Source organism: Haloferula sargassicola, from assembly GCF_040362925.1.
In the GTDB taxonomy this organism is placed as follows: domain Bacteria; phylum Verrucomicrobiota; class Verrucomicrobiia; order Verrucomicrobiales; family Akkermansiaceae; genus Haloferula; species Haloferula sargassicola.
This window is the reverse complement of the sequence record NZ_BAABRI010000004.1, coordinates 168,811-225,141: the sequence shown is the minus strand read 5'-3', so window position 1 is coordinate 225,141 and position 56,331 is coordinate 168,811. Positions and strand designations below refer to the sequence as shown.

Below are 56,331 nucleotides of genomic sequence, written 5' to 3'. Positions count from 1 at the left end.
ATCGACCGGGGCGCCCATCAAGTGACCGAGGGCGTTGCCGAGCGCGGCACCGATGAAGAACAGCGGGGTGACCTCGCCGCCCTTGAAGCCGGCGGCCAGGGTGACGGCCGTGAAGAGGAGTTTCCAAGCCCACGCGCCATAGGGAATGTCCGCGCCGGTGAACATGGCGGGCAGGGTGATCGCGTCCGGCCGGTTGCCGAGCACGCCGAGGCCGAGGTAATCGGGAGTGCCGGCGAGGAAGAACAGCCCGATGACCAGCACGCCGCCCAAAGCCGGGCGGAACTCCGGGCGGGGAATCCATCGGGCAAACACCTTGCTCAACCGGTGCATCGACCAGGCGAAAAGCGCCCCGACCAGGCCGAAGGCGACCGAGCCGAGCAGGACTTTTCCGATGAGGAGCGGATGCGGATCCGGGCCGGTGATTTCCACGAAATAATGGGTGTGCCCGATGCCCCACGCGCGGCAGGTCCAATCGGCGACCAGCGAGGCGAGGAAGCAGGGCACCAGCGCATCATACTGCATGCGGCCGATGACCAGCACCTCGAGCGCGAAGACCGCGCCGGCGATCGGCGTGCCGAACACCGAGCCGAAGCCCGCCGCGACGCCGGCCATGAGCAGAATGCGCAGGCTGGCGGCATCGATCCCGAGCGCCTTGCCGAAGGCGGCCGCGACGCTGCCCCCCATCTGGACGGCGGTGCCTTCGCGGCCGGCCGAGCCGCCGAAAAGGTGGGTGACGAGCGTGCCGAAAAGGACGAACGCACCCATGCGCCGCGGAACGCCCGCGCCCGGCTCGTGGATTTCATCCATGAGCAGGTTGTTGCCGCCGGAGGATTTGCCGCCGATGTGGTGGTAGGCGGCCCCGACCGCAACGCCCGCGACGGGCAGCAGGTAGAGCAGCCACGGGTGGTCGAAACGATAGCGGGTGACCGCATCGAGCGCCCACAGGAAGAAGGCGGAGATGGAGCCGACCACCGCCGCCATCGGCAGCAGCACGGCCAGCCACTTCAGGGTGGCGACCGGTTGGAATGGCAGGCGGATCATCGGACGCGGGGATCCTGTTGGATGCAGGCGGGCTTGGAAAACCTGAAATGCCCGACCTGTCCGTCAGGGATCGAGGCGGAAATCCTCGACCGGAACGCCGCCGACAAGGTGCTCGTCGATGATGCGGTCGAGCACCTCGGGCGTGCAGGAGTGATACCAGACGCCCTCGGGATAAACGACGGCGATCGGGCCGCGGAGACAGACGCGGAGGCAGTCCGCCTTGGTTCGGAGGATGAGGGGCGCGGGCCGGCCGAGGGTGGCGAGGCGGCGCTTGAGGTGGTCCCACGAAAGCTGGCCAAGGGCGGGATCGCAGCACTTCGGGACGGTGGGGGTGGCGCAGAGGAAAATGTGGCGCTCGCCACGTCCGACGCCGGCGGCAAGGGCGGCTGCGGTGAGTTCGGGGTCGGGCATGGGATGGAGCGCCGGTTATGAAACCGGCGGGGTGGGGTTGGGGAGGGTGCTGGGCTGTCTATCGAGGGGGAATCTGGCTCTTGGGATGAGGCGGTGCCGATTTCATCATCGGCGCTCCTGCTCTATTGGCGCTCCTGCCATTTGCGCAGCATGCGGAGCATGGAGGGGTCGGTGGTGTAGTTGGGGACCTTTTCGAGCGGGATCCAGGCGAGGTCGTGGGATTCGTCGCTGACGGTGTAGTCGGTGGGGCCCGTGGCGCGGAGGACGTAGCGGACGTCGTAGTGAAGGTGCTCGGGCTCGTCGCGGCGGGCGGGGATGGGGTGGATGTCGAGGTCGAAGATGTCGCGGCTGACGGCCTCGAAGTCGTCGAGCCCGGACTCCTCGCGGGCTTCGGTGAAGGCGACGGCGAGCGGGTCGGCGACGCCGTCGGCATGGCCGCCGAGCTGGAGCCAGCGGTCGAGCTTGGCGTGGTGGGTGAGCAGGACGTTTCCGCCGCTGCGGTCGACCACCCAGGCCGAGCCGGTGATGTGGCCGATGGCCAGGGAGCGCTCGAAGCAGTCGGACTGCCCGCGGACGAAGGCGTGGAAACGGTCGACGGTGTCTTTTTCGTCAGGGTGCGCCTCGCGGTAAGCGAGCAGGGCGTCGATCAGCGGTTGGCGGTGCACGCCGGGACCCTGCCTGCTTTTTCTCCAGAGGCAAGGTCTTGGGAGGAAGTCGCAGGATGAACGGGATGGGGAGGATGGATGGAATTTTGTTTTCCCATCGGGCGCATCCTGAACATCAAGCGTATCCTGCGAGATTTCCCCGCGAGCTCGTCACCTCATCCCGGCGAAGCGTTTGCGGAGGAGGTCCTTGTCGGAAAGGTCGGGGGCGGCGGCGCGGGCGTCCTCGATCCACTTCCATTCGAGCTCGTTCTTGGTCGGCTTACGGGTTTCGTAGTAGACGCCGAACTTGCCGGGGAAGTCCTCCTCGGCCAGCGACATGGCGGCGGCGGTGGATTCCATGTCGCGGGCGGATTCGTCGACGAGGTCGAAGACGCCGCCCCTGCGCGGGATGCCGGCGTCGAAGGCACCGGGGTAGAACATGGTGCACTCCGAGAGCGTTTCCACGACTGCGAAGCCGGGGTGCAGGATCGCCCGTTCGAACATTTCGTTCATGTGCTTCACCTGCGTCGCGTGGGTGCGGGCGATGAAGGTCGCGCCGCTGGCGATGAGCTGGGCCATCGTGTTGATCGGGCGGTCGATGGCACCGCGCGGGTCGGTCTTCGACTTGTGGCCGAGCGGGGTGGTGGGCGAGGTCTGGTTCTTGGTCAGGCCGTAGACCTGGTTGTCCATGATCACATAGGACAGATTCACGTTTTTCCGCGCGGCGTGCATCAGGTGGTTGCCGCCGATCGAGTAGCCATCGCCATCGCCGCCGAAGACGAACACGTGAAGGTCCGGGCGGGAGAGCGAAATGCCGGTGGCCAGCGGCAGGGCGCGGCCGTGGATGAAATGGATGCCGTGCGCGTTGACGAAGTAGGGGAAGCGCGACGAGCAGCCGATGCCGGCGACGCACACGATCTTCTCGTGCGGGATCTGGAGCTTCTCGACGACGTTGAAGAACGACGCGAGGACGGCGAAGTCGCCGCAGCCGGGACACCAGGTCGGGTGGTCGGCCTTGAGCTGCTTCTTGGTGAGTTTTTCCGCGGTGGACATGGCGAGCGTGGGAAAAGGATAAAGGATAAAGGAGAAAGTGGAGGTCAGCCGATGAGGTCGAGGGCGGCCTGGTGGATTTCCTTCACGCGGAAGGTGAGGCCCTGGACCTTGTTGAGGGACTGGATCTTGGAGTTGCAGGTGGCGGCGCGAAGCAGGGTGGCGAGCTGGCCGTAGCCGTGGACGCCGCGATCGTTCATCTCCGGCACGAGGATGTGCTGGTAGCGGGCGAAGATCTCGTCGAGGCCGGGGCGCAGCGGGTGGATGCGGCGAAACTGGAGCGAGCCGACCTTGTGGCCGGCTTCCCGGAGCTTGGTGGTGGCCTCCTTGATCGGGCCGTAGGTCGAGCCCCAGCCGATGAAAAGCAGGTCGCCTTCCTCGTCTCCGAAAAACTGCGGCGCGGGCAGCGAGTTCGCGAACTCGATGAGCTTGTCGCGGCGCTTGGCGGTCATCTTTTCGTGCATGACCGGGTTGGCGGACGGGTGACCCCATTCGTCGTGCTCGAGACCGGTGACGACCGGGTATTTCCCCTCGGGCGACGGGCAGCCGGGCGGCGCGTGGCGGGTGATGCGGTCGAGCGGGTAAGGTTTGCAGTCGGCCGGACAGGCGGAGAGGTCGAGGCGGGGTTCGATCCAGAACTTTTCGAGATCGGGCTCGGGAAAGGCCTCGATGCGGGTGGCGATGGCCTGGTCGGAAAGGATGACCACGGGCGTCGAGTAATCGCGGGCGATGCGGCAGGCCTCGACGGCGGTGTAGAAGCAGTCTTCCACATCGCGCGGGGCCAGCACGACCCGCGGCGAGTCGCCGTGGGAACCGTAGATCGCCTGCATCAGATCGGACTGCTCGACGGAGGTCGGCATGCCGGTGGACGGGCCGCCGCGCTGGATGTTGACGACGATCAGCGGCAGCTCGGCCATGGTGGCGTAGCCGATGGCCTCCGACTTGAGCGAGAGCCCGGGACCGGACGAGCCGGTGACGGCGAGATGGCCGGCGTAGGAGGCGCCGATGGCCATGGCCACGGCGGCGAGTTCGTCCTCGCACTGGATGAAGCTGCCGCCGTATTTCGGCAGCTCGGAGCGCAGCATTTCCATGATGCTGGTCCACGGGGTGATCGGGTAGCCGGCGCCGAAGCGGCAGCCGCCGGCGATCAGGCCGAGCGCGAGCATGGTGTTGCCGTCGGTGGAAATCCGGTTGGCTTCCGCGTTTTCGCCAGGGGCGAAGGGCATGTGCCGGATGTCGTGGACGGGGTAGGCGTAGCCGGCATCGAAGGCGAGCATGGCATTGCGCAGCACGTCCTCGGACTTGCGGCCGAACTTGCGCGAGATGAGGTCGGTGAGCCGCTCGCGGTCGAGCTTGTACACGGCGCACAGCATGCCGAGGACGAAGATGTTCTTGCCGCGGTCCTTGGCCGAGCCGCCGATCGCCTCAATGGCGGCGGAGGTGAAGGGGACGCCGATGTGGATGATGTCGCGCTCCTCTTTCAGTTCGGTGACCGTGTCGGAGTCGTAGAAACAGATGCCGCCATCGCGAAGCGAGCCGAGGTGGTTGTTGTAGGAGTCCTGGTAGAAGGCGACCAGCGTGTCGGCCTCGTCGCCGGGGTGGAGCACCTCGCCGGAGCCGAGGTGGACCTGGAAAATACTAGGACCCCCGGAGATCGTACTGGGGATCGTCATGTAGGTCATGACGTCCTGGGCGGTGGAGCCGGCGAGCTGGGCGAGGAAGGCGCCGATCGACTGGATGCCGTCCTGGGAATAGCCGGCGAGCCGGATCACGGCGTTACGAAGCGCGGGAGCGGATGCTGATGACATCGGGGTTTTTCGAATGGGTAGCTTGGTTCCCTAAAACGAATCGTCCGGGGCCGGAAGCAAAAACGGGCTCGCCGTCCGTCATCATCCGAAGGGGTTTTCAGGTCCTCACCCGGCCACTTTCAGGAAGCGTGCGAACCGGCGTTCCTCGAGTGTCCGCAGGTCGGAAAACGCGCGCGAGCGGGCGGCCTTCTCCAGGAGTGCGGGGAAGGTGCCGTCCATCCAGGTGCCCGTGATGATCGGGTGGACGTAGTACTTCCGGCTGGTCGCCATGGTGTTGAAAAGCCCGTTGGCGGCGCTTCGAACCGCCGCGACCTCCAGGGATTTCCGCTCGCGGGCGGACTCCGGCCAGGCGGCGGTGGCCAGGTGGTTGAAAGCAAGCAGCGAGCCGCGCCAGGTGCGGAAGGTCTTGGCCGAGAACTCGTCGCAGGACAGCTCGTGAATCAGTTCGTTGACCATCCCGGAGTCCACATGGCGGACCGTGCCATCATCATCCGGGTAGGAAAAAAGCGACTGTCCGGCGAGTTCGTGGCAGTGGCTCAAATGCCGGGCCAAGGCCGGTTGGTCGAGCCTCAGGTGGACCTCCTTGCCGTGTTTTCCGATGTAGCACAGCTCGACCGCGCGGCCGTGGATCTCCGCATGCTCGCGGGCGAGGGTGGTGATGCCGTAGGTGCCGTGCTCGTCGCGGTAGGCGGCGTTTCCCACGCGGGCACCGGTGCGGTCGATGATCGCCAAGGCCACGGCGGTGGCGGTTTCCTCGTTCAGCGTGCGGCGGGCGATGATCCCGTCCAGCGACCTGCGGATGCCCGGAAGGGCGTGGGCGAAGTCGAGCAGCATCTCGAATTTCAGCTGGTTGCGGATCTCCATCCATTCGGGGTGGTAGCGGTATTGCTTGCGATCCCGATCGTCGCGGCCGGTGGCCTGGAGGTGTCCGTTCGGGGGCAGGCAGATCCACACCGAGCGGTAAGCGGGCGGAATGGCAAGGGAGCGGATGCGATCAAGGTCCTCGCCGGCAGCCAGCCGCGATCCATCCGGTGCCAGGTAACGGAAGCCGCGCCCGCAGCGTTGGCGGCGGTAACCGGGCTCGGTATCGGAGGTGCGGATGAGCTTCATGGCGTTCCCGCTGTCTCGCACCGCTTATGCCGGACGGATTTCCAGCAGCGCTTGGGCGGCGGCATTGCTATTCGCTCGGCGGCCTGGCGTGCTGAATGCGTTTTGCCAGCCGGAAGGAGGGCGCTCGGGGGCTAAGTCCTTGATGGGACGGGGTCCGCGTCCATGGCATCCGGCAGGCTGGAGGAAACGCCGACATACCCATGAAATCGACATCGTTCGACGAGGCGGCCGGGCCCCTGCCCGAAGTTGAAACAGTGACACCCCCGCAAGCCCGCGGCGGCGGCTTGGGCGCCATCGCCACCGATCCGGGCGTGGATTTCCGTGTCTGGGCCCCGAACGCGGAGCAGGTGTGGGTGACCGGGGACTTCTGCGATTGGCAGGAGCCCGGGTTGGAGCTCGGGAGTGAGGAGGGCGGATGCTGGTCCGGCTGGGTGGAAAGCGCCGGCCCGGGAAGCCAATACAAGTTTCGCCTGAAAAACGGCGAGCGGACGTTTCTCAAAACCGACCCGCGGGCGCGCGAGGTGGATCCCTCGAGTGGCAACGGCGTGGTGTATCAGGACGGGTTCGACTGGGAGGGCGTGGAATATGAAGCGCCGCCGCTGAACGAGCTGGTGATCTACGAGATGCACGCCGGGACTTTTGACGAAGACGGCACCTTCGATGGCATCATTGGCCGCCTCGACTACCTGGTGGACCTGGGGGTCAATGCGATCGAGCTGATGCCGCCGACCCAGTTTCCCGGCGAGCGCTCGTGGGGCTACAACGTGAGCCATCCGTTCGCGGTCGAGGCGGACTACGGCGGCGTCGATGGGCTGAAGCGGCTGGTCCGCGAGGCGCACCGCAAGGGTATCGCGGTGATCCTCGACGTCGTCTACAACCACTTCGGACCCTCGGAGCTGGACATGTGGCAGTTCGACGGCTGGAGCGAAAACGGGATGGGCGGGATCTATTTTTACAACGACTGGAAATCCAAGACGCCGTGGGGTGACACGCGCCCGGACTACGGGCGGGAGGAGGTGCGGCAGTACCTCCGGGACAACGCGATGATGTGGATCGAGGAATTCCGCGTGGATGGCCTGCGTCTCGATGCGGTGGCCTTCATCCGCACGGTGGATGTGGAGGTGCCCGAGCCGGAGGAAATCCCGGAAGGCTGGCAGGTGATGCAGTGGATCAACAAGGACATGAAGCGGCACTCGCCGCGGGTGTATTCGATCGCCGAGGACATCGGCGACAACCGCGCGCTGACCACCTGGATCGATCAGGGCGGCGGCGGCTTCGACACCCAGTGGGAGTCGGCCTTCGTGTTTCCGATGAAGGAGATGATCCAGTGCCCGGACGATGCCGGCCGCGACGCCAACAAGGCGGCCGAGGCGATCGGCAGCGCGCCGGAGGGCGACGTGTTCCGGCGGGTGGTTTATCTGGAAAGCCACGACATGGTCGCGAACGGGCGATCGCGGACGACGAGCGGGATCGATGGCGGGGATCCCGCCAGCGAGTGGGCGCAACGGCGCGCCTTGTTGGGGGCCGCGATCGTGATGACCTCGCCGGGGGTGCCCATGGTGTTCCAAGGGCAGGAGTTTCTGGAGGATGGCGAGTTCGACGATGGCGAGCCGCTCGATTGGGAAAAGGCCGACCGTTTCCGCGGGATCAAGGCGGCCTTCCGGGATCTGGTGAAGCTGCGCCGGAATCTGGAAAACCGAACCCGGGGCTTGTGCGGTCAGCATACCGAGTTCACCCACATCGATGCCGGTCAGAAGGTGTTGGCGTGGCATCGCTGGGATGCGGGCGGGCCGGGCGACAGCACCATGGTGGTGATGAACCTGACCGCGGCGTCCCACGAGTTTTACCAGGTCCCGTTTCCCGCGCCGGGCGCCTGGCAGGTGCGGTTCAATGCCGACTGGACGGGCTACAGCGAGGAGTTCAGCGACGTCGGCGAGACCGCGATCGAGGTTGGCGACGACGGTCTCGGAGCGCTGCCGCTGCCGGCCTACGGGTTCGTCATTCTCAGCCAGAACCGCGCGGAGTGAACCTGACCTCCGATCATCCCTGGTGGGCCCTGAAAAACGGCATTCCTCGTACTTTCCCGCCTCTGGAGGGGAACACGAAGTGCGAGGTGGCCATCCTGGGCGCCGGGATCACCGGGGCGATCCTGGCCGAGGCGCTGACGGCCGATGGGCACGACGTGGTCGTGCTCGACGGGCGCGAGGTCTGCCACGGCAGCACCTGCGCCAGCACGGCCTTGCTGCAGTATGAGATCGATACCCATCTGGTCGATCTCATCGAAATGCACGGCCGCGAGCGGGCGGAGCGGGCCTATCTGGCGTGTCACCGGAGCATCGACCTGCTGGAGCGGAAAATTGGCGCGCTGGGGTTGGAATGCGCTTTTACCCGCAAGGACAGCGTTTACCTCGCCTCGAAACAGGAGGACGTCGAGCCGCTGCAGCGGGAGGCGGCGGCGCGGCGGAGGATCGGGATCGAGGTGGAGGACTGGAGCGCGGCGGAGGTGAGCGGGCGGCTCGGGTTGCCGCATCCCTTCGCGCTCCGCTCGACGCAGGCGGCGGAGGTCGATCCCTTCCGGCTGGCCCATGGCCTGCTCGCGGCCGCGGTGGCGCGGGGTGCCCGCGTGCACGATCGCACCCGCGTGGAGGAGGTCGTCCGCGACCGCACCGGCGCCCTCCACCTGGTGACCGGCCGCGGCCATGTCGGCACCCGGTGGCTGGTGGTCGCCTCCGGCTACGAGGCGGTGGAAATGTTCGGCTGCGGGAACCTGGTCTCGCTGCACAATTCCTTTGCGCTGGCCAGCGAACCGATGGAGCGGCGGTGGTGGAACGATTGCCTGCTGTGGGAGAGCGCGCGGCCGTATTTCTATCTGCGGACCGATGCCGACGGGCGGGCGATTCTCGGCGGTGAGGACATTCCGTTCCGCAGCCCGGCGGCGCGCGAGAAGGCGCTCGCAGCCAAGGTGCGGAAGCTGGAGAAACGTTTCCACACGATGTTTCCCGAGCTGCCGATGGAGACGGCTTATGCCTGGGCGGGGACCTTCGGGGAAACGGAGGACGGTCTGGCCTATCTGGGTGAAAAACCGGACGAGCCCGGCTGCCTGTTCGCCCTCGGCTACGGGGGAAACGGCATCACCTACAGCATGACCGCCGCCGAGATCATTTGTGAGGCCGTCAAGGGGCGGAGGCATGAGGATGCCGGGGTGTTTGCGTTTGATCGGTGATCGCTGGATCTCGAGCGGGAATGGGCACGACTCGAATGGCACGGGATGAAAGTGATTTCCGGGGGTCTTTTCATGACCCCGGGCACTGGACGTAGCCGGTGGCTTGAGGAAAGCGTTCCGTCATCAGCGAAGTGCCGGAAGGGGTGCCGGACGCCGTTGGAAGCTGTTGGAAGTCGTTGGAAGTCGTTGGAAGCTGTTGGCGATCCACTGCTTTCCGATGCCCTGGGCGGGGCTGAATTTCGTTGGGTCGTTGGGTCGTTGGGTCGTTGGGTCGTTGGGTCGTTGGGTCGTTGGGTCGTTGGGTCGTTGGGTCGTTGGGTCGTTGGGTCGTTGGGTCGCTGGGTCGCTGGGTCGCTGGGTCGTCTTGGGTGAGTCGGGCGGGGAGGGACTCGAAGGAAGGCCTCAGGGAGGTGGAGTCCTGGGGGCCTGCCCGGCGGTCGATGCCCGCCGCCCCCATGCAGGAGCGGGCCTTCTGCCGCCGGTTTCTTGAGGCGGGAAACCGGTCAAAGATCAATCGGAGCTTGTCACCACCGGCTCATTTCCCAAGTCCCTCCGGGACGGAAGAAGCCTCATCGGAGCTTAATCCGGTGCCATTCCGGTACGCCCGGAGATGCGATCGGTACGCCCGGAGATGCGATCGGTACGGCCGGAGATGCGATCGGTACGGCCGGAGACGCGATCGGTACGGCCGGAGATGCGATCGGTACGGCCGGAGATGCGATCGGTACGGCCGGAGACGCGATCGGTACGCCCGGAGATGCGATCGGTACGCCCGGAGATGCGATCGGTACGCCCGGAGATGCGATCGGTGCGGGGCGAGCGCCCCTGCGGATCGCGACGTTTTGAGCAATCTGCATGGCGATGTCACGATGCGAACCCTCCTCCCGAGGGCGGTGAATATCTTGGAGGAGAAGTCGCTGAAGACTGGAAATACGGGAGTTGGAGCGCGTCGAGCGATGGGCTCGCAAGGAACGGAGAGCGGTTCCAAGTCCGGAGAGAGTTGTGAATAACCTCGGGACAACTCGGGAGCGCCTTGTCGCAGGTCCGGATTTCAAGGGGTTTCCACCGCCTTGTTCAAATGGCATGCCAACAGGGGAGCGTTAGGTTTTCCCCCGGAAAAAAACAGCCGCTCCGGCTGAACCGGAGCGGCTGGGAGTCAGGGCTTGGCGGATGGAGTCCGCCGCCACGAATTACTTCTTGGCGCGCTTCGCAGCCTTCTTGGCGCTCTTCTTCTTGGTCGCTTTTTTAGCGGCCTTGGGAGCGCTGCCGTCGTTGATCGCGGCGTGGGCGGCGGCGAGGCGGGCGACCGGCACGCGGTAGGGCGAGCAGGACACGTAGGCGAGGCCGAGCTTGTGGCAGAACTTCACCGAGTCCGGATCGCCCCCGTGCTCACCGCAGATGCCGAGCTTGATGTCCGGGCGGACCTCGCGGCCCTTGGCGGCGGCGATTTCCATCAGCTGGCCGACACCGGTGGTGTCGAGCGAGGCGAACGGGTTCCGCGGATAGATATCGTTCTCGGTGTAGCTGTTGAGGAACGAGCCCATGTCGTCGCGGCTGACACCGAGCGCGGTCTGGGTCAGGTCGTTGGTGCCGAACGAGAAGAACTGGGCGTGGGCCGCGATCTCGTCGGCGGTGACGGCACCGCGCGGGACTTCGATCATGGTGCCGACAAGGTAGTCGAACTCGACGCCCTTCTTCTCCTTCACCTCCGCGGCGATGCGGTGGATGATCTCGACCTGCAGCTCCAGCTCACGGGCGTAGCCGACGAGCGGGACCATGACCTCGGGCTTCACTTCGATGCCCTTCTTCACGCACTGCGCGGCGGCTTCGAAGATCGCCTGGGCCTGCATCTCGGCGATTTCCGGGTAGGAAATGGCGAGGCGGCAGCCGCGGTGGCCGAGCATCGGGTTGAACTCGTGCAGTTCGTGGACGCGCTGCATGATGGTCTCGACCGGGATGCCGATCTTGTTGGCCAGGTCGAGCTGCTGCTCCTTGGTGTGGGGCAGGAACTCGTGCAGCGGCGGGTCGAGCAGGCGGATGGTGGCCGGCTTGCCTTCGAGGGCCTTGAAGATGCCGAAGAAGTCCTTGCGCTGGTGCGGGAGGAGCTTCTTGAGCGCCTTGCGGCGGTTCGTTTCGTTGTCGGCGAGGATCATCTCGCGCATGGCGTCGATCCGGTCCCCCTCGAAGAACATGTGCTCGGTGCGGGTCAGGCCGATGCCCTCGGCGCCGAAGGCGACGGCGGTCTTGACCTGCTCCGGGGTGTCGGCGTTGGTGCGGACGCCCATGCGGGTGGCCTTGGCGCACCAGTCCATGAGCTGGACGAAGTGCTGGAACTTCTCGGTGTTCTGCGAGGACTTCTTGCCGTTGATGAGGCCGGTGATGATCTCGGACGGCTCGGTGGCGACCTGGCCGCCGTAGACGATGCCGGTGGTGCCGTCGATGGACAGGTAGTCGCCTTCCTTGAACGACTGGCCGCCGGCCTTCACGGTCTTCTTGTCGTAGTCGATCTCGATGCCCGAGGCACCGCAGATGCAGACCTTGCCCATCTGGCGGGCGACCAGCGCGGCGTGCGAGGAGACGCCTCCGCGGGAGGTGAGGATGCCTTCGGCGGCGATCATGCCGCGGAGGTCTTCCGGCGAGGTTTCGACGCGGACCAGCAGGACCACCTCACCCTTGTTGGCGGCGGCGGCGGCGCGGTCGGCATTGAGGTAGATCTTGCCGGAGGCGGCACCCGGACCGGCCGGCAGGCCCTTGGCGATCTCGGGAGTCTTCTTGAGCTCGGCGGCGTCGAAGACGGGGGCGAGCAGTTGGTCGAGCTGGTCGGCCGGGTTGCGCAAGACGGCGGTCTGCCAGTCGATCAGCTTCTCCTTGTTCATGTCCATGGAGAACTTCAGCGCGGCCGCGGCGGTGCGCTTGCCGTTCCGGGTCTGCAGCATGAACAGCTTGCCGTCCTGGATGGTGAACTCGACGTCCTGGACGTCCGTGAAGTGCTTTTCGAGGATCTTGCGGACCTTGAGCAGGTCCTTGTAGGCCTGCGGCAGGGCTTGCTCCATGCCCGAGACGGGGTCCGGGGTGCGGACACCGGCGACGACGTCCTCGCCCTGGGCGTTGACGAGGAACTCACCGTAGAGCTCGTTTTCGCCGTTGGCGGGGTTGCGGGTGAAAGCCACGCCCGACCCGGAGTTGGTGCCGGTGTTTCCGAAAACCATGGCCTGCACGTTGACCGCGGTGCCCCAGGCGGCGGGGATGCCGTACTTGCGGCGGTAGACGATCGCACGGTCGTTCATCCAGGAGGAGAACACGGCACCGGCGGCACCTTCGAGCTGCTCCCACGGGTCTTCCGGGAAACCCTGGCCGGTGCGGTCCTTGACCAGCTTCTTGAAGCGGGCGACGAGCTCCTTGTTGTCCTCGGCGGTCAGGTCGGAATCGACGATGTCCTTGCCGTAGGTCTCGTGCTTGAAGCTTTCGATGACTTCCTCGAAGGGCTCGTGGTCCTCACCCTCGCGCTTTTGCACGCCGAGCACCACGTCGCCGTACATCTGGATGAAGCGGCGGTAGCAGTCCCATGCGAAACGCTCGTTGTCGGTGGCCTTGGAGAGGGCTTCGACGGTCTTGTCGTTGAGGCCGAGGTTGAGGACGGTGTCCATCATGCCCGGCATCGAGTCACGGGCACCGGAGCGCACGGCGACGAGGAGCGGGAAGCCCTCGGAGTCGCCGAACTTGTAGCCCATGATCTTCTCCATGTTGGCGATGCCCGCCTCCATCTGCGCGCGGAGCGTGGAGGGATAGGTGCGCTTGTGGGCGTAGTAGTAGGTGCAGACCTCGGTGGTGATGGTGAAGCCGGCCGGCACCGGGAGACCGATGAGGGTCATTTCAGCGAGGTTGGCGCCCTTGCCGCCGAGCAGCTCCTTCATTTTCCCGTGGCCGTCGGCCTTGCCGTTGCCCCAGGTGTAAACGTATTTCGGGCCCTTGGTGGAGGCCGCCTTGCGTGCCGCTTTCTTGGCGGTCTTTTTGCGTGTAGCCATCTTTTGTCTCAGTGGATGAGGTTTGCGTCGTAGAGGCACCGTGGAAGATGCGTCCCTCACGGTAACGCGTCCCGGCGCGGACGCGCGGAGCTTAGGAATCGCGAATCCCGTGTCAATGAACGAGTTCCAGTGCTTGACAACGCCGTGACAAGAAAAACCCGGATACCCCCATCAGGGCATCCGGGTAGGAAATCGAAATCGAAGTTCTCCGATCAGCGGCGACGGCGCAGCAGGCCGAGAAGACCGATGCCACCGAGCAGGGTGATGGAGGGCTCGGGGACAACTTCCGCAAATGTCGTAGCTACCACCAAGTTGTCGATCACTTCAGTCGAATTACCGCTTCCTTGTCGGAAGGCAAAAGCCTCCATAGGTTGCGACGGGTCGGCTGTAACCGATGAAATGCTTGGTGAAGCCTCCGACGTCGGGTTCACCCACAGCTCGCTAAGGCCTGTGTCGTAATCGTAAGAAACCACGAGCTTGTAGCTGGTGTTGAACGAGAAATCAGTCGCAAAAGTGGTGTCGGGGCTGCTTCCGACATCGGAGAGGCCGAAGGTGAAATCGCCTCCGCTGCTGGGAGCAGCGACGAAAATGCGACCGTTGAATCCCGTGGCCGAGTCTTTGAAGTGGGCAAAGTAGGCAGTCGTTGACCCTCCGCTCACGGTAACATCGAAGGAGGCGTAGTAAGTCTCACCTGCCCCCATCGTGATCCCCAAGCTCGCATTCACATCCTCACGTGATCCGCTTCCCTGAACCAATGTAATCGTCTGAGAAGTGACTTGAACGAAGGAGCCGCTGCCGCTGTGGTTCGACCAAGCCGCACTGGTCGTGAGGTCGCCGTCCGGATAACTGAAATCATCGGTCAACAAGACAGTTCCGAACGAGGTGCTGCACAGGGCAAGAAAGACGGACGTCGATAGTAGGCTTGCTTTCATAGTGGAGGGTTGGAAATGGGGAATGAAAGATCGAACAGCTGGCTCGGGTGAACCAGAATTCTGTGTCAGAATCGTCTTTTAAACCCCGGATCTAAATTCAATTTGAAGCAATCTACAGGCCAGAAGGCGACTCATTTTTACGTCCCCGCCTGCCCACGCGCCATCACCACCTTGCCCGTGCGGACGGTTTCGATGATCTCGAATTGGGAGAACATGGTGACGGCGGCATCCACCTTCTGGCTGTCGCCGGTGATCATGACGATCATCGAGGTCGGCGTGAGATCGACGGTTTTGCCGGTGAAGTGCTCGGCAATCTGGAGGGCCTGCGAGCGCTCGGAGGGCGAACATTTCAGCTTCACCATGCACAGCTCGCGGGTCACCGAGTCCTCGGAGTGGTGCTCGGAGCAGTGAATGACGTCGATCAGTTTGCTGACCTGCTTGATGATCTGCTCGAGGCCCTGGGGGTCTCCGGAAATGCCGATGGTCATCCGCGAGAAGCGGGCCGAACGGCCTTGCGACACGACCAGCGAGTCGATGTTGAAGCCGCGCCGGGCAAAAACCTGGCAGATGCGCATGAGAACCCCGGCCTTGTTGTTCACGAAGACCGAAAGCGTGTGGGTGCCCTGGCCGGTGGTGCCGTCCACGGGGGTGTCGGTGGTGACGATGGAGCTCATTTGAAGAAGATGGTGGATGGTGGATCGGAGATGGTGGATGGAAGACCGGGTGGTGCGGGGGGGTAAGGATCGCCCCTCTACCATCCGGCATCTTCCATCGGAGGCCACGGGCCCTCAGGTCGAACCGGTGGGTTTGGCCATCTTGTGCTTCGGCGGCTCGGTGAGCATGTCCTCGAGGGCGGCGCCGGCGGGGATCATGGGGAACACGTTGTCCGTCTTGACGCACTCGGCGTGGATCAGGATCGGGCCGTCGTTGTATTCGAGGGCCTTTTCGATCATCCGGGAAACGTCGGCCGGACGCTTGATGTTCACGCTGGGGATGCCGTAGGCGGCGGCCAGCTTGCAGAAATCCGGGTTGCCGTGGAGATCCACGCCGGATTCGCGGTTTTCGAAAAACAGCTCCTGCCACTGGCGGACCATGCCGAGGTAGTGGTTGTTGAGCACCACGATTTTCACCGGCAGCTTGTGGATGGCCACCGTCGCCAGTTCGAACAAAGTCATCTGGAACCCGCCATCGCCGGCGATCGAAATGACGGTCTTGTCCGGACAGGCGAGCTGGGCGCCGATGGCGGCCGGGAAGCCGAAGCCCATGGTGCCGGCACCGCCGGAGGAGATCCATTCGTAGGGGCGGTCATTCAGGTAGAACTGGGCCGCCCACATCTGGTGCTGGCCCACGTCGGTGGTCACGATCGCCTTGCCGCCGGTCTGCTCGTAAAGCTCCTGGATGACCTGCTGCATGCGCAGGCCGCCTTGCTTGCGGTAGGTCAGCGGATGCTTTTTCTTGTAACCGTCGAGCGCGCTGAGCCACGGGGCGGTGTCGAGCTTTTCCGCCCGCTTGTTCAGCTCGCCGAGCGCGGCCTTGGCATCGCCGATGACCTGCACGTGGGGCACGATCATCTTGGACATTTCCGCCGGATCGATGTCGATGTGGATGATCTTGGCGTTGCGGCCGAACTTGTCGGCCTGGCCGATGATGCGGTCATCGAAGCGCGAGCCGACGTTGAGGATGAGGTCGGCCTCGACCATCGCCTTGTTCGCATAGGCGGTGCCGTGCATGCCCAGCATCCCGAGGGAAAGCCGGTGGGTTTCCGGGAACACCCCCTTGCCGAGCAGGGTGGTGGTCACCGGGCACTGCAGCGTTTCCGCCAGCTTCATCAGCTCCTCGCCGGCGCGGGCGATCATCGCCCCCTGGCCGGCCAGAATGACCGGACGGCGGGAATGGGCGATGAAATCGAGCGCGATCTCGACCGCGGCGGGATCGATCTCGAAAGCCTTTTCCGGATGGTATCCGGGCAGGTCGAGTTCGGGTTTGAGGTCGCCGGTGAACGGGCCTTGCGAAACATCCTTCGGAATGTCGATCAGCACCGGACCGGGACGGCCGGTGGTGGCGATGTGATAGGCCTCCCGGGCGACCTTCGGCAGGTCGTTGGATTCCTTCACCAGGAAATTGTGTTTCACTACCGGCATGGTGATGCCGAAAATGTCGGCCTCCTGGAACGCGTCCTTGCCGAGCATCCAGGTCACCTGCTGGCCGCAGAGCACGATCATCGGCACCGAGTCCATCTGGGCGGTCATCAGGCCGGTGACGGTGTTGCCGGCACCCGGGCCGGAGGTCACCAGCACCGCGGCGGGCCTGCCGGTGGCGCGGGCGTAGCCGTCGGCCATGTGGACGGCTCCCTGTTCGTGGCGGACGAGGATGAACTTCATCTTCGTCTTCACGGTTTCGAGGGCATCGAAAATCGGAATCGCCGCACCTCCGGAGTAGCCGAAGATGTATTCGATCCCGAGTTCGTCGAGGGTCTTGATCAGCGCTTGGGCGCCGTCCAGTTGTTCCTTGCTCATGAGAAATTTGGTGTCCGAGGCCGAAGTCGGACTTTTTCGACTGCGGTGCAACCCGAAAATTGAGGTTTTCGCGGCAAAGTGTGTCCTAAGGGTCGATCTTGATTCGGAAAATGGTCAAAATCCAAGAAAGAAGACCTTGAGTGCTGCCTATCGATCCGGGAAAAGATGCTTCCAAGCCGCAAACGCCTCGAGGATTTCCTCGGACTTGCGGGTCGGGGAGAGTTCCCAGGTCAGAGGGCAGCCTGCGGGGAAAAACGACAGAATCTGCTGGTAGTCGAGCTCCCCGGTGAAGGGCACGCGGTGGTCGCGGGCGGGCCATTGGACGTCGTGGACGTGGCCGCCGATCAGGTAGGGCCGCATGGTCTCCAGCCACTCGTGGTGATCGAGGAGCCCGAGGTTGTGCTTCAGCTGGACGTGGCCGAAATCGTGCCAGTAGCCGACGTTCGGGTGGTCCTTGAAGTGTTCCTGGAGGGCGATCATTTCCCGCTCCGTGGGCATGTCCTCGAAGCGCGAGCGCGATTCGATGGCCAGCAGCAGGTCGAGTTCCTTGGCCTGCTCGGCGATTTGCTCGAGGGCGGCGATCGCCCGCTGATAGTAGAGCGGCCCGAGCTTCTCGCGCTTCTTCACGAAGGCGATCCGCTCCTTGGCGAAGCGCGCGGTGTCGCGCTCGCCCTCGGCGACCATGGTGGTCAGGCGCTTGGTCCACTTCTTCGGACTCAACGGCACCGAGCCCATGTGCAGAACGACGTACTTCGCCTTGAACTGGGCGGCGAGATCGAGCGTGCGCTTGGTCATCTCCATCGCCCGCTGGCGGTCGAAGCCGCGGTGGGAGGTGTATTCGTAGGCGTCCGGCGCATCGATCATCACCTCCACCGGCGAAGGAAAGTAGTTGTGGACGCCGAGGCAGGTGAAACGCCCGTCCTCGAAGGCCTTCTTGATGCCGGGAAGCTTGGTGATCGTCATCCCGTGCGACAGCTCCAGCTCGCTGAAGCCGAGTTCGAGGATCTCATCGATCATCGCCTCGCCATCGGTGTGGCGGGAGTTGTTCCAGCAGGTCGAAAAGGCGGGCACGGCGGAGGCTATGCCTCCGAAGTTCCAAGTACCAAGGGCCAAGTTCCAAGGTGGAACGCGGGATGCGGGGGAATAGGTTCTTTGGGACCTATACGAGCTATGGAGAAGAGGCCCGTCAGTCCCCTGCGATGAGAAAAACGATCTCACCCTTCGGCGGATGGCTCTGGAAATGCGCCAGCAGCTCGGCGGCGGTGCCGCGGTGGTAGGTTTCGAACTTCTTGGTCAGCTCGCGGGCGACGCAGCAGCGGGCGTCCGGATGCGCTTTGGCGAGCACCTCGAGGGTCGAGATCAGGCGGTGCGGGGACTCGAAGAACAGGGTGGTGCCGTCGTTTTCCAAGGCCGCCTCCATCGCGGCGAGGCGCTTGCCCTTTTTCACCGAAAGGAAGCCGAGGAAATGGAAGGCGTGGCAGGGAAACCCCGAGCCGATCAGCGCCGTGAGCACGGCGGAAGGACCGGGCAGGACCTCGTAGTCGAGGCTCTCTTGTAGGCAGGCCTGGATGAGCCGGTAGCCGGGATCCGAAACGCCCGGCATGCCGGCATCGGACACCACGGCGATGGTTTCCCCGCCCCGGGCGGCGGCGACGAGTTCCGGGATCCGCCGCACTTCGTTGTGCTCATGGAGCGAAACGAGCGGCTTGCCGGCGATGCCGAGGTGCGCCAGCAGGGGCGCGGAGTGGCGGGTGTCCTCGCAGGCGATGCGGTCGGCGTTCTTGAGCGCCTCGATGGCCCGCAGGGTGATGTCGTCCCGGTTGCCGATGGGGGTGGGGACGAAGTGGATCATGGTGCCTGGTTCGAGGTTATGCGTGATGGCTTATTGGGGAAACAACGCCCAACGCCCAACGCGAACCTAATATCCGTTGGCGAGGCGGGAAACCATGGCTTCGCTGGCGCGCTGGAGCGCATCGGGCAGCGAGTTGTTGCGGGCGGTCTGGAGGTTGGAGTCCACGAAAAACCGCGACCAGCCGGAGGACGTGCCGGAGGCCAGCACTTGGTTCGGGTTGGCGGCATCGCGCAGCACCCAGGTGAGCGTGACCGTGTCCTGCAGCTCCAGCGGGCGCAGCGTGTCGAGGCGGGCCGAGCGGAGCTGGGCGTAGTCGATCTTGCTCACCGTGCCCTCCAGCACCGCGTCGGCCGAATCGCGGGTGCCGATGCGGTAGGTGCCGTCGTTGACGAAGGCCTCCGCCGCGGCGGAGGTCGCGAGGGCCTCGGCCCGGGGGAGCAGGGTGTCGTTGCGGAACATCGGCACGGCGATGGTTTTCACCGAGGCCAGCACGGCGGGCTTGGCGCCATCGACCGTGTAGCCGGCGCAGCCGGTGAGCGCCGCGGCGAGGACGAGGAGGGGAGCGAGGAAGCGCGTCATGGTCAGTTGCCGCCGAGGGCGGAAAGTCGGGCCTGGGCCTTGTCGTGGAGGTCGCCGGACTTCGCGCGGCGCACGACTTCCTTGTAGTAAAGGACGGCCGACGGGGTGTCGCCCTTCTTCTCGTAGAACTTGGCGATGTCGAAGGTGTTCTGGATGTCGCGGCCGCCGATGCTCGACAGCAGCTTGCGCGCCTGGGCGTTGCGCCGGTGGCCGGGCCACTGGCTCAGGTAGTCGCGGAAGGCCTCCTCGGCGCGGTCCAGGTTGGCCTGGTCCTGGTTGCCCTCGCGGGCCTCGGTGAGCAGCACCTCGCCGATCCGGAACTGCGCCTCGGGGGCCTCCGGGTAGTTCGAGTAGTCGATCACCACCTTGCGGAAGGCCTCCACGGACTCGGAGATCTTGCCGTCGCTGGCGTAGATGTCGCCGATCTTGTAGGCGGCCTTGGCGGCGGTGGCGGAGCGCGGGGCATTGGCGGCCACCTTCTGCAGCATTTCGATGATCTTCTTGCTCGGCAGGTTCGATTTCAGCCCGAGGAAGCTGGATTTGATCCCGCCGTCAGCAGCGGAAAAGGCCATCTCCCGCTGCCGGTCGAAGGCCTCGCGATAGAGTCCGCTGCCCTGGTAGCGGCTGATGACCGCCTGGTAGGCATCGAAGGCGTCCTCGGTTTCACCCATCTGGTCGAGCAGCTTGGCCTGGCGGAAGCGCGCCTCGGGGGCCTTCTGCGAGAGGGCGATCTTGTCGGCGATCTCGTCGTAGAGCTTGACGGCCTTCTTCGTCTTGCCGGCATTTTCCGCGGACTGCGCCTCGGCGAAGAGGGCCTCGGCGCGGCCGTTGTCGGATGATCCGGCGCTGACCATGGGCGGCAGGTTGGAATCGTCCGCGCAGGATGCCAGCAGGACGATGATCGGGAAAAGGGCGAGCCTCGAACGCATGGCGGGACGCTATAGAGGGCGGGCGGGGGGCGGAAAGCGAAAATCAGGACCGCCCGAGTTCCTGCGAGCGCCGGCTGGCGGCGGTCACCGCCTCGATCAACGCCGAGCGCAGCCCGCCGGCTTCCAGCGCGGCCAGCCCGGCGATGGTGGTGCCACCGGGCGAGGTCACCTGGTCCTTGAGCTGGCCGGGGTGGAGCCCGGTTTCCAGCACCATGGTCGCGGCCCCGCGCAGCGTGCGGGCGGCCAGCTCCAAGGCCACGTCCCGCGGCAGACCGGCGCGCACGCCGCCATCGGCCAGTGCCTCGATCATCAGGAAAACAAAGGCCGGCCCGCTGCCGGACAGGCCGGTCACGGCATCCAGGAGCTTTTCCGGCAGCGCGTGGGCGCTGCCGACCGCGCCGAGCAGTGACTGCGCCGCCTCACAGTCGGCCGGGGTCGCGTTGGCCGAGCAGGCGAAGCCCGCCGCGCCCTCGCCGACCAGGGCCGGCGTGTTCGGCATGCAGCGGACCAGCCGCCAGCCGTCCGGAGCATGGGCGGCGAGCCAGTCGAGGGTCAGCCCGGCCGCGATGGAGACCAGCAGGCCCTCCGGCGCAGCACTGGATTTCAGCGCGCCGAGCGCCTCGGCGGCGTGCTGGGGCTTGGTGCAGAGCAGCATGGTGTCGCAACCGGCCAGGTCCTCGATGGACTTGACCACCCTGCCGCCGGTGGCTTCGGCGAAGGCCTCGCGGGCCGCAGGGTGGGGGTCGAAGCCCGTCAGGGCCTCCGCCGTCACCGCGCCCGCGCGGACCGCTCCGCCGACCAGGGCGGTGCCCATTTTTCCACATCCGATGACTCCGAGCTTCATGGGCGGGAGGCTAGAGCGGCCTGCCGGCGGCGGGCGAGTGTTCATTTTGCTTGGAGCGGCGCGCGGCGGCCAGCATCGTGCGCCGCATGCGATACGGATGGCTGGCAGTACTGATGGCGGGAACGGGACTGACATGGGCACAGGCCACCCCGCCGAAGGCGGATCCGGCTCCGGCGGCGGAGGAAATCCCGGCCATGCCCGACGTGGCCGACCTCATTTCAGCCACGGTCGCCGCGCTGCCGGCGCCCACGTCCCCGCCGGTCAAGGGCGGGGTGAACATGACCGTCACCGCGCTCAACCCCGACGTCCAGCAATCGGTCCGCGACGGCATGACCTGCCTCCACACCGGCTGGGACTTCGAGGCCTACCGGCATTTCGTGAAGGCGCTGCAGCAGGATCCCGACTGCCTGATGGCGACCTGGGGCGTCGGCCTTTCGCTCCTCCACGGCAGCGATGACCTCTCCAAGCAGCGCGAGGCCGCCTTCAACCGCATGCTGGGGCTGGTCGATCTCGGCTACGGCACCGACCTCGAGCACCGCTATGTCTACGGGCTGTCCATGTTGGTGAAAGAAGGCGCGCAGGAGGCGGCCAACATTTTCGGCAAGGCCGCGGAGGAATACCCGAACGACCCCCAGCTGGTGCTGCTGCAGGCGCTGCTCGGCCGCGGCGGCTACGACATCACCGGCGATGCCACCCCGGATGAGGAGCGGGCGGAAAAGCAGGTCCGCGAGCTGATCGCGAAGCACCCCGACCAGTCGTATCTGAAATACGCCCTGCTGGCGATGCGGGCCGAGGCGCCCGACCTTTCGGGCGACCTCAAGATGGCCCGCTCGATCAGTGCGGAGTCGCCGCAGTTCGGCCCGTACTTTCACCTGCTCGGGCACTACGAGTGGCGCTGTGGAAACGCCGGACCGGCGCAGGCGGCCTTTGGCTGGGCCGGCGATGCCTACGCCACCTGGATGCGCGAGACCGGCCTCGGCCCGCTCGAATGCCCCGGCTGGACCAAGGCGGAGGTCTACCGCGCCGTGGCACTGGCCAGCAAGGGCGACTACGACACGGCCCTGGCTGCGGCGGAGGCGGTGTGCGCCGTCGAGGTGCCGCCGGACCGGGCCGAATCCGATGGCGGCCGGATGCTGCTGTGGGAGGGGAAAACCCTGCCCGCCCGGATTCTCATGCGTCGCAATGGTGCCGGCGACCTGAACAAAGCCAAGGAGAGTCTGCCTTCCATCGAGGAAACCAAGGGCCTGCGCGAGCACACGCTCGCCGTCTGGTCTTTCCAGGCGCACTCGACCGCGGTCGGCGCGCAGTTGGCGATGGAGGCCGGCCAGCCCGAGGCGGCCCGGCTTTTGATCGAGGACATGGCGCGCCTCGGCTCGAACTTCGTGCAGACCCGCAAGGTCGCCGCCGCCCGCGGCGAGCAATCGCACTGGATGCGCTGCTTCCAAGGCATGGAGATCATGACCAGCGAACTCAACGGCCTGCTGGCCCTGCGCGGGCCCGAGGAAGGCCGCGGCTCGGCCTACAACTGGTTCCTTTCCGCCCGCGACCGCCAGCGCCGGGCCTCGCTGATGATGCCGCCGATGGTGCTGCTGCCCATGGGCGTCCGGCTCAGCGACTACCTCTCGTCCGAGGGCGAATGGGACAAGGCGCTCGACGCGCTGGAGGAGGACTTGAAGACCTTTCCCAGCGACTACGAACTGCTCACCCGCCTGCAGCAGGTCGCCACCAAGGCCGGTAAGCCCGAGCGCGCCAAGGAGGCCGCGACGGCGTTGGAAAAACTGGAAGCGGAGTAAGCCCCGTCAGGCCGCGCGCACCGCGGCCTCGTCGATGCCGCGCATCGCGAAGATTTTGAAGATCGTGTCCTCGATCAGGTTGTTCGGGCACGAGGCCCCGGCGGTGATGCCGACCGTGACCGGCCCGTCGCCGAGGATGGCGGCGGGGTAGCCGCTGGTGACCTCCGACTTCTTGTGCAGGTCGTAGTGGATGACCTCCTCGAGGTCGCGCAGGCACGAGGCGTTGCGGATGAAAAAGGTCGGCAGCTCCTGCTCGGCGATCTCCACCAGGTGGGAGGTGTTCGAGCTGTTGTAGCCGCCCACGACCAGCATCAGGTCCATCGGCTTCTTCAGCATTTCGAACAAAGCGTCCTGTCGCTCCTGGGTGGCACCGCAGATGGTGTCGAAGACGATGAAGTTGGCGTCGTCGCCATCGCGCGTGATCACCGCCTTTTTCACCCGCCGCTGGATCTCTTCGGTCTCGCTTTTCAGCATCGTGGTCTGGTTCGCCACGCCGACGCGATGGAGGTGCTGGTCCGGATCGAAGCCCGGGGAGAGCGCGTTTTCGAAGCGGGCGAAGAAGGCCTCACGGTCGCCGCCCTCGCGGATGTAGCGGCAGAGGAAATCGGTGTCGTCGAGGGTCAGGACGACCACGTAATGGCCGGTGCCATCGTCACCCAGGGCACGCGAGGCGGTGGCCTGGGTTTCCTCGTGGCCGGCCTTGCCGTGGATGATCGAGGTCATGCCCTCCTTGGCGTAGGTGCGGACCCGCCGCCAGACCTTCATGACGTCGCCGCAGGTGGTATCGACCACGTAGCAGCCCAAGCTGGCGATCTTTTCCATGAAATGGGTGGGCGCGCCGAAGGCGGGCACGATCACGACATCGTCCTCGGTCAGGTCATCGTAATCGGCGCTCAGTTGCTTCCACGGCAGCGAAACGATGCCCATGTCGGCCAGTTGGCGGTTGACCTCGGGGTTGTGGATGATTTCCCCGATCAGGAAAATGCGCTGCTCGGGAAACACCTTGCGGGCCGCGTAGGCGAGGTCGATCGCCCGCTCGACGCCGTAGCAGAAGCCGAACTGCTGGGCCAGCCGTATGGTGGTGTTGCCGAGGGTCAGCGAGCCGCCGTGGGTCTTGATCTTTTCCACGATCGACGACCGGTAGTGGGCCTCTACTTCTTCGGTGACGACCTTCATGACGTCCGGGCGGCGGACGTTGACTCGCTTGCGTTTTTCTTTTCCGGCGGGCTCGGGCACGGAGGGACAAGAAAGTGGCAAGTGCCACGTGGCAAGTGGCAAGTCGGCTAGCTCCGCGCGGCGCGCACCGGCAGGGACAGCAGCGCGAACAGGACCAGGGCGATCATTTCCAGCCACACGATGTAAACCGGGTGCGGGCCGAGGCGGTCGAGCAGCGAGGGCGTGGTCGGCTTGGCGGCGAGGAAGCCGAAGTTGGTGCCGAGGAGCGAATTCGCGGTGATCGCCATGGCCACGTAGGCGTTGAGCCAGGCGAAGGCCTTCAGCGGTCCGCGCCACCAGGGGGCTTCGAGCCGCCAGCCATCCGCGGCGGGGAAATAGATGGCCGCGGCGATGATGGCGAAATGCTGGAGGAAAAACGCGAAGGCGATGGGGTGGGGCAGGGCGTAGTCGAGCGCCGGCGTGGCGATGCCCTGCAGGGTCCCGGCCAGTCCCCAGAAGTAGGTGAGCAGGATCAGCGTCGGCCGCCGGGTGATCAGCGCGAAGCCGGCGATGAACGAGGCCAGGTCGCAGAGGTGGAGCGGAACGATGTTGTCGAGCGCTGGCGGCGGATTGGCGCCCGTCCATGCCCACTGGGAAACGGCATAGCTGCCGAGGTTGGCAAACGCGAGCAGCGCCCGCGCCGAGCGTGCCGCGGACCCGCCGCGCCGGCCGATGGCGACGAGCGCGGCGATGATCGCAAACCCGGTCAGCGCGGTCAGGCCGTGCTGGGCGGAGAACGGGACGAAGCGGGCGGCGGTCACGCGGCCGAGCAAAGCAGGTCCCGGCCATCCGCCAAACCGAAACCACGGGCCTGCAGGATCCGACCGCCTCCGGTTCTCAGCGCGAGGCGCGGGGGATCAGGCCGTCGTTCTCCATGTTCTGGATCAGGTTCCGGTACATGTTTTCCTGAACTTCGGGAACCACCTTCTGCGGGCTGTTGAAGGGGGCGGCCACGATCATGGGAAGCCAGAACACGGTGGTCACACGGTCCTCGAGGACATACTGGTGGGATTGGCCCGAGGATGAGCGCGCCTTGGCGGTCAGCTTGTAGTGGTCGGTGGCGAAGCCGGGAATGGTGAACAGGGAAAAGCCGGTCAAAAAGCCGGAGGCCATCGCCGCCGGGCCGTTGCCGTGGTTGAGCATGTTCACGTCCACGTGGATGGCGCCGCCTTGTCCCTGGCGCACCGAAGAGAAGCGTCCGCTTCCGTTCATGCTGTCAACCAACGGACCGGCGGCCTCGGTCGCGACGGCGGCGGTGGAGGGAGTCTCGCGCCCCTTGATCAGCTCGTGGCTCGATTGCATCGAGTAGGTCAGTGGAACCTTCTTCACCCCCGTCGCCGACGTGTCGGCCACATGGGGGAGCTGGTTGCCGGGAAAGGTGGCGCAACTCGTCGCCAGCAGGGCGGTGGCGGAAACAACAACGGGAACCACGAATTTCATGAATGATGAGGTTAGATGATGGATGCTTCATCCCGATCATGGATGCCGACGGGGGATTCCATGAAATGTTAGAGAAGGAGCGTGTGCCTTGAAATGCTCCACCGATCCCCGTCGCGTCAACTCCCCATCGTGGAATCCTGCGCGGCGGGTTCCGCCCGGGGTGGCGGAGGGTGGAACATGCCGCATCTCCTCGCTTGCGGGACCGGGCCGGGGCTTTCCATGCTGCGGCCGTGAAACCGAAACGCCAGAGCCGCGAGGCCCGCGAGAACCGCCACGTCAAGCCGGCGACCGAAACCGTCGTGCCCTCGATGAGCGAGGACGAGCTGATGCGCATCGTTTCGGAAACCCCGGTGCCCTTCCTGCTGGTGCTCGATTGCGTGCAGGATCCGCACAACCTCGGCGCCATCCTGCGCACGGCCGACGGGGCGGGCGTCCATGCGGTGATCGCGCCGAAGGACAAGCAGGTGGCCATCACCGAGACCGTGCGCCGCGTCTCGGTCGGCGCGGCCGACCACGTCCCCTTCGTCCAGGTCACCAACCTGGCCCGCACCATGGAGCGGCTGAAGGACGCCGGCGTGTGGTTCGTCGGCACCTCCGATCACGCCGACAAGATGCTCTACGAACTCGATCTGAAAGGGCCGCTAGCCATCGTGATGGGCGCCGAGGAAAAGGGCATGCGCCGCCTCACCGAGGAGAACTGCGATTTCCTCGCCAAGCTGCCGATGGCGGGGCGGGTCGAGTGCCTCAACGTCTCCGTTTCCGCCGGCGTCTGCCTCTACGAAGCCGTGCGACAGCGCCTGTGATGAAAGAACCGGTCCGCATCCTGTCCGACCTGCATCTGGGCCATCCGGCTTCCAGGATTTCCTCGGCGGAGCAGCTCCGGCCGCTGCTGGAGGGCATGGGCACGGTGGTCTTCAACGGCGACACCTGGCAGGAGCTGGCCAGGGCCTTCCGACCGCGGGCGGAGGGCCTGCTCCGCGAGCTGGAAGCGCTTTGCGCGGAGCTGGGCGTGGAAACGGTGTTCCTTTCCGGCAACCATGATCCCGGCTGGCCGGGCAAGGGCTGGGTCGAGCTGGCGGAAGGCCGGGTAGTCATCACCCATGGCGATGCGGTCATGTGGGGCGGCTCGCCGTGGAGCCGCGAGGCCTTCGCGCGGCTCGAGCAGGTCAAGGCCCTGTGGGCCGAGCACCGCGCCGCGGAAACCGACGCCGGCGAGCGGCTCCAGCTCGCCCGCGAGATGGCGCTGGTGCTCAAGGCGCCTGCGATTCCAAAGGGTCGGTCGTTCCTCAAGCGCGCCATGGATGCGCTCAACCCACCCAAGCGCGCCTTCGAGATCCTGCGGGTGTGGTCGCAGCAGGCGGAGGAGGCCGCCCGCTTCGCGGAGCGATATTTTCCGCAGGCGGAAGTCATGGTGATCGGGCACTTCCACCACCACGGCATCTGGTCGCGGCGGGGAAAGGTGGTCGTCAACACCGGTGCCTTCGTCAACCCGCACGGCGCGCGCTGGCTGGAGTGGCGGGACGGACTGCTCTCCTGCGGCCGGGTGGTGGGAAAGGACGGCGGCTTCCGGGCTGGAGAGGCCGATCAGGTGTGGCGGCTCGGCTAACGAAACTCCGGGATCACTGTGCCAGCAGCCACGAGATGTGCGGCGTGTAGAGGTCGGGCTCGAGCAGGAAGGAGTCGTGCCCCTTGTCCGAGTGGACGGTGATGTGCATCACGTCCGCGCCGGCTTCGTGCAGGTGGCCGACGAGTTCGGCCTGTTCTTCCGGATAGAAGCAGAAGTCGGAGTCGATCGAGAACACGAGCCACTTCTGCCCATTCTCCGTGCAGCGGGAAAACAAGTCCTCCGGCGTTTCGGCGTCGCCTTCCCGAGCACCCTCGAATTTCGACCACAGGTCGATGATCCGCAGGTAGGTATTGGCGTCGAAGCGCTTGGTGAACTTCTTCCCCTGATGAAGCATGTAGCTCTGGAACTGGTCGCGCACCCGGTACCAGGCCAGGCTTTCCGTATCGTGCACCACGTCGCGGCGGGCGCGGCGCTCGAAGGTGTCGAGGTGGACGAAGGTTTTGTGCGAGATCATCCGCGCCAGCGCCAGACCGTAGTCGGGCCGACCGTTGTCATAGTAGTCGCCGCCATTGAAAAATGGGTCGTTCTCGATGGCCAGGATCTGCTCGAACAGGATCAGCCGGTTGAGAACGGTCGTCTTGTAGCCGGCGGCGATCGAGACCACCCGCGGCGCGCGTTCGGGGAAGCGGGTGGCGAAGACGAGGGCCACCAGGCCGCCGACCGAGGGGCCGACCACGGCGTGCAGCTTGCCGATGCCGAGGCGGTCGAGCAGGCGGGCGTGGATCTCGACCTGGTCGGCCGCGGTGAGGTGGGGAAATGTTGAACCGTAGGGTTTCCCGGTGCGCGGATCGATGGACGACGGCCCCGTCGAGCCGTAGCAGCCGCCAAGATAGTTGGCGCAGAGGACGAAATACTTGTCGGTATCGAGCGCCTTTCCGGGGCCGACGATGCCTTCCCACCAACCGTCGTGAAGTTCCTCCTGCCAGCGCTCGCCGATTTCGGGGATCTCGGGGTTGTGGCCGGCGGCGTGGTGACTGCCGGAGAGCGCATGGAAAAGCAGGATGGCATTCGAGCCATCGGCGTTCAGCTCGCCCCACGACTCGTAGGCCAGCGTGGCTTCGGGCAGTTCGCCGCCCTCACGAAGGCGCAGCGGGGCGTCATCGCGGAAGGTTTCGAAGCGGGTGGTGACTTTGGACACGGGAGGGCGTGTCTAGTGGCGGATGTTCCAAGTTCCAAGTGCCAAGTGCGCTGCCGGCGAGTGGAACCGTGACCCGGGAGTTTGAACCGCAGATGAACGGGCATGGAAAAAACGGGAGTGGTGGATTTGCACCCGCTACCGCTGCCCCGGCGGTCCGTTGCCGAAATCGACGTTCGACGGATTTGGATTCGGCGGGATGAACATCGGCTCGGCTTTTGGCAGGCCGAGATGTCCACGCAGGATCTGGCGGACCTCATCAATGCCTTGGGCGCTCTGGTGGCCGCTATGCCACGTCGGAACGATGCGCTCGCTCTCTGCGCCTTCGAGGTGGGCGCTCCAGTAGGCCACCACGCCATCGCTGGAGTTCGGCGTGTTGCCGCGACCCAGGTCGCCGATGATGCTGTGATAGGGCACGCCCGGATCGATCGGCAGCTTGTCGACCGCGCGGATGAAGCGACTCTTCGGCGAAAGGGTGTCGATGCTGTTCGGCACGTGGTCGAGCACCAGGCCGGACGGGTCGTTGGTCACGATGCTCACGGCGGAATCGCGCATGTCCGCGAGGAAGGTGGGCAGCTTCACCAGCCGCGAGCCCAGCCGGCCGATCCAGTTCGAGGCCAGCTCGGAGCCCCGATGCGGCGTGTTGATGAAAATCGCACGGGCGATGTCCGTCCTTTCGTGAAACACCAGCGCCTCCTCCAGAATGCGCCGGCTTTCCCCGTGGACGCCCGTCCGTTCCGGCGGCTTCCCGAAGTAGGCGCACCAGATCGAGTCGCCGGCATCGGTGATCATCAGCCGCGAAAGCAGCCCGCCCATGCTGTGGCCGACGATCACGATATCTCGGTGGCCGGGGCACTCGCGCTGCATCCGGTCCAGCTCGCGGCGGAGCAGCGCGGCCGACCACGGATAGGGGTAGCCGCTGGGATAGCTGAAGACCCAGAACTGGCAGCGTTTCCTTAACTCCGGATCGGCCATCAGGTTGTAATACATCGGCGCGAAGGTCGCCGGCGTGTCCTGCAGCCCGTGGACGAGCAGGACGGGCACGCGGTCGGGATCGTACGGTTGGATGCGCGTGATCCGGGCGGTGTCCGAAAAGCGGTCGGCCCGCAGCAGGCGGATCAGCCCGAACTTGTCGATGCGGGTGGCGCTCAGCGCGAAGGAGGTGTTCGACACGTAATCGGCGGCGAGCGGCAGCGTGCGACCGCCGAGGCGGACGGACTCGGTGTGGTAGGGATCGAGCAGGTCGAGCAGCGCGCGGTCGCCCTCGAAGCGCACCAGGGCGGTCAGCGTCTTCGCCTTCACGTCGCCCGGGATGGGGCCGGTGAAATCCAGCGAGCCCTCGGGATGACTCACCAAGGTCGAGCCGATGCCGGGCTGGAGGTTCGGGCGAGTCGAGTACTTGCCGGTGAACTCGATCGAATCGGTCGGCAGGAAATCGTAGCCGCCCACCCGGAACGCGCATTTTGGGTCGCCCGAAAGCGTGCGGGTGCCATCGTTTCCCGCCACCGCGATGGTGGTGCCCCAGGGCTGGAGGTCGTCCTTTTCCAGCCGCTCGATCAAGCGGCCGGTGAGGAAATTGTATTCGGGGATGGCGGTGTCGTTGCCCGAAACGATGGCATCGTGGGCGCGGCGGAGGTCGGCGAGCAGCTCGTCGAGAGTTTCCGCTCGCGCTGCGTGCTGGAGGTGGTTGGCCGGCACCGCGCTGGCGGCGGGCGGGATCGGCTCGACCTTTCGCATGGCGATCGGGGCCACGCAGGAAGTGAAGGCAAGGGCGAGCGGAAGAAGGCGTTTCACGGCTGGGCCGCGGGTTTACCGTGCCCGGCGCGGGGGAGGCGAGCCAAAGCTCCTGACACTCTGGTTGTGGAATAGGTATCTTCTGCCCGATGTCGGGACGACGTGCAGCTGGTGGCGGGCATGTTGGGTGAATCATGAATGGGCAGCCATTCGCGTGGAGGCCTTTAAGCTAGGTTTTCCAACTTGACGACCTGCGGCGTGGAGGGATCAGTGGGCCCACCATGAGTCGGATCGTCGCCATGTGCCTGATCTTCCTGCTGGGGCTTTTCGCCCCGGCGGCGGGAGGATCGGTGCGGGTGTGTGTTGCCTCGTGGATGGTGGCGTCCGTCGACGACGACTGCTGCTCCAACTGCGGATCCGATCATGGCGAGCACGCGCCGTGCTGTGTGGAACTCGCGAAGCTCCCGGATGCCCAGCCGCCCGCGCCGATGCCGGTCCCGCCGGACGTCCCGGTGCTGGAGCTGGACTGGCAGCCGGTGGTGGTGCTTCGGGAAACGATCGAGGTGCCGCAATCGGTTGACCGGCCTTGCCCGATCCGCGGGCCGACCTCGGACAGCGCGCGACGATCCTTGTTGGCGATCTGGAGACTCTGAAGCCGGGCGGTTTCCGTCCCGCTTCGTCGCGCCCTCCCGGCGCGATTCGCGCATCCGTTCGGATGCCCCGTGTCTCCATGGTTGCCCTGAATGAATCCATCACTCCATGACCTCCGGCGTGCGCCGGAGTCTTCTCCTCCTTCCGTCCGAAAACGCCGGCTGCCGGCCTGGCTGATCCCCGCCGGGATCGCTCTCGGTTTCGCGCTCCTTTTTCTCGCCCTGTTCCGCGATCGCATCCTGCCGGCCACGGAGGTCGAGGTCGCGGTGGTGCTCGCCACGCCGGCTGACGCCGAAAAAGCGCACCCGTCCGATCAGATTTCCGCCCTGGCCGCCGACGGGCCGATGGCTTTCCAGGCGAGCGGTTGGGTCGAGCCGGACCCCCTGCCGATCAAGGCCACCGCGCTGGTTGCCGGCGTGATTTCCGAAGTGCATGTGCTCGAAGGCGAAGCCGTCGACAAGGATCAGCCGCTGGCCAACCTGATCCGCGAGGACTTCGAACTCGATCTCCGCCATGCCCGCCAGGCGCTCCGCACCAAGGAGGCCGGGTTCGCCGCGCAGGCCGAGTCGATCGAGTCCGCCCGCCGCGAGGTGGTCGCCGCGGAAGCCGAGGGCGAGGCCGTACAGGCCCTGATCGAGGAAACCGGCGACCGGGCGGGCCGGATCGAAGGCTTGTCGCGCGGAGCGATCGCCGAGGCCGAGGCGGTGGCGATCCGCAGTGCCGACCGCAAGGCCAGGGCGGCCGCCGTGGCGGCGCAGGCCGCGGTCGAGCGGGCGCAGGCGGAAGTGAAGCGGCTCGAGGCGCAGCGCGAGGTGCTCGCCGCGGAGGTCGAAGCCGCGAAGGTCGACGTCGAACGTGCCGAGCTGGCACTTTCCCGAACCGAGATCCGCGCCCCGCAAGCGGGACGGGTGCTGCGCCTGCTCGCCGCGCCGGGCCAGAAGAAGATGCTCGCGATGGATGATCCGGACAGCGCCACGGTGGCGATTCTTTTCGACCCGCAGCACCTGCAGGTCCGCGTGGACGTCCCGCTGGCCGATGCCGCCGGCCTGCAGATCGGCCAGCCGGCGCGGATCCGCTGCAGCCTGCTGCCCGACACGGTGTTCCACGGCGAGGTGACCCGCATCACCGGCGAGGCCGACCTGCAACGGAACACGCTGCAGGCCAAGGTGAGGATCGATGACCCGAGCGACCAACTGCGGCCGGAAATGCTCTGCCGCGTCGAGTTCCTCGAAACCCCGAGGGCCGGCGGTGCCGCGACCCCCGTCAGCGCCGGCACGCTGGCGACGTGGATTCCCGAGGCCGCCCTCGCCGGCGAGACCGCGTGGGTCTGCGATCCCGAAACGAAGCGGGTCTCAGCTCGAAACGTCACGCCCGGCGGCAACACGCGCGAGGGCTACGTCGAGATCGCTGAAGGCCTCCGCCCCGGCGAGTGGGTCGTCGTTTCTCCTCCCGAACTCCGCGACGACCAGCGCGTGAACCCCACCCAGATCCAGCCATGAACGACCTGATGATCCAATGCCGCGGGCTCTCGAAGAGCTACCGCAAGGGCGCCACGGTGGTGACCCCGCTCGAAGCGCTCGACCTCGATGTGCCGAAGGGCGAGTTCCTCGCCTTGATGGGTCCGTCGGGTTCCGGGAAAACCACGCTGCTCAACCTGCTGTCGGGCATCGACTCGCCGACCCAGGGATCGCTGGTGATCGCCGGCGAGGAAGTCGCCAGCCTGTCGCGCCGCCAGCTCACCGCGTGGCGGGCGAGGCACATCGGCTACATCTTCCAGCTCTATCACCTCGTCCCGGTGCTGACCGCCTTCGAGAACGTGGAGCTGCCGCTGCTGCTCTCCGACCTTTCGAAAAAGGAGCGCCACGACCGTGTTTCGGCCGCGCTGGAGCTGGTCGGGCTGGGCGACCGCATCCACCACACGCCCACCGAGCTTTCCGGCGGTCAGGAGCAGCGGGTGGCGATCGCCCGCGCGATCGTCGCCGACCCGCCGCTGCTCGTCGCCGACGAACCGACCGGCGACCTCGACCGCGCCGCGGCCACCCGCATCCTCGACCTGCTGCGCGGGCTGACCCGCGACCATGGCAAGACGATCGTGATGGTCACCCACGATGCCAAGGCGGCGGCCGCCGCCGACCGCACGCTCCACCTCGAAAAGGGCCAACTCCTCGAGAACGCATGCGACGTTTCCTGAATCTACTACGTTTGTCGTGGTTGCAGCTCGTGCGCCATCGCGTGCGCTCGTTGCTGACCGTGCTCGGCGTGGCCTCGGGGATGTTCCTTTTCACCGCGGTGGAAACGCTGCAGCGCTCGCTGGCGCGGGCGACCGAGGCGACGGCGGCCGACACCATGCTGGTGGTCTATCGCGAGAACCGCTTCTGCCCCTCGACCAGCCGCCTGCCCGAGCACTATGCCGACGAAATCCGCCGCATCGACGGCGTGCGCGAGGTGATTCCGGTGCAAGTGGTGGTGAACAACTGCGGTGCCTCGCTTGACGTGGTCACCTTCCGCGGCGTGCCGGCCGATCAGCTCACACGCTTCGCGCCGGAGATCGAGATCATCGAGGGCAGCGAGGAGGAGTGGCTGAAGCGTGACGACGGCGCCCTGCTCGGCGAGGTCTTCGCCCAGCGGCGCGGGCTTTCACCGGGCGACCGCTTCGACGCCGCCGGGGTCACCGTCACCGTTTCCGGCGTGCTGCGCTCGCCGCACCCGCAGGACAACAACGTGGCCTACGTGAAGCTGCCGTTTCTCCAGCAGGCATCGCGCGCCGGGCTCGGCGTGGTCACGCAGTTCAATGTCCGGGTCGGATCCGCCGACGACCTCAAGCGCGTGTCGGAGTCGATCGACGAACTCTTTCGCTCCGCGCAGGAGCCGACTGACACGCGGCCGGAAAAGGCCTTCTTCGCCGAGACCGCGAAGGAACTGGTCGAGTTGATCGGCTTCACCCGCTGGCTCGGCATCGGCGCGGTGGTCGCCGTCGCGGCCCTCGTCGCCAACGCGCTGCTGCTCGTCGTCCGCGGCCGGGTGAAGGAAAACGCGGTGCTGCGCACGCTCGGCTATCCGGGCCGGTCGATCGCCACCCTGGTCGTCAGCGAGGGCGGCATGCTCGGCCTGGCGGGTGGCCTCGCCGGGGTGGGGCTGGCCGCGGCCTTCCTGCGCTGGCAGAGCTTCACCATGGGAAACGAAGGCCAGACCCTGGCCATCCAGCCGGACCTGGCGGTGGTCGTCGTCGGCACCGCAGCCGGACTGCTGCTCGGGATCCTCGCCTCGCTGTGGCCGGCCTTCCAGGCCATCCGCCAGCCCATCGTCCACAGTCTCCGTCACTAAGCTCATGCTTCCCTTCAGCTACGCCGCCCGGAACCTGTTCCGCTCGAAGTCCCGCCTGCTCCAGACGATCGGCGGCAGCGCGCTGGTCGTGCTGCTGGTGATGGCCGCGGTGGCGATCAACCAGGGCATGAACGAGGTGCTCTCCGCGTCCGGTTCGCCGCGCAACGTGATCCTCGTCGGCAGCGGCTCGGAGGAGAGCGTGCAGCGCAGCGAAGTGCCGGAACAGGTAGCCGGGATCGCCGCGGCGAGCGTGCCGGGGATTTCCGAAAACCTCGGCGTGCGCGCGGTGTCCGGGGAAATCCACTACATGAACTACCTCGACCTGCCCGGCGGCCAACGCAGCCAGGCGCTGGTCCGCGGCGTGGCCCCCGAGGCGCTGCGGGTCCATCCCGAGGTGCGGATGATAGAGGGCCGCTTCCCGCGGGCGGGAGAGGTGATGATCGGACGCCTGGCCTGGCGGAAACTCGGCGTGCCGGAGGGCAGCCTGCCGCTCGGCCGGCGGCTCGTGCTCAACGGGCAGGAGCTGACCATCGCCGGCAAGTTCGCCGCGCCCGGCACCGTGCTGGAGTCCGAGGTGTGGGCGACGCTCGGCGACCTTCGGGTGCTCGCCCAGCGCGACTCCTTGTCCTGCGTGGTGCTGCGGCTCGACGATCCGGCCGATTTTTCCGAGGCCGACCTGTTCGCCAAGCAGCGGCTCGACCTCGAGCTCACCGCGCTGCGCGAGAGCGACTACTACGGTCGCCTGAGTTCCTTCTTCGGCCCGCTGCGGGCGATGATCTGGGTCACCGCTGGGCTGATCGGCGCGGGCGCGCTTTTCGGCGGGGTCAACACGCTCTACGCGGCCTTCGCCTCGCGGGTGCGGGAAATGGGCACGCTGCAGGCGATCGGTTTCGGCCGCGCCACGCTGCTCTGGAGCCTGGTGCAGGAAAGCACGCTCGCCTGCCTGACCGGCGCGCTGCTCGCCTCGGCGGTGGCGGTGCTGCTGCTCGACGGGCGCACGGTGCCGTTCTCGATTGGAGCCTTCACCGTGGATATCGGCCCGGGTGTCGCGCTGACCGGCATCGCGACCGGTCTGTTCCTCGGCATCCTCGGCGCCATCCCGCCCGCCATCCGCTGCCTGCGACCGCCGCTGCCGACCGCTCTCCGCATGTCCTGAAACCATCCACTCCAACCCTGATCTAACATGAATACCAAACACACCTGCCTCCTCGCGGCGACCGCCGCCCTGCTCGCCTCCTGCTCGAAGACTGAAACCACCGCCGAGGCTTCGCCCGCCTCCGACGCCACCGCGCCCAGCGCCGCGCTGACGGCGGTGATCGACGCGTCGCCCGAGGGTGAAGCCGGCCTCATCCACCTGGTCCGCCAGACCGCCCAGCCCGGCGACACGGTGACGGTCAGCGGTCGGGTCATGGGAAATGCCAGCCCCTTCGTCGACGGCCGCGCGGCCTTCATCCTCGGTGATCCCGAGGTGCTGACGCCCTGCAACGCGAACCCGGACGACGCCTGCGAAACGCCTTGGGACGCGTGCTGCGACAGCAAGGAGGACAAGAAGCGGGGCACCGCCACGATCCAGGTCGTCGATGCCGATGGGCGGGTGCTCAAGGAAGGCATCGAGGGCGTGGGCGGCATCGAGAAGCTCTCGACGCTGACCGTTTCCGGCACCGTGGCCGAGGGTTCGACCGCGGACCTGCTGGTCATCAACGCCAACGCCATCGACGTCGCGAAATGAAGCCGTCCGCCGTCCTGCTCGTGCTGCTGCTCGCCGGCTGCGCCACCCCCTTGCCCCAGAGGCCGGTGGCTCCGCCCGAGTGGGCCCACGCGCCGAGCGGTGCGAACCGGCTCTCCGGTGACTGGTGGAAGGAGTTCGGCGATCCCCAGCTCGACCGCCTGGTCCGCGAGGCCTGGCAGCGCAACCCCGATGTCGAGGTGGCGCTGCACCGCGTCCAGGCGGCACGGGCGGATCGCTTCGAGGCGATGGCGCGGCTGTTTCCGCAGGCCGGCCTCGCGGTCGGATTCCGGGAGGGCCGCGAGCAGGACCGGACGACGGGTTTCCGGCCGGTCGATCTGGATCCGTGGACGGCTGACGGCGGAATCTCGTGGGAGATCGACCTCAGCGGTCGGCTTGGCGCCCGCGTGGCTGCGGCCGAAGCGGGCGAGGCGGTGGCCTGGGCGAAGTGGCGTGGTGTGCGCCTGCTGGTGGCGACGGAGGTGTGCGCGGCTCGCTTCGAACAATCGCTGCTCGCCGGGGAAATCCAGCGCCAGCGCGAGCAGCTCCGTGATGAGGAAAAGGCGACCCGTTTTTCCAACGAGCTGCTCGAACGCGGGCTGATCTCAAGGGCCGAGCACGGCCAGCGGGTCGAGAGTGTTGAGTCGCTCCGGCGCGGAGTTTCCGAACTCGATCGTCTGCGGGAAAACGCGCGCCTGCGCCTGGCGCGGTTGCTCGCGGGCGCTTCGGTGCCGGAGCCGGCCGATGATTTCCGCGTGCCCGCAACCCCCTCCCGCGTCCCGGCCGCCGTGTGGCAATCGCGTCCCGACCTGATCGCCGGCGAGGCCGAAGTCCGCCAGGCGTTCGCCCTGCAGGATGCCGCGAAACTCGACCTGCTGCCCAGCCTGTCGCTGGCCGCGGGGGGCGACCTCGCCAGCAGTTCGCTGCGCGGCAACTACGACATGTGGAAGGCCTCGGTCGGGCCGCGCCTGGAGATCCCGATCTGGGATCCCGCGCGCATCGGGCAGGTCGCCCGCAGCCGCGCCGAGGCGGCCGGAGCCAGCGCCCGCTTCCGCTCGACGGCCGACATGGCTGTCGAAGAGATCGAGCGCGCCTATGTGAACCTCGCGCACTTCCGCGGCCAGCTCGCCTCGCTCGAGCGCGAGATGGCGGTGAAACGGGGCATCTGGCGCGATGCCGAGTCGAAGAGCGGGTCGGGCATCGACTCGGAGATCGCCACGATCGGCCCCGCGAGAAGCTATCGCGACACGGCCGCTCTCGTTTCGCGGATGAAGCTTCGGGTGCTCGATGCTCAGTTACAATTGATCCGGGCGCTCGGTGGTTAAGGCGGGCCGGAAACCATCATGATCGCAAGAAGTGAGGGCAAGCTAAGGCACGAGGCCGGGTGGGGTGCCGTAGCCCACCAACCGGGCTTTCGAGCCTGCTCTCGGCAACCGCAGGTCATAGACGCCGAAGCCGCAGCGGGCGACGCCGCGGTAGCTGCGGCCGTCGGTCGAGCCGATCATCACCGCGCGGCCGTCTTCCTTTTCCCGGCCGAGGTACATCTGGACATGAGTGATCTTGTTGGTGCGCCCGTCCTGCGGCTCGTAGGTGCCGGACCAGAAGATCAGGTCGCCGGGCCGGAGCTTGGAAAAGGCGGCGTGGTCGAGATTGCGGGCCTCGGCGGGCACCTCGACCAGCTTGCCGGCGGCCTTGATCCAGTCGAATTGACCGGCCGAGGTCCGTGGCGGGTCGATGCCGGCCTTTTTCAGCAGGTAAAACATCGATCCCGAGCAATCGAAACCGCCCTGAGAGGGGTCCGCGCTGCCGAAGATGTAGCGATCGAGCCCCAGCTCGCGCGCGGCGTTGAGGGCATCGGTGATCAGTTGCTTGCGCTGCGGGGAAAGGTCGGCCGGCAGCTCGAGGGCATCGATCGCGATCACGGCCGGCTTTTCCCGCGGCGCGGCGGCGGCCGGCAGGGCAAGGAAAAACAGGACGGCGAGGAGGCGGAGCATGGCTTCCGGGACTCTAACGCCAAACCTGGCTCAGGGCGAGCGCGCCTTATTCGGGAAGGATGAGGCTGGTGCAGGGCGGCGGGGCAAGCAGGCGGGCGGCGACTTCGCGGACCTGCTCGGCGGTGATCGATTGGTAGAGGGCGGTGAGCTCGCGGTGATGGGTGGCGGGCAGGCCGAAAAGCGTGTCCACGGCGGCATGGCGGGCGATCGAGCCGGGCGATTGCTGATCCAGCGCGGTGGCGGAGAGGACGGTGGCACGGACGCGCTCGAAGGCCTCGGCGGGAATGCCGTGATGGGCGAGCTTTTCGATTTCCCCAAGCAGCTCGCGGCGGGCGAGGTCGAGCTGTGAGGGATCGGTGGCCAGGTAGAAGGCGAAGAGGCCGGTATCGAAGCCGTGGAACTGGGTGGCACCCACGCGGTAGGCGAGGCCGAGGTCCTCGCGGATGCGCGTGAACAGAGGGCCGGCCATGTCGCTGCACCACTCCTGCAGGAAACGCAGCGCGTGGCGGTCGTCATCGAGCGCCGCACAGCCGCGGAAGCCGAGGGCCAGCACGGCTTGCTTCTTGTCGAGCCGGTGGACGCGCTCGGCCGGGTCGGGGATTTCCGAGGCGGCGGGCAGCCAGGCTTCGCCGCCGGGCAGGGTTTCAAAGGCGGCGGTGAGCAGGGCGCGGGCCTCGGCGGGGTCGAAGTCGCCCGCCAGCGCGAGGGCGAGATTCGGCCCCCGGACATGGAGCGAGTGGTGGGCGGCGAGCGTGAGGCGGTCGAGCCCGGCCAGCGATTCCTCACTGCCGAGCGAGTGCAGCCCGTAGCCGCTGCCGCCGAAGACCAGCGGCCGCAGCTCGCGGAAGGCCAGCGAAAGCGGGTCCTCCAGCATTTCGCGCAGCGAGGCGAGCTGCGAGGCGCGCTCGCGCTCGATGGCATCGGCCGGCAGGGCGGGCGAGCCGAGGATTTCCCCGAACAACGGCACCAGCGTGGCGAGGTCGCCGGACAGGCCGGAGAGCTGGGCGATGACCGAATTGTTGCCGGCGGAGGCCCCGAAGGACGCGCCGAGGGATTCGAGCAGGCCCGCCAGCTCGGCCCCGCTGTGACGCTGGGTGCCGTGGGGCAGCGAGGCGGCGAACAGGCGGTTGATGCCGGCCGTGGCGGGGGTTTCCGCCGGCGCGCCGCAGCGGATGGCGGCCTGCAGCGAGATCAGCGGCACGCGCGGATCGGGCAGCAGGGAAAGGGTGGCGCCGTTCGGCAGGGTGAAGGTCTCCACCTCGTGGACGGCCGGGGTGGCGGTCCGCACGGCGGCGGGCGCGGGGGCGTCCTCGGGATCGAGGAAAACGAGGATCTCCGGGGTTTCCAGGAGATGGCGGATGGCGCGGCGGACGTCGTCCGGCGTCACGCGGTCGAGCTCCTGGAGGTAGTGGCGGGTGAAGTCGAGGTCGCGGGCCTGATGCCAGTTCGAGGCCAGGTCGGTGGCCCGGCCGGAAACGGTGGCGAGCGTCTTGAACTGCGCGCTGGCGATCTGGCGGCGGGCCTTGTCGAGGTCCTTGCGGAGCTTGGTATCGGGGAAGTCGGCGAGCAGTCGGCGGATGCCGGCCAGCAGTTCGTCGCGCTTTTCCGGCAGCACCTCGGCGGAGACGGCGAAGAGGCCGTCGCCGCTGGCGGGCGACCACGACCAAGCGCTGATCTCGAGGGCCAGCGGCCGGTCTTCCCGCAGGGCGCGGTAGAGACGGGCGGAGCGGCCTTTTCCCAGCACGGCGGCGGCGAGGTCCAGCGCGGGCTGGTCCGGGTGGCCGGCGGGCGGGGTTTTCCACGCCAAGGTCAGGCGGGTGGCGGGGATGGCGAAGGTATCGCGGCCGACCCGCGGCGAGAGCTGGTCGGGCTCCGCCGGCGGGCTCGGCTCGCAGGCCATGCCGCGGGGCAGGCTGCCGAACAGGGTGTCGATCTTCTCCCGCACCAGGGCCGGGTCGAAATCGCCCGCCAGGCACAGGCAGCAGCGGTTCGGCGTGTAGCGGGTGGCGTGGTATCGACGGAGGTCGTCGTACTGGATGCGGTCGAACAGCTCGCGGTGGCCGATGACCGGCTGGCGGCGGGCATCGTGCGAGTAGGCCGTCTCGAAAAGCAGGCGGTGGCCGCGGTCGTCGGGGTCGTCGAGGCCCATGTCGATCTCGCGGCGGATGACGTCCTTTTCCTTCTCGAACTCGCTCTCGGGCAGGTGCGGGTGGAAGACCATGGCGGCGAGCACCTCGAGGAAGGCGTCCAGCCCGCTGGCGGGGCCATCGATGTAGTAAACGGTGCGCTCGAAGGTGGTGTAGGCATTCCAGTGGCCGCCGGCGCCCTGGACGGTGCCGGCCAGCTCGGCCGGGCCGAAGTTTCCGCCGCCCTTGAAAACCATGTGCTCGAGGAAGTGCGAGAGTCCGGTGCCGAGGAGCTGGTCTTCGTGGATGGAGCCCGTTTCGACCCAGACCTGGGCGGACACCACCGGGGCGGCGGGCGAGGGATCGAGGATCAGGGTGAGGCCGTTGGGCAGCGTTTCGATCTGGGCGGTCGGGGCGGGGAAATCCATGCCCGGCCAACAGGCCATCGGGTGCCGGACGGGGAAAGGGGAATTTTTTCCGCGAAGCGGGATGGCGCGGGAGGAGGACGGGTTTCTCACTTGGATTCCGCCGCGCTCCCGCCTAGTCCGTGGGTATGAATCAGAAGGCGGTGGTGGCGATCTGGATGAGCATCCTGGCCGTAATGGTGCTGGGAGCGGGCGCGGTGGGCTACAAGGTCTACAAGCGCATGCAGGCCAAGAAGATGATGCAGTGGGAAGGCAAGATGGCCCTAAATGCCCCGGAGCAGCTGACCGACGAGCAGCTGGTCGAGTGGGCCGCCGAGATGGACAAGCGCATGGACCGCGAGGGGGTAGTCAAGCCGGTGATCGAGGAGCTGAACCTGGTGGCCACCTGGCAGGTGCCGGACGAGGCCGCGGCAATGGACCGGCTCAAGTCCTCGACGAAGATCGTGGTCGAGGATGGCAAGCTGATCTTCAGCGTGCGGGATCGCGACAAGGACCTGATCCCGCAGCTCCAGAAATCGCTGGGCCAGTCCTACGACCGGGCGCTCAAGGCGGAACGGGAGGCCTCCCTGACGCCGACTGGCGCGCCATGAGCGACGAGCCCGATCCCTATGCACCGCCGGCGGATCTCGGAAACGACGACCCCTTCAGCCGGCGGGCCCTGCGGGAGTTGGTGCTGGCCTGGGAGCGGCTGCGGCTGCTCTACAATGTGATCCTGCTGATCCCGGGCATCGGCGTGCTGGTGCTCTACACCCTGAAGCAGGGCATGCCCTGGATCGTCGCCGGCGTGTCGGCCTTGTTGGTCGCGATCGGGGCCAACATCCTGTTTTTCCTGGCACCCCTCGCCGAGCTCTACCTGCGCGGGCTTTTCCGGAACGGCGAACCGATCGGCAGGGGACGCTGGCTGATCTTCGGAGCGGGTCTGGTGGTCTCCGCCGGCGTGTTCGCCGTGGCCCTGCTCGTGGGCATGCTGTGAGCATGGAAAAAAAGGGGATGGCCGTTGCCGACCATCTCCCGCCACGGAGCTAGAAAAACAGAGGATTCAGCGACGACGACGAACCAGGCCGAGAACGCCGAGTGCTCCGAAGAGCACGGCGGCCGAAGGCTCGGGCACGGCTTCCGCACTGACGGCGAGCACGGCCATCTTGCCGCCGCCGGTGTTGGTGATGGTCATCGACTCCAGCGTCTTCGCCTGGTCGGCGGCCGACAGCATGATGAGCGATTCGTTGATCGCGATGCTGTCGTTGGTCTGCTGGTAGAGGCGGGTGTAGGCCTCCTCGGAACGGTTCGAGGCCCGTCCGCCGACGATCACGGCGCGGTCGGCGTTGGTGTTGAACCAGTCGGTGCCGATGCCCGTGCCGGAGGCGATCACGTAGTCCGAGGTGGAGGAGTCGGAAAAGGTCAGCGTGACCAGGGCGGAAGTCGGGCCGCCGGCCGTCGAGCCGTAAAGCGCGAGGGAGGAGTAGCTGCCCGGCGTGACCAGGCTCAGCGTGCCCACCATGGTGGCGGCGGATCCGCCGACGGAGGTGAGGAGAAGCGCGTTGGAACCTGTGAAACTCTGAAACTCGAAGGTGCCGTTGCCCGTGAGGCTGGTGTTCACGCCCGCGGTGAAGCCTTGGAAGAGGACGTCGCTGCCGTCGGCGGCGGTGTAGGTGCCTTCCTCGACCCAGGTCCAGTTGTCGAAGTTGCCCAAGCCATTGTCCATGGTGGCGGTGACGCTGTCGTTGTAGGGCGTGGGGTCGTTGAGGACGATGTCCTGATCCCAACCGGTGACGGCGAGCGTGCTGACGGCTGCGTGGACCGAGGGGATGATCGCGGCGAGGGCGATCGGAAGCAGTTTGTTCATAAACGAGGGGTGTTGCATTTGGGTTGATCGCCGGAATGGCGTGCAACGCTCCCGCAGCACCCCGCGTGCCCCTCTGTTGTTGCAGAGATGTGCATGGAATGGTTTTCATTCATGCCCGCGGGCGAAATGGATGCGGGCAACTAAACGAAAGCGGGTCGGACCGACGAAGTTTCCGCTACCGTGGGCTCTGCAGGACGGTGCGGGGTCCTTGCAGAGTGGTGAGAGGTCGTCGCAGCCCTGCGACGAGCCATTGCAGACCTGTGAGAGGGCTTTGCAGGACGGTGCGGGGTCTTTGCAGAGTGGTGAGAGGTCGTCGCAGCCCTGCGACGAGCCATTGCAGACCTGTGAGAGGGCTTTGCAGGACTGCGAGGAGTCATTGCAGAGCCGTGAGAGGCTTTTGCAGGGCTGCGAGGAGCCATTGCAGAACCGTGAGAGGGCTTTGCAGGGCTGCGAGGAGCCATTGCAGAACTGGGACAAGGGGGGCGAATGCGGTGGGTGGCTGCCGCGGCGCGCGGCAGGCCGTGATGGCGGCGGCCCGCCGCCAGAGATCAGGGTGGCGGGCCGCCACCGCCACGGCCTGCGACGAGCCGTCGCAGCCACCGGAGCCGTCGCAGCCACCGATTTCCTCTCCTGGCACCGCGCGGAAAGGGAAACCCCTTCAGGTCACGACGCCGTCACCGCACCGCGATCATCGTCGAGGCCGGACTTTTCGAGGAAGTAGTCGTAGCCGCCGGTGTAGCGGGTGAGGATGCTCTTCGAGTCGTCCTCGGCGCGGGTGATGTGCAAGGTCGTTTCCGCGAGGTGGCGGATGAAGTGCACGTCGTGCGAGATGAAAACCAGCGTGCCTTCGTAGTCCTTGAGCGCGTTGACCAGCGAGTCGATCGAAAGGATGTCGAGGTGGGTCGTGGGCTCGTCCATCAGCAGCAGGTTCGGCGGATCGACGAGGAACTTGACCAAGTTGAGGCGGGATTTTTCGCCACCGCTCAGCACGCCGCAGCGCTTCTCCACATCGGCGCGGCGGAAAAGGAAGGAGCCGAGGATGGCGCGGGCGTCTTCCTCGCGCAGCGTCGGGCAGGAGCCGAGGACTTCCTCGAGCACGGTGTTGTCCTCGTTGAGCGTCTCCGAGCGGTGCTGCGAGTAGTAGCCGAGCTTGGTCAGGTAGCCGACCTCCTTCTCGCCGCCGCTGATTTCGAGCTGGCCGGCGAGGATTTTCAGGAGGGTCGACTTGCCGGCGCCGTTCGGGCCGACGAGGACGATCTTGTCGCCGCGCTCGACGGTGAGATCGAGGCCCTCGTAGATGACCTTTTCCTTGCCGTAGGCGAAGTCGGCCTGACGCAGCTCGACGACCTTCTGGTTCGAGCGGGCGGGCTGGGGGAAGGTGAATTTGAACGGCTTGCGCGGCGCGCGCGGCTTTTCGATCTTGTCGATTTTCTCGACCAGCTTGATCCGCGACTGGACCTGAGCCGCCTTGGAGCCGACCTGGCGGAAGCGGTCGATGAATTCCTGGTGGCCGGCGATTTCCTTCTGCTGCGCGCGGTAGGCGTGGACCTTCTGTTCGTAGCGCGCCTCGCGTTGCTCGAGGTAGCTGGAGTAGTTGCCGGTGTAGGAAATGAGCTCCTGCAGGTCGGGGTCGATCTCGACGACCGTTTCGACGATCGCATCCATGAAATCGCGGTCGTGCGAGATCATGAAAATGGCGCCGGGGTAGTTCTGGAGATAGCGCTGAAACCAGAGGAGCGAGAGCAGGTCGAGGTGGTTGGTCGGCTCGTCGAGCATCAGCAGGTCGGGCTCCATGACCAGCAGGCGGGCGAGGTAGGCGCGCATGACCCAGCCGCCGGAGAAGGTGCTGGCGGGCTGGTGGAAGTCGGCCTCCTTGTAGCCGAGGCCGGCGAGGATCTTCTTCGCCTTCGGTTCGAGCTGGTAGCCGTTGTGCAGGTTGAACTGGTCCTGGGCGTTGGCGTATTCCTTGGTGTCGAGGGTGCCCGCCTTTTCGTGCTCCCGCATGGTGCGGAGGTAGTCGACCATCTCGGGGTTCACGCCCATGGCGATTTCAAGGACGGTCTCATCGCCCGGGTCGCCGGCTTCCTGTTCGAGGCTGCCGGTGATGGCATACTCGTCGCGGTCCACGGTGCCGCTGTCGATGTCCTCGGCGCCGAGGATCATCTTGAAAAGCGTGGATTTCCCCGCGCCGTTCGGACCGACGAGGGCGACGCGTTCTCCCCAGTTGATCGTCACGTCGGCATCGCGGAAGAGCGTGCGGCCGCCGAGGGTCTTGGTGAGTTTGTGGATGGTGAGCACGGCACGGGGGTTACGTGGGGTCCGGCAAATGTTCAATAGCCAAGCGGGTTTTTCCGACGCTCGGGAGGCGGATGCTTGAAGAATTGCGCGGGATGGCGGACAAGGTCGGCGTGAATCGGAGAGACTGGTTGATGCTCGCGGGTGGTGGATTGCTCGGCGGCTGCGTGCCGTTCGGAGGCGGTGGGAACCTGCGGAAATGGGATCACGAGACGCTCGAACGGGCGGATGCGATCGCCCGCTCCCGCGGATGCCGGGGTTGGGGGGCATGGGAAAACGGGTCGCTGCGCAAGTCATGGCGGACCCATGAGAGCGGGCCGGTCATGAGCATCACCAAGACGCTGGCGATGCTGTCCTGCGTGAAGGCGGCGGACGAGGGCTGGCTGAGCGCCGACGAGAAGGTGGCCGACACGATCACCGAGTGGCGGGATGTGGAGGGCAAGCAGGACATCACCATCCAGATGCTGCTCCAGATGACGGCCGGGCTCGATGAAGGCGTGGCGGCGCTTTATCGCGGCCGGCCGAAGGACAAGGGCGCGACGGCGGTGGGGCTGCCACTGCGCGACCTGCCGGGCTCTCGTTTCCGCTATGGACCGGTGTGCTGGGAACTGCTCGGCGAAGTGCTGCGGCGGAAATGCGCGGCCCGCGGGACGACCACCGAGCGGCACATCTATGGCTCGGTGATGCGACCCATCGGCCTGACGGGTGGCGCGGAGTGGAAGTCGGACCTGACGGACCACTTTTACCTTTCCACCGGTGCCGAGATGACGGTGACCGGACTGGGGAGATTGGGGCGGACCCTGGTGGATCTGCTTTCCGGAAAAAATTCGGCCGGCCTGAGCGCGGGGCGTTTCAAGGAAATGACCCGGACCTCGCGGGCGAACCCGATGTTCGGCGGCGGGCTGTGGCGGAACCGGGCGGCATCGCGGGCGGTGGAGATCGAGGACGTGCTCGACCCCCCGCGGGATCCGACCTTCTGGGCGGGCGCCTGCCTCTCGGGTAGCCAGCCGTCGTCGATGGTCGCGCTGATCGGGTCTTCCGGCCAGCGGGTGTTCATTTGGCCGGAGGCCGGCCGGGTGGTCGCACGGCTCGGCTACTCGGGCAGCTGGCAGGACCGGCCGTTTCTGGCGGTGGTGTAGGAGCGCCGATGATGAAATCGGCATCGAGTGGTCCCTTGATGCCGACGACTCCGTTGGATCACGATGACTGGCTGAGAGGGGGGTGCCCCATTTCTGGTGGAGGATCTTCGATCACGGCTTCCGTGCCGATTTTTATCACATTCGGCGCTCCTTGAACTCCATTCAGGAGCACACCGGGCACTCGTTGATCTTTTTGAAGAAGTCGTTGCCCTTGTCGTCGACCAGAATGAAGGCCGGGAAGTTTTCCACGGTGATCTTCCATACCGCTTCCATGCCGAGCTCGGGGAAGGCGACGACCTCTTGCGACTTGATGTGCTCCTTCGCAAGCAGCGCGGCGGGTCCACCGGCCGAGCCGAGGTAGAAGCCGCCGTGGGCCTTGCAGGCGTCGGTGACCTGTTGGGAGCGGTTACCCTTGGCGAGCATCACCATCGAGCCGCCGTGGCTTTGGAACAGATCGACGTAAGGGTCCATGCGGCCGGCGGTGGTCGGGCCGAACGAACCGGACGGCATGCCGGCGGGGGTCTTGGCCGGGCCGGCGTAATACACGGGATACTTCTTGAAGTAATCCGGCAGGTCGCCCTCCGCTTCGAGCATCTCCTTGAGTTTCGCGTGGGCGATGTCGCGCGCGACGATGATCGTGCCGCTGAGCGCGAGCGGGGTGGTGACCGGATACCTGGTCAGCGTTTTGAGGGTTTCCTCCATGCCCTGGTCGAGGTCGATTTCGACGCCCTTGAACTTCCAATCGCGGTATTTCTCCGGGATGAAGCGGCCGGGGTTCTTCTCAAGTTTTTCGAGGAAGATCCCGTCCTTCGTGATCTTCGCCTTGGCCTGGCGGTCGGCCGAGCAGGAAACGCCGAGTCCGACCGGACAGGAGGCGCCGTGGCGCGGCAGCCGGATCACCCGCACGTCGAGCGCGAAGTATTTCCCGCCGAACTGAGCGCCGATGCCGGCCGAGCGGGCCATTTCGAGGAGTTCCTTTTCCATCTCCAGATCGCGGAAGGCACGGCCGTGCTCGTTGCCGGAGGTGGGCAGCTCGTCGTAGTACTTGGTCGAGGCCAGCTTGACGGTCTTGAGGCAGGTCTCGGCCGAGGTGCCGCCGATCACAAAGGCGATGTGGTAAGGCGGGCAGGCGGCGGTGCCGAGCGACTTCATTTTCTCGAGGCAGAACTCGTGCAGCCGCTTCGGGTTCAGGAGGGCCTTGGTTTCCTGATAGAGATAGGTCTTGTTGGCCGAGCCGCCGCCCTTGGTGACGAAGAGGAACTTGTAGGCTTCGCCCTGGGTCGCGTAGAGGTCGATCTGCGCGGGCAGGTTGGTGCGGGTGTTCACCTCCTCATACATTGAAAGGGGAGCGGTCTGCGAGTAGCGCAGGTTTTCCTTGGTGTAGGTCTCGTAGATGCCCTTGGAGAGGTGCTCGGCGTCGTCGCAGCCGGTCCACACCTGCTGGCCTTTTTTGCCGACGATCGTCGCGGTTCCGGTGTCCTGGCAGAAGGGGAGGATCCCGTGGACGGCGATCTCCGCGTTCTTGAGCATCATCAGCGCGACCATGCGGTCGTTTTCCGTGGCGTCGGGATCGTCGAGGATGGCGGCGACCTGTGCGAGGTGGGCCGGGCGCAGGGTGAAATTGATCGCCTTGATCGCCTCGCGGGCGAGCAGGGTGAGGCCTTCGGGCTCGACCTTGAGGACGGGCTTGCCGTCGAACTCGGTGACCGAGACATGCTCGCTGGAGATGAGCTCGTAGTCGGTCGGGTCGTCGCCCAGGGGAAAGGGATCCTGATAGACGAAGGGCTTGTCTGACATGCGGCCGAGCATAGGAGGCGGCCGGCCTTCGTCCAGCGGATCAGAGGAAATGCCATGTGCTTGTCGGAATGCGGGCAATGGCCCCGAAAAAAGCGCCGCCTCCCGGAGGAAGCGGCGCTTTCAGATCATCCGGAAGCCGGGATCAGCGGCGACGGCGGGCCATCAGGCCGAAGCCAAGCAAGCCGAGCAAGGCGGCCGAAGGCTCCGGCACGGCTTCCACCCACAGACGGTCTTGTTCGCCCGGCGCGTCGGCATAGTAATAGTTGAAGTTGCCTTGATCGACCCAGGTTCCATTGCCGACGTTGGTCAGCCAATCGCTGGCATAACCCACGGCGGTGGTGGCATCGCCCGGATAGGAACCGGCAACGGAGATGTTGGACCCTTCGATGACCTGCCAGATGCCGATCTGCATGGCGGCGGCGTAAATGGCCTTGGTCCCGTCATCGGGAGCAGCATCGTAGAGGGGAATCGCGTTGGAAAGGAAAGCGGACAGATTGCTCTGCTCCGACGTGCCGAGGGTGCCGAAGCCCGGGGTCACGGTGTAAGCCGGCGGCGGATTGTTGATGCCGACGAAGAGTTCCGAACAAAAATCGTAAACGACCGAGGTCGATCCATCGCCGTGAACCCAAGTGGTCATGTAGAGGCCGGCAGGGTCGATGGAATATTCAGTCCCGGTTCCGCCGCCACGAAAATCGTTGAAGGTGACGGCATACTGGCCGGTCGTACCAGGGTCCGCGGAAACCACACGGCTGTCCGTGCGATAATACGAGTTGTTCGGCACCGGGCCGGTTCCGTCGTAGTAGGTAACCGTCTGGCCATTGGCCGCGGCCACCAGGCCAAGCATGACGGCGGCAAGAGGGAATAATTGATGACTCATGGGGTGGGGTGATGGGGTGGGGAGTCAGGTGGTCCGGGAGGGGGAACACCGGGTGTTAGGAGCTGACTATCAGACCCGACAACCGATGACAAGGCGGAAATGGGTCGTGTGGCCCGAAAAGATCCACCCAATGTTGGGCTTTATTTAATTTCAGGTTTCCTGACTTTCTTGCAAATAGGTTGCAATAAATCGTTGTCAGTCTCACGCGATGACGTGTAGTAATGGTTCAGCATTGGCTGCGGCGATCCATCGGCGCGGCGGATGCGACCTCACCTCACCCCCTCCCCCCATGATCCGTTCACTGATGGCCCTCTTCGGGCTGGTCGGCGCGCTTTGCGCTCAGACCATGACCTTGCAGTTCACCGGCGACCTGAACAACGGGCCGTCGCCCGCCTACATTCCCGGCTTGAGCCAATCGGCCGATGTGCCGCTTTTCGATCCGGCTCTTGGCCAGCTGGTCGGAGTGAAGCTGCTGCTCTCCTCGTCCGTCCAGACACGGATGGAGTTCGAAAACGACAACGGCAGCCCGGTGGATTTCACCGCCAGCTTGTCCGGAACTTCCGCCGCCACCTTCGGCACGCTTTCGACCAATCTGATGTTCCAGCGCAACCTCAGCCTGACGGCCGGGGCAAGCGACGATGTCGGCGGGGTCTGCGACTGGTCGGGAATCGACTACATCGATACCGGCTTGGTCGCTGCCAACAGTTCGGCCTCCACCGAAATTCCCGGTGACGGCGGCACCGATCTCGCACCCTACATCGGACCTGGCACCCTGCCGGTTTACCTGACGGGCAGCCACGACGTGTCGATGGATTCCCACGGCGACGTGAAGTTCCGCACCAGCCAGTCGGGCGAGGCCTCCACCTACACGGTCATTTATACCTACGTTCCCGTGCCCGAGCCAAGCGGCGTGGTGCTTCTCGGCCTTTCCGGTGTCCTCCTCTTGGCGCGCCGCCGCCGGTGACTTGGTGGACGGATGGCTCCGAGAGGGTATCCAAGAGCGGGTGGGCGGAAGAAGCGGGTGGGCGGAAGAACCTTCTTCCGCCCTTTTTTGCCTCGGCTAGAGACGACCTTCGTCGGCCTCGATAAAGTCCATGAAAGTGAGGATGTCCTCCCGCTCGGCGAAACCGGCCTCCCGCTTCCGAATGGAAAGCCGTTCCGAGAGGTCGTCACGGAAGCCCCGGGTGGTCATGTAGGCCCGCCACCACGCCACCTCGTGCTCCGGACGGGTGGATCCATGTTCGCGCGCCCAGGCCAGGGCGGCCTCGTTGCTTGCTCCATCCCTCACCACGGCCGCGAGATCGTCGTAGCCCACCCCCAGAAACTGGCAGGTCCACAGGTCCATGCCGGAGCCGAGGTTGGCGAGGTAGTCGCGATGAAGCTCCCCGGCCTGGTGCAGGCGGACCTTGTCACAGAGTCGGGGAAAATAAAGCATGCCCGCGGTTTCAAGAAGGGGGCTGCAGGGGATCGAGTCGGCCATGGCCCCACCATCGGGCGGCCCGAGGTCCGAGCACAACCCGATTCCGGCTGAAAAACGCCCGAATCTCGAGGGCTGCTTCTTGGCAGACGATGGCCGCTCGGCTAGGATCCGTGCCATGCGACTCCCCGGCGCGCTGATCTCCCTCGGCATCCTTGCACTCCTGGCCGGCCCGGGTTTCGGCGACCCCGATCCGGCTGTCCGGGTGCCCGGTCCGCCGTCGGCTCGCACCGTGTCGCCGCCCGGCTCGCCCCGGCTTCCCATGGCGACTGTCTTCAAGGGCGAGGCCAAGTTCCGTGACCTGGTGGCCAAGGCCGCGAGCGGGAACTGGCGGAAACTTCCCCTCGGCGTCCGCACCATGATGGTGGCCCGCGAAATGGTCGGCACGCCCTATGTCAACTACACGCTGGAGGTGGACGACCGCATCGAGAGCCCGGTGGTGAACCTCACCGGGATGGACTGCTGGACCTATTACGAGAACGCCTTGGCCTTCGCCCGCATGCTCCACTCCAAGCCCGGCCCCTATCGGCCGGAGGACATGCTGCACATGGTCGAGCTGGAACGTTACCGCGACGGGCGCTGCACCGGCAGCTACCTGAGCCGGATGCACCATCTCGAGGAAGTCTTCTTCGACAACGAGCGGCGCGGCTATGGCGAGAACATCACCAAGCGCATCCCCGGAGCTCAACGAATGTCCCGCGAGATCCGTGAAATGACCGTGGCCTGGAAGAGTTACCGCTACCTTCGCCACAATCCCGGCTTGGTTCCCGAAATGGGAAAAATCGAGTGCCGCGTTTCCAAGCTCCCGGTTTATCAGGTGCCGAAAGACCGGGTCCGGGAGGCGGAAAAGTATCTCGCCAACGGAGACGTCTGCGCCATCACCTCGAATTGGAAATACGGCTATACCTCCCACGTGGGGCTCATCATGCGGATCAAGGGCCGGGCCTACTTCTGCCACGCGACCTCCGATCGCGACAAGGGACGCATGACGATCATCGACCGGCCGATCACCGACTATTTGAACGGCAACTCCAAACATGCCGGGATCGTGATCTACCGGCCGGCCGACCTGCCGCCCTCGAAGCCTTGGCAAACGACCGATCGGCGGTAATTCGCGCTTGCCCGACAGCTCGGGAACGTGTTTTGTTCTTCCGAACACTGTTCCAAAAGCCATGCCCGAAGCCCTTACCCGCCGCCAGGAGGAAATCCTCAGCTATCTCAAGGAATACCAGCGGATGTGCGGCCTGATGCCGTCGACCCGCGAAATCCAGCACTTCTTTGGTTTCGCCAGCCAGACGGCTGCCATGAGCCACCTGCGCGCCCTCGAAAGAAAAGGCGCCATCCAGCGGCTGCCCAACAAGGCTCGGGCCGTCGTTTTCCCGGAAGATCTCGATCGCGCCCAGATCGTCGATATCCCGGTCTACGGGCGGATCGCGGCGGGAATGGCCCAGGATGCACCGCCGGAAAACGAAGGCTGTGTCTCGATCGACATCGCCTCCCTCGGCATCCGTCCGACCGCCCGCACCTTCGCCCTGAAAGTGCGGGGAGAGTCCATGATCGATGCCCACATCTGTGATGGCGACACGGTCATCCTTGAGTTCCGAGAGCCGCGGAAGGGCGACATCGTGGCTGCCCTGATTGATGGCGAAACCACCCTCAAACGCTACGTCGTGCACGATCGCAAACCCTACCTCAAGGCCGAGAACCCCGACTACCCCAACCTCATTCCCGTGCGCGAGCTGGTGATCCAAGGGGTCGTCATCGGCTTGCTGCGCACCGCGGCCTGACGGGAAAAAGGCTCCCCCCGGGGAGCCGGATTTCACCGCCGGAAGGGGCGGGCAGGTTCCGGCGGCAGGTTCAGGATTCCAGCGGGCTCGGTACCGTCGCCCAGCCTGGAGCGGGCTTGAGGGGCCAACCGGGCTCGGCCGGGGTCCAGACCTTCTTGCCAGGCCGTTTTTCCAGCCAGGCCGCCCACCAACTGAACGAACTGTTGGCCACGATGGCGTGGCGGCAGGCACTCATCAGGCGGAAGTCGCGCAATTCATCGCAGCCGGGATCGTCGTGAAACCGCGCCGGATGGCGGCCGAAGTCGAGATGCTCTCGCGCCCAGGCGAGGTCGTCGCCGAAGACTTCGAAGCGGGGAGCATCCACCCCGTGGGTCGCCAGCGATATCGCGGCGGCGTAGTAGTTCGCCGTCAGCTTGGGCGAGTAACGGATCCGCCGCACGTGGACCAACACCGATTCGGTGGAACGAATCTCCCGTTCCAACGCCCGGTCGAGCGGGGCTTCCAACTCGGGGGGGGACAATTCGCGACGAATCTCCGCGGCGAAGTCCTCGAAACAGGCGGGATCCTGCCAGTAGCCGTTCAAATAGACGACGGAGCGCGAACTCCGGAAGTCGAGCAGGTCGGCCGCCACGACGGTTTTTTTCTCGGCGAAATAGCGGCGGCGGGAGGGCTTCCGGAACCGGTCGATCGATCGCAGCCACCGATGCCGCAGGGTTTTGGGGTTTCCAAGGCGGAGCGAGGCAGGGGCCGGCTCCGCCTGGATCGGAAAGCGGTCGAGACGGAATGTCCGACCGTAGCCATCGAGCTGGAAGCCGGACTCGTCGTCGAGAAACAACACCCTCCCGGCGCGCAAGGCGAACGCCCGGGCACCGGCGTAGGCGAAAAGCTGGTTTCCGAGGCCCCCCTTGATGATGGCCACCACCGATGAAGTTGCGCCGCGACCGGTCATTGAAACTTTTCCAGGCTTTTGCTCAGGAACCTCATGTTCTCGGGATGGGCCTCAGCCCAGTTCGCCAGTTGGCGCTTGAGCCGCTCGACCTGCGCCTGAACCTCGCCGGGGCGCAGCTCCATTCCGTATCCCGCTCGTTCATCGAGCATGGCCGACAGCATTTTCTCGCCGATCTCGGGGGTGAAATGAAACAGGTCGATCCAGTGCTCCATCTGCCCCTCTTCGGGCAGTCGATCGGAGTTCAGCGGATGGCCGTCCTGAAAGTCCCAGAATTCGACTTCCGGGCCACCCTCCTCGGCAAGCCGCGCCAGGGCCATGCGGTCCCTTTCGAACCATGGATCACTGCCGCCCAGAGAGGGAAAAGCGAGTTGGAACAAGGCATGATTCGGCGGCATCACCAAAAGAAGCCGTGAGCCTTTCGACCGGCACTGGCGGATGATGTCGCGGACTTCATTCAGTTTTCCCTCGTCCAGGCCATCAAGGGCGGTTCGGTTGCGGGCGATGCGCAGGATGGTCGATAGGTAAAGGCCGGCGATCTGTTTGCGGGGATGCTCCAAACGCTCCGCCTCCGTTCGGAATCCCCGAGGGCTGTAGAGGGCGGGTTCTTTTTCCGCGGCCCGGCGGAGGACCTCGATGGATGAGGAAATGGAGGACACGCCGCAGTGATCCCGGAACCACGACTCGATGCCCTGCGAGCCTGGTTTCAAAGGAGAGTTGGTGAAATCGGCGAGCCCTTCTTCCCGGCGCTGGTCCGCCATGGTCAGATCGCCGGCATCGATGAAAAAGATCACCAGCTTCGGCTTCTCCTGCCGGGCCATGAAGTAGTCGAACGCGGCCTTGTTTTCGTGGAGCAGCCCCGCATTCAGCCCGAGGTTCACGGCGTTTCGCGAGGCGAGATGCGGGCCATTCGGATCGATCCCGATGTCGACCCGCGAGGAGCCGAACACCGCCGTATCCCACTGGCGGCTTGCGGCGAGGCCGGCCTTGCAGGTGCGGGAGAAGTTTTTCTCGATATCGCGATAGGGATCGAGCGCCTTGGAAGACCAGGGAACGTTCACCACACGCCAGGGATTGACCCAGGTGGTCAGGAAAAATCCACCGACCACGACCAAGGCCAGCAGGGCCTGGAAAAAGCGGCGGAATCGGAGGAGGCGGGCCATCGTCGGAGGATCAGAACTGGTAGTAAATGAACTCGCTCACCTTGTCGAACTGGAGGCCGATGATCACGATCATGATCACGATGACGGCGGAGTGGACAAGGCTCGGCCGCCACTGCCACCAGGATCGCGGTCCGCGGAAAGCGGGACTTCCAAGGGCGGGGCGGAAGCGGACCATGAGTTGCTGGGTGTTCGGCAGGAACCAGCAGGCAAGGAGCACGGGAATCAACTTGATCGGCGCATTGCTGGGGGCCACGCGCAGCGCCTTGTCGGGCCACCTGCCGAAGCCCTCCGCACCGAACATTGAAGCCAGCAAGCGGCTCGCGGCGCTGAAGTCCGAGGCGCGGAAGAAAACCCATGCCACGAGGGTGGCCGCGAAAGTGAGGCCGATCGCGACCGGCCCCGGCAAGGCACGGAGCCCCCGCGCCTTGCGGAAATGGAACCAGCCGTGGTTGAGGCAAAGCAGAAGCCCGTGGATGCCGCCCCAGGCTACGAAGGTCCAGTTCGCCCCGTGCCAGAGGCCGCCGAGCAACATGGTCAGCATGAGGTTTCCATAGCGCCTCGCCGGTCCGAGGCGGTTGCCGCCGAGGGGGATGTAGAGGTAGTCGCGCAGGAAACGGGAAAGGGTCATGTGCCAGCGCCGCCAGAAGTCGATGATCGAGGCGGCCTGGTACGGCGAGTCGAAGTTGAGCGGCAGACGGATGCCGAAAAAGCGCGCCGAGCCGATCGCCATGTCCGAGTAGCCGGAGAAATCGAAGTAGATCTGCAGGGCGTAGGCGATGGCTCCCGTCCACGCCTCGGCCATGGTCAGGGACCGGTCGCCGTGCTCGGCGACGCCGAAGAGGGCGCTGGCGATCGGAGCTAGGTTGTCCGCGATGACCACCTTTTTGAACAAGCCCACCACTAGGAAAACGAGGCCCACGGGAAAGTCCCGGTTCCAGCGGGAGAGGGGCCGCTGCCGCGTGAACTGCGGCATCATTTCCCCGTGATGGACGATCGGCCCGGCGATCAGCTGGGGGAAGAAGGTGACGAAAAGAAGATAGTCGATGAAGTGATACTCGCGGGTCTCGTTGCGGTAGGCATCCACGAGGTAGGCGATCTGCTGAAAGGTGAAAAATGAGATCCCGAGGGGCAGGACGATCGACGGGATGTGCTCGGGCCAGCCCCCGATCCCGCGCAGGGTGGCGGCGAACAGGCCGGTGTATTTGTAATAACCGAGCAATGCCAGGTTGGCGGCGACCCCGGCGGCGAGCATGCGTTTCCCGCGGGGGGCGTGATGCCGGCCGAGGTAGCGGCCGAAGTAGTAGTTCGCGAGGCAGGACGCGGTGATCAGTGGAAGGTAGGCGGGATTCCAGTAACCATAGTAGATCAGGCTCATCACCACCAGCCAGCCGAAGGCGGCCCGCCGCGGCAGCCTCCACGGCCCGATCATCAGGTGGAACGCCACCGCCGCCACCGGCAGGAACAGCAGCAGGTAGGTGTAGCTGTTGAAAAGCATGGCGGTCGATCGGCGACTTTGCCTCAGGACGGATCAGTCAGGCAGCCCGCCGACGGAATTTCCACGCCCGTGTCGTATTTGTCGATCTGCTCCACCATCCACTCCCACATGTCGCGGTGGTTCCTTTTGAAATCGAGGTAGCCCTGCCGCATCGAGTCGATCCGCTGCTCGAGGTTGTCGCGGTTCAGTCGGATGCCGTAGTCCTTTCCGATCTCCGGAACCTCCCACCCCATAATTCGGGAAAGCTGGATGTTCCCCAGTTCCTTGCGGGCGTGGGTGCCATCGAGCCACCAGTGCATGCGGACATTATGGGGCGGGATGGGTTCGGCGTTCAGTGGATGGAAATCATTGAAATCCCAGATCACCGCCTCGGGCGAGCCGGGGTGGGAGGCGTGCGAGGCTTCGGCCGCCTTCACGAGAGCCTCCCGGTCGGCCCGGAAACAGGGGTCGGGATCTCCGGTTTCGTGGAACACCCCGATGTAGGTGGCGTGGTTCGGCGGGATGACCAGCACCAGCCTCGTGCCGTGCTCGGCACAGTCGTCGAGAATCTGGCGCAGCAGCGAGGATTTCCACTCCGTGGCTCCGTCGTAGCGGGCGTGCCGTTGGGCCGTGGTGCGAAGGGCGTGCGGGATGGCATCCCGGTAGATGATGGTGCGCACGTCGGCCTGATCCTGGTGGCGGAGGCGGTGTCCGAGGGGCGTGTATTCGGGCAACCGGCCGGTCACCTCGTTGCGCATCGCCTTGTAGGAAGCTTCGAACGTGGACCAGCCGAAAATGTAGCGCAGCTCCCGCTCGGCGGAGTCCCCCTTGGGATTGAGGGGGGATTCCATGAAGCCGGTGGACCGCCACTTGGTGGCATCGGTGGTGAGGTCACCGAGGTCGATTCCGACGATGGCGAGGTCGAGGGACCGATGCTTCAGGGTGTATCGGACCGTGGCCGCGGTTTCCGGCAGGGTGCTCGCGCTCATGGCGAGGTTGACGACCCGCAAGTCCCCCCACTCGGGCAGGGCCGGGTTGTAGGCGATGTCGACCCGCGAGGAGCCGAAGAAGGCCACATCCCAGTCCTTCGCGCGCACGAGTCCGGCCTTGCCGGTCCGCTGCTGGCGGTAAATCGGACGGTACTCGGCGAAACCGTTATTGGTCCACGGAGTCGGGGTCACCCACAGCGGGTTGACCCAGGTATTGAAAAATCCGAAGGCCGTCACGATCAGCGCCAGGGTGATCAGCACGCTGCGATTGAAGCGTCGGAAGGTTTTCGGTGGGGAAACGTTCACGTCGGCTCAGAATTGGAAGTAGATGAACTCGCTGAGCTTGTCGAACTGGTAGATCACCCCGAGCAGAAGCAGGAGCACGAAGAT

The 56,331-nt window shown here is 65.8% G+C and carries 51 protein-coding genes (2 of these 51 cut by a window edge); 18 read left to right on the top strand and 33 right to left on the bottom strand.

Going from position 1 to position 56,331, the window contains the following annotated elements; all coding sequences use genetic code 11:
* The 6 genes from ABXH26_RS04935 to ABXH26_RS04910 form a co-directional block, all read right to left on the bottom strand.
* Positions 1-1,041 carry the 5' portion of a voltage-gated chloride channel family protein gene (locus ABXH26_RS04935; protein WP_353565933.1) on the bottom strand. The gene continues 213 nt to the left of window position 1, outside the view, so 1,041 of the gene's 1,254 nt are visible here — the first part of the coding sequence; its start codon is at positions 1,039-1,041; the stop codon falls past the left edge of the window.
* Between the two features lie 63 nt (positions 1,042-1,104).
* Positions 1,105-1,452, bottom strand: a complete 348-nt coding sequence (locus ABXH26_RS04930; RefSeq protein WP_353565932.1) for a (2Fe-2S) ferredoxin domain-containing protein — start codon at positions 1,450-1,452, stop codon at positions 1,105-1,107.
* 122 nt (positions 1,453-1,574) lie between these two features.
* Positions 1,575-2,117, bottom strand: a complete 543-nt coding sequence (locus ABXH26_RS04925; RefSeq protein ID WP_353565931.1) for an NUDIX hydrolase — start codon at positions 2,115-2,117, stop codon at positions 1,575-1,577.
* A gap of 150 nt (positions 2,118-2,267) precedes the next feature.
* The gene (locus ABXH26_RS04920; RefSeq protein ID WP_353565930.1) at positions 2,268-3,149 is read right to left on the bottom strand and encodes a thiamine pyrophosphate-dependent enzyme; all 882 of its coding nucleotides are present in this window, start codon (positions 3,147-3,149) and stop codon (positions 2,268-2,270) included.
* A gap of 44 nt (positions 3,150-3,193) precedes the next feature.
* Positions 3,194-4,954 carry a 2-oxoacid:acceptor oxidoreductase subunit alpha gene (locus ABXH26_RS04915; RefSeq protein ID WP_353565929.1) on the bottom strand — a complete coding sequence of 587 codons (1,761 nt, stop codon included), beginning with the start codon at positions 4,952-4,954 and terminating at the stop codon, positions 3,194-3,196.
* Between the two features lie 105 nt (positions 4,955-5,059).
* The gene (locus ABXH26_RS04910) at positions 5,060-6,064 is read right to left on the bottom strand and encodes a DNA topoisomerase IB (RefSeq protein WP_353565928.1); all 1,005 of its coding nucleotides are present in this window, start codon (positions 6,062-6,064) and stop codon (positions 5,060-5,062) included.
* Positions 6,065-6,264: 200 nt separating this feature from the next.
* Between ABXH26_RS04910 and ABXH26_RS04905 the strand changes: the two genes are divergently transcribed.
* Together ABXH26_RS04905 and ABXH26_RS04900 are read left to right on the top strand one after the other, a co-directional pair.
* Positions 6,265-8,091: an alpha-amylase family glycosyl hydrolase gene (locus tag ABXH26_RS04905; protein WP_353565927.1), complete on the top strand. Its 1,827-nt coding sequence runs from the start codon at positions 6,265-6,267 to the stop codon at positions 8,089-8,091.
* Positions 8,088-9,287 (top strand): NAD(P)/FAD-dependent oxidoreductase, encoded by a 1,200-nt coding sequence (locus tag ABXH26_RS04900; RefSeq protein WP_353565926.1) that lies wholly within the window; start codon positions 8,088-8,090, stop codon positions 9,285-9,287. The genes ABXH26_RS04905 and ABXH26_RS04900 overlap by 4 nt, the downstream gene beginning before the upstream one ends.
* A 579-nt stretch (positions 9,288-9,866) precedes the next feature.
* Here the strand turns inward: ABXH26_RS04900 and ABXH26_RS04895 are convergent.
* The 10 genes from ABXH26_RS04895 to proC form a co-directional block, all read right to left on the bottom strand.
* On the bottom strand, positions 9,867-10,088 hold the full coding sequence (locus ABXH26_RS04895) for a hypothetical protein (protein ID WP_353565948.1): 222 nt from the start codon (positions 10,086-10,088) through the stop codon (positions 9,867-9,869).
* Between the two features lie 389 nt (positions 10,089-10,477).
* Positions 10,478-13,312: a pyruvate, phosphate dikinase gene (gene ppdK, locus ABXH26_RS04890; protein ID WP_353565925.1), complete on the bottom strand. Its 2,835-nt coding sequence runs from the start codon at positions 13,310-13,312 to the stop codon at positions 10,478-10,480.
* Between the two features lie 212 nt (positions 13,313-13,524).
* Entirely contained in the window at positions 13,525-14,244 is a 720-nt protein-coding gene (locus tag ABXH26_RS04885) for a PEP-CTERM sorting domain-containing protein (protein ID WP_353565924.1), read from the bottom strand.
* Between the two features lie 137 nt (positions 14,245-14,381).
* Positions 14,382-14,918, bottom strand: a complete 537-nt coding sequence (ilvN, locus tag ABXH26_RS04880) for an acetolactate synthase small subunit (RefSeq protein ID WP_353565923.1) — start codon at positions 14,916-14,918, stop codon at positions 14,382-14,384.
* A gap of 114 nt (positions 14,919-15,032) precedes the next feature.
* Entirely contained in the window at positions 15,033-16,760 is a 1,728-nt protein-coding gene (gene ilvB / locus ABXH26_RS04875) for a biosynthetic-type acetolactate synthase large subunit (RefSeq protein ID WP_353565922.1), read from the bottom strand.
* A gap of 147 nt (positions 16,761-16,907) precedes the next feature.
* Positions 16,908-17,831, bottom strand: a complete 924-nt coding sequence (locus ABXH26_RS04870; RefSeq protein ID WP_353565921.1) for a sugar phosphate isomerase/epimerase family protein — start codon at positions 17,829-17,831, stop codon at positions 16,908-16,910.
* A gap of 115 nt (positions 17,832-17,946) precedes the next feature.
* Entirely contained in the window at positions 17,947-18,612 is a 666-nt protein-coding gene (gene rsmI, locus ABXH26_RS04865) for a 16S rRNA (cytidine(1402)-2'-O)-methyltransferase (protein WP_353565920.1), read from the bottom strand.
* 66 nt (positions 18,613-18,678) lie between these two features.
* Entirely contained in the window at positions 18,679-19,191 is a 513-nt protein-coding gene (gene lptE / locus ABXH26_RS04860; RefSeq protein WP_353565919.1) for an LPS assembly lipoprotein LptE, read from the bottom strand.
* 2 nt (positions 19,192-19,193) lie between these two features.
* Positions 19,194-20,120 (bottom strand): tetratricopeptide repeat protein, encoded by a 927-nt coding sequence (locus ABXH26_RS04855; RefSeq protein ID WP_353565918.1) that lies wholly within the window; start codon positions 20,118-20,120, stop codon positions 19,194-19,196.
* 43 nt (positions 20,121-20,163) lie between these two features.
* Positions 20,164-20,964 (bottom strand): pyrroline-5-carboxylate reductase, encoded by an 801-nt coding sequence (gene proC, locus ABXH26_RS04850; protein ID WP_353565917.1) that lies wholly within the window; start codon positions 20,962-20,964, stop codon positions 20,164-20,166.
* 86 nt (positions 20,965-21,050) lie between these two features.
* Here proC and ABXH26_RS04845 point away from each other — a divergent pair, with 86 nt between their 5' ends.
* The gene (locus tag ABXH26_RS04845; protein WP_353565916.1) at positions 21,051-22,757 is read left to right on the top strand and encodes a hypothetical protein; all 1,707 of its coding nucleotides are present in this window, start codon (positions 21,051-21,053) and stop codon (positions 22,755-22,757) included.
* A 6-nt stretch (positions 22,758-22,763) separates the two neighbouring features.
* On the opposite strand, the gene ABXH26_RS04840 is transcribed toward ABXH26_RS04845, so the two are convergent.
* The 3 genes from ABXH26_RS04840 to ABXH26_RS04830 all read right to left on the bottom strand — a co-directional run bounded on the left by ABXH26_RS04840 (position 22,764) and on the right by ABXH26_RS04830 (position 25,412).
* Complete coding sequence (locus ABXH26_RS04840; protein ID WP_353565915.1) at positions 22,764-23,993, bottom strand: 4-hydroxy-3-methylbut-2-enyl diphosphate reductase; 1,230 nt, start codon at positions 23,991-23,993, stop codon at positions 22,764-22,766.
* A gap of 47 nt (positions 23,994-24,040) precedes the next feature.
* The gene (locus ABXH26_RS04835) at positions 24,041-24,733 is read right to left on the bottom strand and encodes a YwaF family protein (protein WP_353565914.1); all 693 of its coding nucleotides are present in this window, start codon (positions 24,731-24,733) and stop codon (positions 24,041-24,043) included.
* 76 nt (positions 24,734-24,809) lie between these two features.
* Positions 24,810-25,412: a hypothetical protein gene (locus ABXH26_RS04830; protein WP_353565913.1), complete on the bottom strand. Its 603-nt coding sequence runs from the start codon at positions 25,410-25,412 to the stop codon at positions 24,810-24,812.
* A gap of 230 nt (positions 25,413-25,642) precedes the next feature.
* On the opposite strand from ABXH26_RS04830, the gene rlmB reads away from it, so the two are divergent.
* Both rlmB and ABXH26_RS04820 read left to right on the top strand, forming a co-directional pair.
* A complete protein-coding gene (gene rlmB, locus ABXH26_RS04825; protein ID WP_353565912.1) occupies positions 25,643-26,215 on the top strand; it encodes a 23S rRNA (guanosine(2251)-2'-O)-methyltransferase RlmB in 573 nt (190 codons plus the stop codon).
* A complete protein-coding gene (locus ABXH26_RS04820; protein ID WP_353565911.1) occupies positions 26,215-27,018 on the top strand; it encodes a hypothetical protein in 804 nt (267 codons plus the stop codon). The genes rlmB and ABXH26_RS04820 overlap by 1 nt, the downstream gene beginning before the upstream one ends.
* Before the next feature lie 13 nt (positions 27,019-27,031).
* Here ABXH26_RS04820 and metX read toward each other — a convergent pair whose 3' ends face one another.
* On the bottom strand, positions 27,032-28,177 hold the full coding sequence (gene metX, locus ABXH26_RS04815) for a homoserine O-acetyltransferase MetX (protein WP_353565910.1): 1,146 nt from the start codon (positions 28,175-28,177) through the stop codon (positions 27,032-27,034).
* Positions 28,178-28,312: 135 nt separating this feature from the next.
* Positions 28,313-29,968 (bottom strand): esterase/lipase family protein, encoded by a 1,656-nt coding sequence (locus ABXH26_RS04810; RefSeq protein WP_353565909.1) that lies wholly within the window; start codon positions 29,966-29,968, stop codon positions 28,313-28,315.
* A gap of 221 nt (positions 29,969-30,189) precedes the next feature.
* Between ABXH26_RS04810 and ABXH26_RS04805 the strand changes: the two genes are divergently transcribed.
* The 7 genes from ABXH26_RS04805 to ABXH26_RS04775 all read left to right on the top strand — a co-directional run bounded on the left by ABXH26_RS04805 (position 30,190) and on the right by ABXH26_RS04775 (position 36,934).
* Positions 30,190-30,561, top strand: coding sequence for a hypothetical protein (locus ABXH26_RS04805; RefSeq protein WP_353565908.1), 372 nt, complete (start codon positions 30,190-30,192; stop codon positions 30,559-30,561).
* A 90-nt stretch (positions 30,562-30,651) separates the two neighbouring features.
* Positions 30,652-32,058 carry an efflux RND transporter periplasmic adaptor subunit gene (locus ABXH26_RS04800; protein ID WP_353565907.1) on the top strand — a complete coding sequence of 469 codons (1,407 nt, stop codon included), beginning with the start codon at positions 30,652-30,654 and terminating at the stop codon, positions 32,056-32,058.
* Entirely contained in the window at positions 32,055-32,750 is a 696-nt protein-coding gene (locus ABXH26_RS04795; RefSeq protein ID WP_353565906.1) for an ABC transporter ATP-binding protein, read from the top strand. The genes ABXH26_RS04800 and ABXH26_RS04795 overlap by 4 nt, the downstream gene beginning before the upstream one ends.
* Positions 32,735-33,883, top strand: coding sequence for an ABC transporter permease (locus tag ABXH26_RS04790; protein ID WP_353565905.1), 1,149 nt, complete (start codon positions 32,735-32,737; stop codon positions 33,881-33,883). Before ABXH26_RS04795 ends, ABXH26_RS04790 begins: the two co-directional genes overlap by 16 nt.
* A 4-nt stretch (positions 33,884-33,887) precedes the next feature.
* Complete coding sequence (locus ABXH26_RS04785; protein ID WP_353565904.1) at positions 33,888-35,039, top strand: ABC transporter permease; 1,152 nt, start codon at positions 33,888-33,890, stop codon at positions 35,037-35,039.
* Between the two features lie 27 nt (positions 35,040-35,066).
* On the top strand, positions 35,067-35,612 hold the full coding sequence (locus ABXH26_RS04780; protein ID WP_353565903.1) for a hypothetical protein: 546 nt from the start codon (positions 35,067-35,069) through the stop codon (positions 35,610-35,612).
* On the top strand, positions 35,609-36,934 hold the full coding sequence (locus ABXH26_RS04775; RefSeq protein WP_353565902.1) for a TolC family protein: 1,326 nt from the start codon (positions 35,609-35,611) through the stop codon (positions 36,932-36,934). The genes ABXH26_RS04780 and ABXH26_RS04775 overlap by 4 nt, the downstream gene beginning before the upstream one ends.
* A 42-nt stretch (positions 36,935-36,976) precedes the next feature.
* Here the strand turns inward: ABXH26_RS04775 and ABXH26_RS04770 are convergent, their stop codons facing one another.
* Together ABXH26_RS04770 and ABXH26_RS04765 are read right to left on the bottom strand one after the other, a co-directional pair.
* Positions 36,977-37,603: a C40 family peptidase gene (locus ABXH26_RS04770; protein ID WP_353565901.1), complete on the bottom strand. Its 627-nt coding sequence runs from the start codon at positions 37,601-37,603 to the stop codon at positions 36,977-36,979.
* 46 nt (positions 37,604-37,649) lie between these two features.
* Entirely contained in the window at positions 37,650-40,157 is a 2,508-nt protein-coding gene (locus ABXH26_RS04765; RefSeq protein WP_353565900.1) for a M16 family metallopeptidase, read from the bottom strand.
* A 125-nt stretch (positions 40,158-40,282) separates the two neighbouring features.
* Between ABXH26_RS04765 and ABXH26_RS04760 the strand changes: the two genes are divergently transcribed.
* Complete coding sequence (locus tag ABXH26_RS04760; protein WP_353565899.1) at positions 40,283-40,744, top strand: hypothetical protein; 462 nt, start codon at positions 40,283-40,285, stop codon at positions 40,742-40,744.
* Complete coding sequence (locus ABXH26_RS04755) at positions 40,741-41,127, top strand: hypothetical protein (RefSeq protein WP_353565898.1); 387 nt, start codon at positions 40,741-40,743, stop codon at positions 41,125-41,127. Before ABXH26_RS04760 ends, ABXH26_RS04755 begins: the two co-directional genes overlap by 4 nt.
* 66 nt (positions 41,128-41,193) lie before the next feature.
* Here ABXH26_RS04755 and ABXH26_RS04750 read toward each other — a convergent pair whose 3' ends face one another.
* Both ABXH26_RS04750 and abc-f read right to left on the bottom strand, forming a co-directional pair.
* Positions 41,194-41,997 carry a PEP-CTERM sorting domain-containing protein gene (locus tag ABXH26_RS04750; RefSeq protein ID WP_353565897.1) on the bottom strand — a complete coding sequence of 268 codons (804 nt, stop codon included), beginning with the start codon at positions 41,995-41,997 and terminating at the stop codon, positions 41,194-41,196.
* Between the two features lie 663 nt (positions 41,998-42,660).
* Positions 42,661-44,295, bottom strand: coding sequence for a ribosomal protection-like ABC-F family protein (abc-f, locus tag ABXH26_RS04745; RefSeq protein ID WP_353565896.1), 1,635 nt, complete (start codon positions 44,293-44,295; stop codon positions 42,661-42,663).
* A 71-nt stretch (positions 44,296-44,366) separates the two neighbouring features.
* Here abc-f and ABXH26_RS04740 point away from each other — a divergent pair, with 71 nt between their 5' ends.
* On the top strand, positions 44,367-45,431 hold the full coding sequence (locus tag ABXH26_RS04740) for a serine hydrolase domain-containing protein (protein WP_353565895.1): 1,065 nt from the start codon (positions 44,367-44,369) through the stop codon (positions 45,429-45,431).
* Positions 45,432-45,593: 162 nt separating this feature from the next.
* Here the strand turns inward: ABXH26_RS04740 and ABXH26_RS04735 are convergent, their stop codons facing one another.
* Both ABXH26_RS04735 and ABXH26_RS04730 read right to left on the bottom strand, forming a co-directional pair.
* The gene (locus ABXH26_RS04735) at positions 45,594-47,228 is read right to left on the bottom strand and encodes a fumarate hydratase (protein WP_353565894.1); all 1,635 of its coding nucleotides are present in this window, start codon (positions 47,226-47,228) and stop codon (positions 45,594-45,596) included.
* A 142-nt stretch (positions 47,229-47,370) separates the two neighbouring features.
* The gene (locus tag ABXH26_RS04730; RefSeq protein WP_353565893.1) at positions 47,371-48,105 is read right to left on the bottom strand and encodes a PEP-CTERM sorting domain-containing protein; all 735 of its coding nucleotides are present in this window, start codon (positions 48,103-48,105) and stop codon (positions 47,371-47,373) included.
* 289 nt (positions 48,106-48,394) lie between these two features.
* On the opposite strand from ABXH26_RS04730, the gene ABXH26_RS04725 reads away from it, so the two are divergent.
* Complete coding sequence (locus ABXH26_RS04725) at positions 48,395-49,069, top strand: choice-of-anchor E domain-containing protein (RefSeq protein WP_353565892.1); 675 nt, start codon at positions 48,395-48,397, stop codon at positions 49,067-49,069.
* 96 nt (positions 49,070-49,165) lie between these two features.
* On the opposite strand, the gene ABXH26_RS04720 is transcribed toward ABXH26_RS04725, so the two are convergent.
* Positions 49,166-49,585 carry a DUF5069 domain-containing protein gene (locus ABXH26_RS04720; protein ID WP_353565891.1) on the bottom strand — a complete coding sequence of 140 codons (420 nt, stop codon included), beginning with the start codon at positions 49,583-49,585 and terminating at the stop codon, positions 49,166-49,168.
* 115 nt (positions 49,586-49,700) lie between these two features.
* On the opposite strand from ABXH26_RS04720, the gene ABXH26_RS04715 reads away from it, so the two are divergent.
* Together ABXH26_RS04715 and lexA are read left to right on the top strand one after the other, a co-directional pair.
* Positions 49,701-50,693, top strand: a complete 993-nt coding sequence (locus ABXH26_RS04715; protein ID WP_353565890.1) for an N-acetylmuramoyl-L-alanine amidase-like domain-containing protein — start codon at positions 49,701-49,703, stop codon at positions 50,691-50,693.
* A gap of 61 nt (positions 50,694-50,754) precedes the next feature.
* Positions 50,755-51,369, top strand: a complete 615-nt coding sequence (lexA, locus tag ABXH26_RS04710) for a transcriptional repressor LexA (protein WP_353565889.1) — start codon at positions 50,755-50,757, stop codon at positions 51,367-51,369.
* Between the two features lie 70 nt (positions 51,370-51,439).
* Here the strand turns inward: lexA and ABXH26_RS04705 are convergent, their stop codons facing one another.
* The 5 genes in view from ABXH26_RS04705 to ABXH26_RS04685 are tightly spaced (at most 26 nt apart) and all read right to left on the bottom strand, a layout consistent with a single transcriptional unit that may run on beyond the window.
* The gene (locus ABXH26_RS04705) at positions 51,440-52,288 is read right to left on the bottom strand and encodes an alpha-1,2-fucosyltransferase (protein WP_353565888.1); all 849 of its coding nucleotides are present in this window, start codon (positions 52,286-52,288) and stop codon (positions 51,440-51,442) included.
* A gap of 26 nt (positions 52,289-52,314) precedes the next feature.
* Complete coding sequence (locus tag ABXH26_RS04700) at positions 52,315-53,478, bottom strand: hypothetical protein (protein WP_353565887.1); 1,164 nt, start codon at positions 53,476-53,478, stop codon at positions 52,315-52,317.
* 10 nt (positions 53,479-53,488) lie between these two features.
* Complete coding sequence (locus ABXH26_RS04695; RefSeq protein WP_353565886.1) at positions 53,489-54,973, bottom strand: MBOAT family O-acyltransferase; 1,485 nt, start codon at positions 54,971-54,973, stop codon at positions 53,489-53,491.
* Between the two features lie 23 nt (positions 54,974-54,996).
* Positions 54,997-56,247 (bottom strand): hypothetical protein, encoded by a 1,251-nt coding sequence (locus ABXH26_RS04690; RefSeq protein WP_353565885.1) that lies wholly within the window; start codon positions 56,245-56,247, stop codon positions 54,997-54,999.
* A 6-nt stretch (positions 56,248-56,253) separates the two neighbouring features.
* Positions 56,254-56,331, bottom strand: the 3' end of a protein-coding gene (locus ABXH26_RS04685; RefSeq protein WP_353565884.1) for an MBOAT family O-acyltransferase. Its footprint extends 1,467 nt past the window's final position; the window shows 78 of its 1,545 coding nt (coding positions 1,468-1,545); the start codon falls outside the window, past its right edge; the stop codon is at positions 56,254-56,256.

Coding starts and splice junctions, on each gene's coding strand:
- ABXH26_RS04930 (WP_353565932.1), bottom strand. CDS start 1,452: ATGCCCGACCCCGAACTCACCGCAGCCGCCCTTGCCGCCGGCGTCGGA.
- ABXH26_RS04920 (WP_353565930.1), bottom strand. CDS start 3,149: ATGTCCACCGCGGAAAAACTCACCAAGAAGCAGCTCAAGGCCGACCAC.
- ABXH26_RS04915 (WP_353565929.1), bottom strand. CDS start 4,954: ATGTCATCAGCATCCGCTCCCGCGCTTCGTAACGCCGTGATCCGGCTC.
- ABXH26_RS04910 (WP_353565928.1), bottom strand. CDS start 6,064: ATGAAGCTCATCCGCACCTCCGATACCGAGCCCGGTTACCGCCGCCAA.
- ABXH26_RS04905 (WP_353565927.1), top strand. CDS start 6,265: ATGAAATCGACATCGTTCGACGAGGCGGCCGGGCCCCTGCCCGAAGTT.
- ppdK (WP_353565925.1), bottom strand. CDS start 13,312: ATGGCTACACGCAAAAAGACCGCCAAGAAAGCGGCACGCAAGGCGGCC.
- ABXH26_RS04885 (WP_353565924.1), bottom strand. CDS start 14,244: ATGAAAGCAAGCCTACTATCGACGTCCGTCTTTCTTGCCCTGTGCAGC.
- ilvN (WP_353565923.1), bottom strand. CDS start 14,918: ATGAGCTCCATCGTCACCACCGACACCCCCGTGGACGGCACCACCGGC.
- ilvB (WP_353565922.1), bottom strand. CDS start 16,760: ATGAGCAAGGAACAACTGGACGGCGCCCAAGCGCTGATCAAGACCCTC.
- rsmI (WP_353565920.1), bottom strand. CDS start 18,612: ATGATCCACTTCGTCCCCACCCCCATCGGCAACCGGGACGACATCACC.
- lptE (WP_353565919.1), bottom strand. CDS start 19,191: ATGACGCGCTTCCTCGCTCCCCTCCTCGTCCTCGCCGCGGCGCTCACC.
- ABXH26_RS04855 (WP_353565918.1), bottom strand. CDS start 20,120: ATGCGTTCGAGGCTCGCCCTTTTCCCGATCATCGTCCTGCTGGCATCC.
- proC (WP_353565917.1), bottom strand. CDS start 20,964: ATGAAGCTCGGAGTCATCGGATGTGGAAAAATGGGCACCGCCCTGGTC.
- ABXH26_RS04845 (WP_353565916.1), top strand. CDS start 21,051: ATGCGATACGGATGGCTGGCAGTACTGATGGCGGGAACGGGACTGACA.
- ABXH26_RS04830 (WP_353565913.1), bottom strand. CDS start 25,412: ATGAAATTCGTGGTTCCCGTTGTTGTTTCCGCCACCGCCCTGCTGGCG.
- ABXH26_RS04820 (WP_353565911.1), top strand. CDS start 26,215: ATGAAAGAACCGGTCCGCATCCTGTCCGACCTGCATCTGGGCCATCCG.
- ABXH26_RS04805 (WP_353565908.1), top strand. CDS start 30,190: ATGAGTCGGATCGTCGCCATGTGCCTGATCTTCCTGCTGGGGCTTTTC.
- ABXH26_RS04800 (WP_353565907.1), top strand. CDS start 30,652: ATGAATCCATCACTCCATGACCTCCGGCGTGCGCCGGAGTCTTCTCCT.
- ABXH26_RS04795 (WP_353565906.1), top strand. CDS start 32,055: ATGAACGACCTGATGATCCAATGCCGCGGGCTCTCGAAGAGCTACCGC.
- ABXH26_RS04790 (WP_353565905.1), top strand. CDS start 32,735: ATGCGACGTTTCCTGAATCTACTACGTTTGTCGTGGTTGCAGCTCGTG.
- ABXH26_RS04785 (WP_353565904.1), top strand. CDS start 33,888: ATGCTTCCCTTCAGCTACGCCGCCCGGAACCTGTTCCGCTCGAAGTCC.
- ABXH26_RS04780 (WP_353565903.1), top strand. CDS start 35,067: ATGAATACCAAACACACCTGCCTCCTCGCGGCGACCGCCGCCCTGCTC.
- ABXH26_RS04775 (WP_353565902.1), top strand. CDS start 35,609: ATGAAGCCGTCCGCCGTCCTGCTCGTGCTGCTGCTCGCCGGCTGCGCC.
- ABXH26_RS04770 (WP_353565901.1), bottom strand. CDS start 37,603: ATGCTCCGCCTCCTCGCCGTCCTGTTTTTCCTTGCCCTGCCGGCCGCC.
- ABXH26_RS04765 (WP_353565900.1), bottom strand. CDS start 40,157: ATGGATTTCCCCGCCCCGACCGCCCAGATCGAAACGCTGCCCAACGGC.
- ABXH26_RS04760 (WP_353565899.1), top strand. CDS start 40,283: ATGAATCAGAAGGCGGTGGTGGCGATCTGGATGAGCATCCTGGCCGTA.
- ABXH26_RS04755 (WP_353565898.1), top strand. CDS start 40,741: ATGAGCGACGAGCCCGATCCCTATGCACCGCCGGCGGATCTCGGAAAC.
- ABXH26_RS04750 (WP_353565897.1), bottom strand. CDS start 41,997: ATGAACAAACTGCTTCCGATCGCCCTCGCCGCGATCATCCCCTCGGTC.
- ABXH26_RS04740 (WP_353565895.1), top strand. CDS start 44,367: ATGCTTGAAGAATTGCGCGGGATGGCGGACAAGGTCGGCGTGAATCGG.
- ABXH26_RS04735 (WP_353565894.1), bottom strand. CDS start 47,228: ATGTCAGACAAGCCCTTCGTCTATCAGGATCCCTTTCCCCTGGGCGAC.
- ABXH26_RS04730 (WP_353565893.1), bottom strand. CDS start 48,105: ATGAGTCATCAATTATTCCCTCTTGCCGCCGTCATGCTTGGCCTGGTG.
- ABXH26_RS04725 (WP_353565892.1), top strand. CDS start 48,395: ATGATCCGTTCACTGATGGCCCTCTTCGGGCTGGTCGGCGCGCTTTGC.
- ABXH26_RS04720 (WP_353565891.1), bottom strand. CDS start 49,585: ATGGCCGACTCGATCCCCTGCAGCCCCCTTCTTGAAACCGCGGGCATG.
- ABXH26_RS04715 (WP_353565890.1), top strand. CDS start 49,701: ATGCGACTCCCCGGCGCGCTGATCTCCCTCGGCATCCTTGCACTCCTG.
- lexA (WP_353565889.1), top strand. CDS start 50,755: ATGCCCGAAGCCCTTACCCGCCGCCAGGAGGAAATCCTCAGCTATCTC.
- ABXH26_RS04700 (WP_353565887.1), bottom strand. CDS start 53,478: ATGGCCCGCCTCCTCCGATTCCGCCGCTTTTTCCAGGCCCTGCTGGCC.
- ABXH26_RS04695 (WP_353565886.1), bottom strand. CDS start 54,973: ATGCTTTTCAACAGCTACACCTACCTGCTGCTGTTCCTGCCGGTGGCG.